Source organism: Pseudonocardia pini, from assembly GCF_013870575.1.
GTDB classification, from domain to species: Bacteria; Actinomycetota; Actinomycetes; order Mycobacteriales; family Pseudonocardiaceae; genus Pseudonocardia; species Pseudonocardia pini.
Genome location: NZ_JACBXB010000001.1, coordinates 1 through 57,341, shown reverse-complemented (window position 1 = coordinate 57,341; position 57,341 = coordinate 1). Strand labels below are relative to the sequence as shown.

Sequence of the window (57,341 nt, the reverse complement as noted above, 5' to 3'; positions counted from 1 at the left end):
GCGCATCGCGAACGAGGGCGGTGGACGATGAGCAAGCTGAAGTTCCGGGAGAAGAACCCGGTCACCATCGCCCTGGTCGGCGTCGGGGCGATCCTCGTGATCATCTTCGGTTCCTTCCAGATCGCCGCGCTGCCCTTCATCGCGGGCAGCCGCTACGAGGCCGTGTTCAGCGAGGCGGGCGGGCTCAACACCGGCGACAAGGTCAAGCTCGCCGGCACCGAGGCCGGGCAGGTCACCGACGTGACCTTGGAGGACGGCGACGTCGTCGTCACCTTCACCGTCAAGGGCGTCGGCCTCGGCGACGAGTCGGTGGCCACCATCGGCACCCAGACCCTGCTGGGCGAGCGGAACCTCGAGGTGACCTCGCGCGGCGGGGGAGAGATGTCCGCGGGCGACCGGATCCCGCTCGCCCGGACCACCGCGCCGTACAGCATCACCGAGGGCATCGAGGACGTCACCCGGCGGACCGGGGAGATCGACACCCGGCAGGTCGGCGACGCGCTCGACGTCTTCGCCGAGACGTTCAAGGACACGCCCGACGACCTGTCGGCGGCTTTCCAGGGCATCAGTCGGATCTCCGAGACCATCGCCTCGCGCGACCAGGCACTGCGGGATCTGCTCGGGAAGGCGAACGACGTCAGCGGCATCCTCAGCGAGCGCAGCGCACAGCTGTCGACCCTGCTCGTCGACGGCAACGCCCTCCTCGGCGAGCTGCAGTCCCGCCGCGAGGTGATCGCGAGCCTGCTGCGCGACACCACGCGGGTGACCGAGCAGATCATCGCGCTGAACGAGGAGCAGCGCGGTCGGCTGCAGCCCGCGTTGGCCGAGCTGAACCACACGATCGACATCCTGCAGCGCAACGAAGGCAACATCGGTGCCGCCGTCGAGCGGGTGTCCACCTTCATCACCGGCCTCGGCGAGGGGCTCCAGCACGGCACCTCGTTCACCGGCTACGCCGAGCTCGGCGGACTCGGGGTGTTCCCGACCGCGCAGTTCGTGCCCTCCCTCACCCTGCCCCTGCCCGGAGGTGACCGGTGAAGCCCACCGTGCGGTTCGTGCTGGTCGGAGTCGTGCTGGCGCTCGTCGTCGGTGCCGTGGTCGTGTTCCTGCAGACCGGCACCAAGACGGGCACGGCGTACTTCACCACGGTCAAGAACGTCTACCCGCTCGACCGGGTGCGCATCCAGGGGGTGGACGTCGGGCGGATCGAGTCGATCACACCCGAGCCCGGCCGCGTCCGCGTCGAGTTCAGCTACGACTCGCAGTACGACATCCCGGCGGACGCCGGCGCCGCCGTCGTCACGCCGACGCTGGTCGCCACCCGGTTCCTCCAGATCGCGCCCGCCTACAAGGGCGGCCCGGTCCTGGAGGACGGGGGCGAGATCCCGCAGGAGCGGACCGTCTCGCCGCTGGAGTTCGACGACCTCAAGAAGGAGCTCTCCCGGGTCGCCACCCAGATCGGGCCGAACGGCGAGGACCCGCGAGGCGCGCTGAACCACTTCCTCGACGTCTCCGCACAGAACGCCGACGGCCGCGGTCAGGAGTTCCGCACGATGGTCCAGGACGCCTCGAAGGCGTTGCAGACCCTCGCCGACGGCCGTGAGGACCTGTTCGGGACGGTGCGAAACCTGCAGGTGCTGGTCTCCACGCTCTCCGGCATGGGCGACGACATCACCGAGTTCAACAGCAGGCTCGCCGACGTCTCGGGTGTCTTCGACGAGAACCGGGACCAGCTGGCCCAGGCCATCGCCGGGATCGACCGGGCGGGCGCCGCGATCGACGAGTTCGTGCAGACCAACGGCCCCGAGCTCACCGCGACGGTGGACAAGCTGGGCCGCTTCAACGGAGAGCTCGCCCAGCAGCGCGACGACCTGGCCCAGATCCTGCACGTCGGCCCGAACACCTTGCAGAACTTCATGAACGTGTTCTCGCCGACCGGACACGCGGTGACCGGGACGCTGACGGTCAACAACCTCGACACCCCGGCGGACTTCGTCTGCTCGGCGTTCGCGGCGGCCGCGGCGCACAGCGCCAAGGAGGGCACGGACTCGTGCGTCACCTACCTCGGCCCGCTGCTGAACCTGCTGCGCGTGCAGCAGCCGCCGATCGGGGTCAACCCGATCGCGCGGCCCGGCGGCGGCGTCTCCTCGGAGCGCCCCGGCGTCGTCGAGACCCCCTCGGGTGTGGCGCCGGCGAACGACAAGCTCGTGCCCTCGACGGACATCCCGGGCCTCGGCGGCCTGCTGACGGGAGGCAACTGATGAAGCGGGTCGTCGGCGCCCTGGTGGCGAGCTCCGTACTCGCCCTGTCCGGATGCTCGTGGGGCGGGGTCAACTCCTTCCACCTGCCCGGCACCCAGGGCTCGGTGAGCGGCTCCTACAGCGTCGACATCCAGATGGAGGATGTCGGCAACCTCGTGGCCAACAACCCCGTCCGGCTCCGGGACGTCAACGTCGGCACCATCACCGGCATCCGGCTCGACGACTGGAACGCCGTCGTGACGGTCAGCCTCAACCCCGACGTCGAGCTGCCCCGCGACACGCGGGCGAAGATCGGGCAGGGCAGCCTGTTGGGCGCGAAGTTCGTGCAGCTCGACGCCCCGGAGGCCTCCGCGTCGCCCCGGCTCGCCGACGGGGACGTCATCCCGCTGGCGCAGACCGGGCGTTACCCGGAGACCGAGGACGTCCTGGCGTCGGTCGCCGCCCTGCTCAACGGCGGCGGGCTGCAGCACATCAAGACGATCACCGGGGAGCTGGACCGGGCCCTGTCCGACCGCACCCCGCAGATCCGAGACCTGCTGACCCAGCTGGACACCTTCGTGACCGGCCTGGACGAGCAGAAGGGCGAGATCGTCCGCGCGATCGACGGACTCGACCGGATGGGTGCCGCCTTCGCCGACCAGGACCCTGCCCTGCGCGAGGCACTCGACGCCGTTCCGCCCGCGCTGGAGGAACTGGAGGCGCAGCGCGCCGACCTGGTGGACACCCTCGACGCGCTCGGCGGCTTCGGGGCCGAGACCGACCGTGTCCTCGGCGCGGCCGGAGACGACCTGGCTCAGAACCTGGCCAACCTGGAGCCCGCGCTCAAGGGGCTGGCCGACGCCGGTCCCTCCATGGTGGACTCGCTCTACCTGCTCGGCACGGTGGCGTTCCCGCTGCGCACCTTCGACAAGTACGTTCGCGGCGACTTCATCAACTTCTCCGTCACCGTGGACCTGACACTGGGCACACTCGACCACAACTTCCTCACCAACACCCCGTTCGCGGGGGCGCTGGGGCAGGTGGAGACCATCCTGGCCAACGGCGGCACGGTCACCCAGGCCGTCGACCCGCTGCTGCCCGCTCCGCTCCCCGAGGAGAACCGGCTCCCGGCGATCCCGCCGCTGCCGGGGCTCTCGCCCGCCGACGGGCGGCCCGCGCCCAACCCCGCGCCGGACGCGAACACCCAGGCGCCGGACCCGATCGACCCGAACGCCCCCTCGCCGGGCCCGCTCGGTGGGCTCCTCGACCCCCTCACCGGAGGGATCCGATGACCTCGTTCGTCAAACGGCAGCTGGTGATCTTCACCGTGCTGTCCGTCGCGGCCTTCGCGATCATCGCGTTCGGCTACCTGAGGGTGCCGACGCTGCTCGGCCTCGGCCAGATGAGCGTGACCGCGCGGGTGCCGGTGGCGGGCGGGATCTACCCGAACGCCAACGTCACCTACCGCGGCGCCACCATCGGCAAGGTCACCGACGTCCGGTTGGCCGAGGACGGCGGGGTGGACGTCGTCATGTCCGTCGACGCCGCCCAGGCCCCGCCGGAGGACAGCCGGGCCGAGATCCACTCCGTGTCCGCCATCGGTGAGCAGTTCGTGGACTTCGTGCCCACGGACACGCCCTCGTCGACGGCCCTGGCGGACGGCGCGTTCGTGCCGGAGGAGCGCACGTCGATCCCGCTGCCCACCGCGGCCGTACTCGACGACGTGGACACCCTGCTCAAGACGGTGAACCCAGACGACCTCAGCGTCGTCCTGCGGGAGTTCGACACCGCCTTCCGCGGCATCGGCCCGGACCTGGCCTCCATCGCGGACAACACGAAGCTGCTGCTCGACACCGCGGACGTGAACTACGCGCAGACCGAGCAGCTCATCCGTGACGCGGAGCCGTTCCTGGACAGCCAGGTCGCGTCCGCGGACGACGCCCGGGCCTGGTCCGCCCGTCTCGCCCGGGTCACCGAGCAGCTCGAACAGAGCGACAGCGACCTTCGCGGCGCGCTGCGCAACGGCGAGGCGGCGGGGCAGCAGGCGGGCAACCTGCTCGACCAGCTCCGCGGCCCCACGCCGACGCTGATCGACAACACCCTCGTCCTGACGAGGCTGGCCGAGGCCTACCACGCTCCGATCGAGCAGGTCCTGGTCACCTACCCGGCGTTCGCCGCCTTCTACCAGTCGGCGCTCGGCCCGAACGGTCGCGAGTCGATCAACTTCAACATCAAGCTCAACCCGAACCGGCCCGCCTGCTACGAGGGCTGGGTCGGACCCGGGACGGAGCTGGGCCCGCGAGACGCCTTCGAACTCTCCGACATGCCGTTCCCGGCAGACCAGTACTGCAAGCTCGCCCAGGACGACGATCGCCTGGTCCGCGGCTCGCGCAACCTGCCGTGCTTCGAGCCGGGCTCGCCCGTCGACCGACGGTCGGCCACGGTCGAGCAGTGCCGCGGCGACGGGTTCACCTCGGGAGTGGGACCGGGGACCCAGCTGCAGATCGGCGGGCCTCTCAACGACCTGCCGCTCACCACGACGCCGACGCCCGCCGACACGCTCGTCGGTGCCGATCCCGGCCCACCGGGCACGGCACCGAGCGACCTGCGAGGGCTACTGCTGCCGCCGTCACCTTGAGGCGACCACGGTCGTTGGACACGTTGTATGGACAGCCCGACCACTCGATGACGAGACGAGGTGACACCTCCATGCTGACCGACGAGAAGGACGCCCCCTCCACGGCGCCGGCTGCGGCGGAGGAGGGCACGACGGAGAACCCGCCCGACGCCGACGCGGTCGCGGTCGCGGAGGCAGGTGAGACCGACGCGCCGCGTCGGACTCGGCTGCCGCGACCGGCCACCCTCACGGCCGCGTTCCTGTTATTGCTCCTGGTCGCAGGCGCCGTCGCGACCGCGGTGTGGTGGAACGCGGGCAGGCATGCCGAGGAGCGGCGCGCCGCAGCACTGTCGGCCGCGCAGGACATCGCAGTGGCCCTGGTGTCGGTCAGCTCGGACACCGCCGACCAGGACGTGCGCCGGATCCTCGACGGAGCCGTCGGCGACTTCGGGAAGATCTTCTCCGAGAACCTGGAATCCTATGTGGACATCGTCCGGAAGGGTGGCGTCCAGGCGAACGGCGAGGTCGCCGCGGCGGGGCTGGAGCGCATCGACGACCGCACGGCCCGGGCGTTCGTCGCCATGCGGGCCACGGTCACCAACCAGCAGGCCCCGCAGGGCGAGGAGCGGACCTACCGGATGGCGGTGGAGGTCACCGAGCAGCCCGACGGGCGCTGGCTCGCCGACCGGGTGGAGTTCGTCCCGTGAGCGCCCCGACCGGCGAGACGACCGAGGCCGCCGAGTTCACCGAGCCCACCGAGTCCAGGGCCACCGAGCCCACCGAGTCCACCGAGTCCACCGAGTCCACCGAGTCCAGGGCCACCGAGACCCACCCCGGCGAGGCGCCGTCCCGGCCGCTGTGGCGGCGCACCCCGATCCGGGTGTGCGCGGTGGTAGGGCTGCTGGCCCTGGTCGCGGGCGGAGTGTTCGGGGGGATGGCGTGGCGGCAGCACGCGACGGACACCGCCCGGGCCGAGGCCCTGCAGGCCGGTACGGCCGCGGCCGCCGAGCTGCTGTCGTACGACCACCGGACCCTCGATGCCGCCGTCGACCAGCGGATGGGTCTGGTGACCGGCGACTTCCGCGACCGCTACCGACAGCTGGTCACCGACACCGTCGCACCTGCCGCCAAGGCCCGACAGGTGGTCACGACCAGCACCGTCGTGGGCTCGTCGGTCGTCGACGACGACGGACCCGACCAGGTCTCCCTGCTGCTGTTCGTGAACCAGAGCTCCGAGGCGCCCGGACTCGCCGAGCCGTTGCTGACCGGCAGCCGGATCGTCATGACACTGCAGGACGTCGACGGTCGCTGGCTCACGTCGAACCTGGAGCCCGTGTGACGACCCGAACCGAAGGAGGCCGCGGGATGCCCGACACAGCCCCGCCCGACGAGGCGCCCACCACGGTCCTGCCGGCCGACACCGCGGAGCCGGCGCCGACACAGGAGCCGGTTCGCCCGAGCGGCTTCGGCAGGCGCGGCGTGATCGTGCTGGTCGTCCTGGCCCTGCTGCTCGCGAGCACGATCGCCACCGGCGTCCTCTGGCTGTCCGGACGCGGCGTGGAGGCGGACCGCGCCGCAGCGTTGGACGCAGCCCGGGCGGCAGCCGTCTCGCTCAGCTCGATCTCGGCCGACACCGCCGACGCCGACGTGCAGCGGGTACTCGACTCCGGCACCGGTGAGTTCGGCGACCTGTTCCGCCAGAACCTGGGCTCCTACGTGCAGATGGTCAAGGACTCCCAGGTCGGCTCGACCGGCGAGGTCACCGCCGCGGCGCTGAGCGAGGCCGATGAGGACTCGGCGAAGGCGCTCGTGGCGGTGCGCAGCGAGGTGCGGAACTCCCAGAGCCCCGATCCACAGCCGCGGCTGTACCGGATGCAGATGGACCTGGTGAAGGAGGGGGACCGATGGCTCGTCGCCACCTTGACGTTCGCAGGCTGACCCAGGCACCCGGGCGGTTCGCCACCCGGCCCCGAGCCGTCGGGATCGCTGCGGCCGCACTGGCGCTCGTGCTCGTCGCGGGGACCGTCACGTTCGGGCTGCTCGCTCTGAACGGGTCCGCGGTGCAGCAGGCTCGGGTGGACGCCGTCGCGGCGGCGGAGGAGGCCGTGCCGCGGCTGCTCTCCTATGACCACACCACGCTCGAGGCCGAGACCCCGCAACGCCTGGAGCTGCTGACCGGGTCGTTCAAGGACGACTACGCCCAGCTGATGCGTGACGTCGTGCTGCCTGCCGCCCGGCAGAGCAGCTTGATCACCTCGACCGAGCTCGTCGACTCCGGCGTCGTCACGGAGGACGGGCCGGACACCGTGACCGTGCTGTTGTTCCTGAACCAGTCGACCGGCGCGCAGGGCCAGGTTCCGGACGTCGCGGGCAGCCGGGTCCGGGCGACCCTCGAACGGCCCGACGACCGCTGGCTCGTCTCCGAGCTCACCCCCGTCTGACAAGAGAGAAAGAGGACCCCGTGCCCGGTGTCGAGGTGAAGGTCGAAGGGCTGTCGAAGTCCTTCGGCCGCGCGAACATCTGGTCCGACGTGACCCTGACCCTGCCCCCGGGCGAGGTGTCGGTGCTGCTCGGCCCCTCCGGGACAGGGAAGTCGGTGTTCCTGAAGTCCCTGATCGGGCTGTTGAAGCCGGAGAAGGGTTCGATCGTCATCCATGACACGGACCTGGTGCGCTGCAACGAGTCCAAGCTCTACGAGATCCGGAAGCTCTTCGGCGTGCTGTTCCAGGACGGTGCCCTGTTCGGCTCGATGAACCTCTTCGACAACGTCGCCTTCCCCCTGCGCGAGCACACCCGCAAGAACGAGTCCGAGGTCCGTGACATCGTCATGGAGAAGCTCGACCTCGTGGGTCTCAAGGGCGACGAGTCCAAGCTGCCCGGGGAGATCTCCGGCGGCATGCGCAAGCGCGCAGGCCTGGCCCGCGCGCTCGTGCTGGACCCCGAGATCATCCTGTTCGACGAGCCGGACTCCGGCCTCGACCCCGTCCGCACCGCGTACCTGAACCAGCTCATCATCGACCTGAACGCGCAGACGGACTCGACGTTCCTGATCGTCACCCACGACATCAACACCGCGCAGACCGTGCCGGACAACATCGGCATGCTCTACCGCAAGCACCTGGCCATGTTCGGCCCCCGCGAGGTCCTGCTGACCAGCGACGATCCCGTGGTGTCGCAGTTCCTCAACGGCCGTCGTCAGGGCCCGATCGGGATGAGCGAGGAGAAGGACACCGCCCAGGCCCAGCGTGAGATGGCCGAGGTCGACGAGCTGTCAGGGCTGCCCCCGCTCAAGCCGCAGATCGAGGCCAGCAGGGGGATGCCTGAGCGCAAGGCGGTCGCCCGCCGCCAGCGGCGGGTCCGCGACATGCTGCACACCCTGCCGCCCGCTGCGCAGGAGGCCATCCAGCGTTCCTTCGCCGAGCAGGAACACGCGAACGAGCGGACCGCCGTCGTCGGCGCGGCCCCCTACGGCCGCCCCGACGACGCCCCCACCACCGAGCTCCCTCGCGTCACCGAGCCACCGCTCGGTGCCCCGGTGGAGCGTCCCGGCCGCCACCACCACCGCTGACGGGAGCACCCATGGCGCACTACACAACCGTCGTGGTCGGCACGGACGGCTCCGACACCTCCTACGCGGCCGTCGAGCGGGCGGCCGCGGTCGCCGCCGGCAGCGGAGCCGCGCTGGTCATCGCCTCGGCCTACCACCCGGACGACGGAGCCCCCGGCGCTGCGGACGACGCGCTCAAGGGCGAGTCGTACCTGGTACACGGCTGGACCCCGGCCGAGGACAGCCTCCGCACGGCGCGCGACCGGGCGGTGGCGATCCTGCCCGCCGATCGAGTCACGACGACGGCGGCCGACGGCGGCCCGGTGGAGGTCCTGCTTCGCGTCGTGGCCGACCACGACGCCGACCTGCTGGTGGTCGGCAACCGCGGGCTGGGCACCCTCGCCGACCGTGTACTCGGGTCGGTCCCCTCCGATGCGGCCCGCCGCTCACCCGTCGACGTGCTGGTCGTGCACACCACCTGACCGGGCTCGCTCCCCACGAGGAGAGGGGTCCTGCTGCCCGCGGGCGGCAGGACCCCCTTCCTCTGTGCGTCGCCGCCGCGCCGCGTACCGGCCTGCGCGAGAGCGCTTCCACACGCGACCCGCCTCACCGGGTGCCGGGAGCGCGGCGAGATCCGGGCGGAACCATGCCGTCAACGGGATCTCGGGAACGAGATGGACGACGTCCGGCCGCCCTGGCCCCGGCAGCGCACCGAAGGCCTGGTCGAGAGCACGCGGCGTGAGAGCGGCGGCCTGCACGGCCGCCACCACGTCGCCTCCAGGGCCGCGGTGACACACGGCCAGGCCGACCCCGGGTAGCTCCCCGAGGGCATCCTCGACCTCTCGCGGATGCAGTGCGCCCGTACCGGACGGCAGGGCCGAGTCCTGGCGTCCGACGTACCAGAGGTCGCCGTCGGCGTCCGCTCGGAAGAGCTCGCCGGTGACGAGCCAGGCGTCGTCCGCGGCGAACACGCCGCGGCGTGGGACGGCGTCCCACAACTGCTGGTCGTGATCGACCTCGGCGAGCAACATCCCGACCTCGCCGGGTCCCACGGTCAACCAGTGGCCTTCGGCGTCGAGCACCGGTTCGCCCGACGGACCGAGCGCGACCAGCGCGGTGCGCGCCGTACCGGGGAGCGAGCGGCCCGCCGCGCCGACCTTCCGGCCGGAGACGTTGGCGAGGATCGCGTTCGACCGAGCCACCGCGAACAGCTCCAGGACCCGAGCGGGAGCGAACCGGTCGAGGGCCTGTCGCCAGACCGCGCGCGGGATCCCCGACCCGACGAACAGCCGCACCGGATGGTGTCGCTCCTCGGGCACCTCCGGTGCTCGGAGCAGGATGCTCAGCATCGCCCAGGTGTAGGGGACGACCGTTGCGCCGCACCGACGCACGTCCGGCCAGAAGCGCTCGGGGTCGAAACCGTGCGCGAGGGCCAGCCGGGCGCCCGCGACGACGGCGGCCGCGGTGCTCAACAGCAGCCCGGACGGGTGGTGGAGCGGGCTGGCGGAGTAGATGGTGTCCGCCGGGGACAGCGCGGTGGCCGAGGCGGCACCGAACGCCGACAGTGCCCAGCGCCGGTTGCTGACCGGCATCGCCCGGGTGCCCGCGCCCTCTCCGGTGAACAGGACGAACCCGAGGTCCGCGCCGAGTCCGGGATTCGGGGTGAACCAGTCCGGCACACTCGGGCGGGGCCCGACGGCGCGGACCTCGAGCACGGGGACGTCCACTCCGGTGACCCCGGGATCGGCGAGCAGCGACTCGATCCTGCCCAGCGCGGCCTCACGGGGGAGGTCACCCTCCGGGCGGAGCAGGACCGCGACGGCTCCGACCCGGCTCAGCGCCGCGACTGTCGTCAGGGCCCGCAGTCGGGACGAGATGGACACGCCGACGTGCTGGCCGCGGCGTACCCCGGCCGCGAGGAGCCGGGCGACGAGGTCGTCGATCCCCTCCTTGACGGCGGCGTGGGTGTGGGCCGTGTCGCCCAGCAGGAGCGCGGTGGCCGAGGGTCGGTCCGCGGCGGCCTCGTCGAGCAGCAGACCGTAGGAGACCCGTGTGTGGGAGCCGATCCGCTCGAGCCGGGCCAGCCGGGGAAGCTGCTCCACGGCGACCCGGACGATCTCCCGCCCCGAGTCGACGACCTGCGCGGACACCGACCCGGCAAGGCTCGGTGCGGCCTTGCCGGCGTCGATCGCCAACCGAGCGACCGACCACAGCGCGGAGACGAGGGTGGGCGCCGCCGTGGTCGGCGCGGCAGGCCCGGTGTCGCCGACCGGTCCGACCGCCTCGGGCTGCGGGCCACCCGTCTCCTGCCAATGCGCCCACTCGCCGACGGTCGGCCAGGTCACTCGGCTGGCGCGTGATCCCACACCCAGGCCGAAGTGGCCGGTCGGCAGAGAGCACTCGTAGACCTCCGCCCGGGGTGCCGCGCGGGCGATGTCCCGGACAGCGTGCGCGGGGGCGAACCCGTCCTGCGAGCCGGTGAAGATCAGGATGGGGCAGGTGAGGTCCGCGAGGGTGACCGTGCGGTCGCCGAACACCAGCCCTCCCCGCAGGAACCGCTCGTTGGTCATGCTCTCCATGACCTCGACGATCGCCGGTCCGGGGAAGGTGATCCAGCCGTCGCGGGCCAGGAACCGCCGCTGCCGTTCCCGGGGGAGCAGGGAGTCCCGGTCCCGCAGGGCGGCGAGGTACTGCACCTGGCCGCGGATCGCCCCGACCGGGCTGGTCCACTTGAACAGGTTGGCTGCGGCCCAGCCGGGGAGTCCGGTATGTCCGAGGACCGTGGTCCAGAGGCCCTGCAGCTCCTTGACCAGCTCTTCCGGCAGGTCGACCCCGGGGATCGACAAGGGCTGGAACGGACTGCCCAGGGCGAAGATGCTGCCCACGTCCTTGCAGGCCCGCAGCGCCGCAGCCTGGTAGCAGAACAGGCCGCCCTGGGAGTACCCGCCGATGTGTACCCGGCGCCCGGTCTGCTCGGCGACCTCGTCGATCGCCGCGGAGAGGGCGATGACGTGGTCGGTGACCGTGCGCCGCGATCCCCCGGGTTCGCTGCCGGGGTCTCCGAAATCGATGACCCAGGGCTCGAGGCCCGCCCGGTCGAGCAGGGCGACTGCACTGGTCGCGGGCGAGACGTCCCACACCTCGGCGGTCAGCATCAGCGGTGGGACGAGCAGGACCGGTGGGCGACCCGACGGAGTGTCGGGGAAGTACCGACGCAGACGGTGAGTCGGTCCGCGGCCTGCGATCTCGAAGGGTGAGGGCTCCTCACCGGTGTCGAGCCCACCGAAGCGGGCGTACTCGACGATGTTCGTCGCGGTCGAGGCGAGTCGGGTGGCCCAACCGGGCTCCTCGGTCGTCACCGGCGGTCACGCTCCTGGTCGGCTCGCTGGGGAAGGTGGTGTCGCCGGCTCGCCGCTCAGGGCGAGGAGGAGGTCGGCGACCCGGTCCGGGCGCTGGATCTGTGCGCTGTGGCCGCAGCCGGTCAGGATCTCGAGTCGCACGGTGTGCAGGTCCGCGGCCGCTGCCGCGGCCGGGCGCACGTCGCAGATGTGGTCCTCGGCACCCCAGATCAGCAGCACCGGCTCGACCAGCCGTCGCAGGTCGGGAGGACCGGCCTTGATCTCGTCGCTGAGTCGGCGGCCGAGTGCGCCGAACCGGCGGAAGTCGGCCATCCCGCCGAAGTGGGAGCCGTATCGCCGGGCGAGTGTGGGATCCACCGCGCCCCGGGCCAACCGGAGCCGGTAGAAGGCGCAGGCGTAGGCCCGCACGACCGGCGCGGGAACCGGTGCCCGGTACGCGACCTTGAGCAGCGGCCGCAGCCGGGCGAGCGCGTCGTCCATCCGATCGAAGGACCGGTGGAACCCGAGGCCCGCGGGGGAGAGGGCGGCGTAGGCCTCGACGGCGGGCAGGCCCTTCTCCGCGGCGCGCAGCACGGTGAGCCCGCCCATGGAGTTGCCTGCCAGCACCACCGGTCCGCCGACGTGGTCGACGAGCGCGGCGGTGAAGTCGTCGAGCTGGGGCAGCAACGGTGCCCGCTCGAGCGGGCCGCCCTCGCCGAAGCCGGGCATGTCCACCGCGACGGCCTGTCGACCGCGCCGTCCGAGCTCGGCGAGCAGGGGGCGCCAGGTGTCCGCGGAGTCGGAGAAGCCGTGCAGCAGCACGATCGTCGGTCCGGTGCCGCGGGTCTCCAGCGACCGCGTCCGCACTCCGCCGACGACCAGCTGTCGCGTCAGCAACCCCGTCATCGTTCGTAGAGGGCGTCGATGGTGGCGGCGTACTTGTCGGCGATCCCCTTGCGGCGCATCTTCATCGTGGGGGTGAGCTCGTCGCCGTCCGGAAGCCACTCGGTGGCCAGCAGCTCCCAGCGCTTGACCTGCTCGATCCGCGACAGTCGGGTGTTGGCCGCCTCGACGGCGGTGGCGATCGCCTCCCGCACGCGAGGCTCGACGGCCACCGCGCCCGGCGAGGCGTCCTGGAGCCCGTTCGCCGCGGCCCACGCCGCCGCCGCCTCGGGGTCGAGCACGAGCAGCGCCACGTTGTACGGCCGGAGGTCGCCGATGCAGCACGCCTGCCCGATCAACGGCGAGGCATCCTTCAGCGCGCTCTCGATGTTCACGGGCGACATGTTCTTGCCGCCCGCGTTGATGATCAGCTCCTTCTTGCGGTCGACGATGCGGTACCAGCCCGCCTCGTCGACGGTGGCGACGTCCCCGGTGTGCAGCCAGCCCTCGGCGTCGATGGCCTCGGCCGTCTTCTCCACGTCCTTGCGGTACCCGCGCATCACGTGCGGGCCACGCAGCAGCAGCTCGCCGTCGTCCGCGATCCGTGCCTCGGTGCCGGGCATGGGCAGCCCGATCCGGCCGACGCGGATCTCGTCGAGCAGGTTGGTCATGCCCAGGGCGCCGGTCTCGGACATGCCGAACCCCTCCATCAGCGGCAGGCCGAGCGCCAGGAAGAACTCGTGCACCGCGGGTGCGATCGGGGCCGCGCCGGTCATCATCAGCGCGATCCGGTCGAACCCGAGCCTGCCCGCCACGGCGGCCAGCGCGGGTGGCGGCGTCTCCAGGTGTCCGGGCGTGCCCGCCCCGTCCTGACGACGGCGGACCTCGGCCAGCGCGGCCTCCAACGCCTGCTCGACGGCCGAGCGCTGGTCCTCCGGCAGGGCCCCGAAACCACGCAGCAGCGCCTGGCGGAGCTTCTCCCAGATCCGCGGCACCCCGAGGAACCAGGTGGGGCGGACAGCGGCGACCGCGGCGAAGACCTGCGATGCGTCGGCGACGGTGGTGAGTGGCCAGCCGGTCGCCATGTGCAGGTAGTGCGAGAAGATGCGGTCCGCCATGTGCGCCGACGGCAGGTACGACAGGCAGGCGCCGTCGGTGGCGAACGGGAACCGGCGCTCGCAGGTGTCGAGCACGAACATCACGTTGGCGTGGGTCAGCTCCACGCCCTTCGGTGGCCCGGTGGTACCCGAGGTGTAGATCAACGTCGCGACGTCGCTCGGCTCCACGGCCCGCCACGCGGACGCGAGATCGAAGCCCGGGGAGGGGGCGAGGTCGGCGAACGAGTCCTCGCCCACGACCACGACGTGCTCCAGGTGCGGCGTCGAGGCGGCCGCGACCCGCTCGACGAACTGTGGTTCGCAGACCAGGACCCGGTTCTCGGCGTGCCCGAGCAGGTACTCGATCTGATCGGGCGACGAGGTGTTGTAGATGGAGAACGGGACCGCACCCAGGTGCAGGGCGGCCGTGTCCACGAGGTGGAACTCGGGGCGGTTGGTCAGCATGAGGCCGACCGGGTCCCCCCGGCCGACGCCCAGGGCGGCCAGCCCACCGGCGATGCGCTCGACCTCCGCCGCGTACTGCGCCCTGGTCAGCACCGCGTCGCCACCGTGCGCCTGGAGCGCTGGGGCGCTCGGGTCCGCGGCGACGGTCTGCTGGAAGGCGGCACACAGGGTGCCTGCGCCGATGCCCGGGGCGCGCTTCTCGAGCTGTTCCACGGTGCTCATACGCCCAACGACCTTCCGATGATCTCTCGCATGATCTCCGACGTCCCTCCGTAGATCCGACCGATCCGTGCGTCGACGAACGCCCGGCCGATGGGGTACTCGGTCATGTAGCCGTAGCCGCCGAACAGCTGCAGGCAGCGGTCGACGGCCGAGAACTGCAGCTCGCTCGCGGCGAGCTTGGCCATCGCCGCACGCTCGGGGGTGAGCGTCCCGGCGACGAGCTCGTGCAGGCACGAGTCCACGAATGCGCGGGCCATCTCGACCTTCGTGTGCACGTCCGCAAGCTCGAACCGGGTGTTCTGGTAGCTGCTGACCGGCTTGCCGAACGCGGTGCGTTCCTTCGTGTAGGTCAGCGCCAGACGCAGTGCGGCCGCCGCGGACGCGACCCCGGCCACGGCGATCGTCATGCGTTCCTGGGCGAGGTTGCCCACGAGCGCCTTGAACCCGCCGCCCTCGGTGCCGAGCAGGTTGGCCGCCGGAACGCGCGCGGAGTCGAAGAACAGCTCGGCGGTGTCCTGGGCGTGCATGCCGATCTTGTCGAGGTTGCGACCTCGGGTGAAGCCGGGGGTGTCGCGCTCGACGACGAAGAGCGAGAGCCCGGTGTGGCGGTCCTCCGAGGTCCGGGCGGCGACGATGACCACGTCGGCGTTCATCCCGTTGGAGATGAAGGTCTTGCTGCCGTCGAGGACGAAGTGGTCCCCGTCGCGGCGGGCGGTGGTGCGGATGCCTGCGAGGTCCGAGCCGGTACCGGGCTCGGTCATGGCGATCGCGGCGATGAGCTGGCCGGAGGCCAGCCCCGGCATCCAGCGGGCCTGCTGCTCGGCGTCGGCGAGGCCCTGGAAGTAGGGCAGGCAGATGTCGTTGTGCAGGTTGATGCCGAACGAGACGCAGCCGGTGTCGGCGATCTCCTCGGCGATGACGGCGTTGAACCTGAAGTCGTCCACACCGCCGCCGCCGTGTTCCTCGGGCAGGGCCATGCCGAGGAAGCCGGACTTGCCCGCGGCGGCGAAGACCTCGCGGGGGACGATGCCCTCCCGTTCCCAGTCCTGGTAGCCGGGGACCACCTCCGCCTCGAGGAAGGAGCGGAAACTCTGACGGAAGTCCTCGTGCTCGGCCTCGAAGAGGCCGAGCCGGGGAGCGGCGGCGTCGATGCTCATGGGCTGACTATACAGAGCGACTGAACACTCTGTATACCTCAGGCGACCGTGGGCATCTTGCCCAGGTTCGTCGAGACGTCGTGGCCCACCTCGTCCGGGTTCGCGACCTCGCTGCTGCGGTCGCCGTTCTCCACGGCGATGGCGGCGTTGAAGGTGGCGAGGATCTTGCGAGTGGTCTCCTCGTCGTCGTGCGGGAGGATGCGCGAGATCCGGTCGTACGCCTTGAGCAGGGGGCGGATGGCCGGGACGGTGAAGCGCCAGGGCGTGGGCTCGATGTCGAGCATGTCGATGACGTACTTCGGCTGCCAGCCGGTCAGCATGCCGTAGGCCAGCTTGAGCCTGCGCTCGGTCGTCATGAACTTCGCGACGGGACCGGGAAGGACCTCGACGTCGCCCGGCGGGTTCTCGACGCTGAAACGCATGATCGAGTGGACCGTCTTGCGGCACAGGTCGTCCGCGGGCTGTTCGATCAGCTTGTGCAGCGCCGCCTTGCGGCGGGCGTCCTCGTAGTCGGTGTGGAGGATGTCCCCGGGCACGCCGATGACCCAGCCGACATAGCGCGACAGCGCCATGATGTCCTCGATCTCTCGGTCGCTGAACCGGACACCGGAGCGCTGCACGGGGTCGATGAAGCCCACGCCGAACTGTCCGGCCTGGGTGTGCATGGAGTCGAGGTTGTTGATGGGGACGCCCCAGCTCGCCCAGTCCCAGGCGTCCGAGCGGGAGAGGCCGTAGCGGACCGCCGCGTGGATCATGCGGACCTTCGCGGTGAGTCGGAAGCCGTCGGCGAAGCGGCTCATCCCACCCGGGGTGTAGGCGGCGACGATGTAGCGGAAGCTCTCGATCAGTCGTCCGCCCACCCGCTCGGAGTCCTGGAGGCGGCCGCTGAACAGCACGGGCCTCGTCGAGGAGTACATCGAGAAGCCGGTGGCGATGGACGACCAGGCCAGGATGGGCGGCACGATCGGCCCGGCGCGCCAGAAGGCGACGGCGCCGCGGTGCAGCTGGTCGAAGTCCACCCAGTCGGGGATGTGGTCGAGCTCGGCGAACAGGCCCGCCAGGCCGGGGGAGGGCGAGTCGACCGCGTCGATGCCCTTCTCCAGCGCCAGGTTGAAGTTGCTCATCCCAGCGCCGGACACGGAGTTGCGGCTGTCGAGCATGAAGCGGTAGGCGGGGTCGTCGCCCAGGAGGGCGTGGTCCGTGAGTTCCTCGACGTACGACCGTCCGAACATGGCTATCGCCTTGTCGCGATTGTTGATCCGGCCGAGATCGATGCCCTTCGGCAGGCCCTCCGGGACGTCCAGACTGCCCTCGCGCCGCGGCTCCCGGCCCTGCTCTCGCTGGTCTCGGTCCGCGATCGTGCCGGTCATGAGCACTCCTCCTCGTCGATGAGCCAGGTCCGTCACTATGTGTGACAACGCCGACACGAACCCTACGGCCTATTGAACACTGTGTCTACATGCCGTGTATGTTCATCGAGTCCGCCGTACGTACAACGAGGAGGACCAGTGAGCGTTCCGACCGTCGGTGACCGAGTCGACAGCGACGTGCTGGACCGGCTGCTCCGCGAGCGCTGGAGCTGCCGTGGTTTCCGGGAGGAGCCGGTGGCCCCGGCCGTCGTCGAGGAGATCCTGCGGGCCGCCCGGCACGCCCCGTCGTGGTGCAACACGCAGCCGTGGCACCTGCACGTGATCTCGGGGGCCGCGATCGGCCGCTTCCGGGAGGGTCTGGCGGCCCGGGTCGCGGCTGGTCCGCGCGAGGAATCGGACTTCCCCTTCCCCGGCGAGTACACCGGCGTCCACGCCGAGCGTCGACGCGCCTCCGGCTGGCAGCTCTACGACGCGGTGGGTATCGGCAAGGGCGACCGTGCGGCGTCCGGGCGGGAGATGCTCCGCAACTTCGACTGCTTCGGCGCTCCGCACGTCGCGATCGTGACCACCGCCGCCGAGTTGGGGCTCTACGGCGCCGTCGACTGTGGGTTGTTCGTGCAGAGCTTCCTGCTGGCCGCCTACGCCCGGGGGGTCGGAACCGTGCCGCAGGCCGCTCTCGCGAGCCAGGCCCCGTTCATCCGTGAGTTCCTCGGGCTCTCCGAGGAGCGTCGCGTGCTGGTCGGCATCTCGTTCGGGTACCCCGACGACGAGCACCCCACCAACTCGTACCGCACCGACCGCCAGTCGGTCGCGGATCTCGCCACCATCATCGACGACTAGGGGGATGTGATGACGCTGCGCCGCGTGGAGGTCGAGCCGGGGGTCTGTGTCGCCGTGCGTGAGGTCGGCGACGGAGATCCGGTTCTGCTCATCCACGGTTGGACCCTGAGCCTCGAGGCCTGGGACCGGCAGATCCGCGTTCTCGCCGACGCCGGACACCACGTCCTGGCGATGGACCTCCGCGGCCACGGTCGGTCTGACGCCCCCTTCCGCGGCTACGGGATCGATCGTCTCGCCGCCGATGCCGCGGCCGTGCTGCGTGCGCGGACCCATGAGCCCGCGGCGGTCGTCGGCTGGTCGCTCGGCGGGATGACGGCCCTGCGCCTCGCCGCGGACTTCCCCGATCTCGTCGGACGCCTCGTCCTGGTCGGGTCGGCGGGAGTCGCCGGCGCGCGGCAGAGCGGCTTCTCGTTCGGCCCGCCACCCGGTGTCGTGGAGTCGGCCATGCACCGCGGAGAGCACGGCGATCGGGTCGGCTTCCGCAGGCAGTCGTTGATCGACACGTTCGGTTCGGCTCCCGCGCCCCATCTCGTCGACTGGTTGCTCGCGATCTCGTTGCAGACTCCCAGCTGGGCCGCGAACGAGTGCATGACCACTCTGCTGCGGTCCGAGCAGGTCGACGCTCTCGACGGACTGGCCGTGCCGCTCACCCAGATCGCGGGGCTCAAGGACCCGTTCTCGCCGGTCGAGGGCGCGCGATGGGTGCACGAGCGTACCGAGGGCGTGCTGGTGGAGCTGGAGTGCGGCCACTACCCGATGTTCGAGTGCCCGGACGAGTTCGACGTCGTCCTGCAGAAGGCTGTGTCCGCCTGACTCCGTGCTGTGTCCACGCGATCGCACCGAGTGTTCGGCGCGTGTCCAGTCACACTGTTCAGACATGGGATACGCTTCCCGGGTGAGCGTGAACCCGGTGACGCGGCAGCGACCCAGAGCGCACAACGGTCGCTCCGCGTCGGAACAGGCCGTCTTCACGGCGACGGAAGGGCTGCTGGGCGAGCTCTCCCTGCAGGACATCACCGTCGCGAAGATCATCAAACGGGCCGGCGTGTCGCGGGCGAACTTCTACCACTACTTCGCGTCGAAGGCCGACGTGTTAGCGGCCCTGCTCGCACGGCTGCTGGACGAGACCTACGAGGTCGCGGAGTCGCCGTGGCAGGCTCAGCCGGGTAAGGATCGAGCCCGCTCGTTGGACGCGAGCCTTCGCGAGACCGTGGGCATGTGGGCCGAACGCGGCGCGGTCAGCTGCGCGGCGATCGAGAACATCTTCTCGGTCCCGCAGGTCACCGCCGCCTGGCTCGGCATGCGTGAGCGCTTCATCGGAGCCGTCTCGGAGCAGATCGAGCACGAGCGAGCCGGAGGGCGGGCCCCCTCGGGGCCGGCCGCCGAGACGCTCGCGGCCGTGCTGGTCTGCGGTGTCGAGCGCACCTTCCACGTCGGAGCACGCGGATTCGACCCGGCACTCGTCTCGGGTGGAGCGAGGTTCGAGGCATTCACCGAACTCACCTTCGCCGCGATCTACGGCGTGCTCCGATCGGTCGCGCCGCTCGACGTCGACGGCTCGGAGGTGAGCCCCACCGCAGCGCTGCCGCCGGTCCCGGGCGGGTCGACCGGGAACCGGGACGCCGCGAACCCCACGGCCGAGCAGATCCTGCAGCGCGTCGAGCGGTTGCTGGACGAGGTGTCGCTCGAGGATCTCAGTGTCGAGCGCATCATCGCCGACGGCACCGTCTCGCGAGCCACGTTCTACGCCTACTTCAGCAGCAAGGACGACGCCTTCGCCGCCTTGTTCCGGCGGGTGTCCCAGGCGCAGGCCGAAGTCTTCGTGGCCGCCGTGGAGAACCACCGCGCGGACCGTGGTGCCATCCGCACCGCGTTGAGGGACTGGGTCGGGAGCTGGACGAGTCCGGCGATGATGCGCAACGCCTTGCACGAGTGGCCCCGCCGCCCCGAGCTCCGCGAGCCCTACCTCGCCGGACAGGTCCGGTGCGCCGAAGCGCTGGCAGCGCAGATCGAGGCCGATCGCCGGGAGACGGGGGTGACGGGGCCGACGGTCGCGCCCTTGGCGGCGAGTCTGGTGTGGACGATCGAGCGCAGCATCGCGGGAAGCCTTGCGGGAGAGCCGCATCTCGAGGACCTCGATCAGGTCGCGGACGTGCTGGGTGAGCTGCTCGGCGCCGTCCTCGACGCCCCGTGGGTGTCGCGGACAGGCTGATTGACGCTCCGTCTGAACACACTGTATGGTCACGCCATGCAGTCGCTTCCTTCGCCGGTGTCGGCGGACTTCAGAGACGAAGACCTGCGCGACGCACTCGAGTCGGCGAACCTGCCCTCTCTGCTCGCGGCACTCGCGCACCTCACCGGGGAGGATCGGTGGGTCTCCCCGCCGTGGCAGCCGACTCCACCTCCTGACCTGGGTGATCACGACTCTGCGGGGTTCGATGACGAGACCCGTGCAGCTGTGCTCGCCGCGTCGTTCGACACCCTGCGTGCCTGGCGTGACGGCGAGCTCACCCCGGCGCCGACGCCGTCGCCCGAGCGTTTGGTCCGCCTGCTCTCCGCTACCGTGGGTGATCGACTGCCCGAAGACTACGGGCGACTGCTGGGAGAAGAGCTCGGCGCCTACCCGCGGGCGTCGGTCCCCTCGCGGCCGGATCCCGACCGTGAGGTGTCGGTGGTCATCGTCGGGGCCGGCGCTTCAGGTCTGTGTCTGGCCGTCCGGCTGGCGGAGGCGGGTATTCCCTACGTCGTGCTCGAGAAGGGCCACGACGTCGGCGGTACCTGGAACGACAACACCTACCCCGGCTGCGGGGTCGACACGCCCAGCCACCTTTACTCGCTGTCCTTCGCGCCGAACCCGCAGTGGTCGCGCTACTTCGCCCGCCGAGGCGAACTGGCCCGGTACTGGCGTGACCTGGCCGACGAGCACGGTGTCCGCTCGAAGATCAGGTTCGGGACCGAGGTCACGGGTGCGACCTGGGACGACGACGCGGCCGAGTGGGTCACCACGCTCTCGACCGGCGAGGAGATCCGCTCGACCGCGCTGGTCAGCGCGGTCGGCCTGTTGAACGTGCCCAGCATCCCCGCGATCGCCGGACTCGACTCCTTCGAGGGGCCCTGCCTGCACACCGCGCGCTGGGACGCCGACCTCGACCTGACCGGTCAGCGCGTCGCCGTCATCGGGACCGGCGCCAGCGCCATGCAACTGGTCCCTGCGGCGTCGAAGGTCGCGGCGGAGGTGCGCGTGTTCCAGCGTTCGCCGCAGTGGGCCATGCCGCACCCGCTGCAGCCTCGCGAGGTGCCCGAGGCCGTCCACTTCCTCAACCGGCACGTGCCCTGGTACCAGGGCTGGTACCGGCTCCGGCTCTTCTGGCGGATGGGTGACAAGCTGCACGGCCTGCTGCAGATCGATCCCGACTTCGCGCACCCGGACCGCGCGATCAACCGGGGTAACGACGGTCTGCGCAGGTTGCTGACGGGCTTCGTCCAGGCATCGTTGAAGGACCGCCCGGACCTGCTGGAGAAGAGCCTCCCGACCTATCCGCCCTACGGCAAGCGGCTGCTCGTCGACCACGGCTGGTACCGCACGCTGCTCAAGGACAACGTCGAGCTGGTGACCGACGGAATCAGTGAGGTCACACCGAAGGGCGTCCGTACGGCCGACGGCGTCGAGCACGAGGCGGACGTCGTCGTGCTCGCCACCGGCTTCAACGCCGTCAAGGTGTTGGAGACCCTCGACATCCGTGGGCGCGACGGTCGTGCCCTGCACGAGCTCTGGGGCTCTGACGACGGGCGCGCCCACCTGGGCATCTCGGTGCCCGGCTTCCCCAACTTCTTCTGCCTGTACGGGCCCAACACCAACACCGGGCACGGCGGCACCGTCATCGCGGGCACCGAGATCCAGGTCCAGCACGTGACGGCCCTGCTCTCCACCCTCGTCGACGAACGCCTGGCCTCCGTCGAGGTGCGGCAGGAGGCGTTCGACCGGTACGACGCGGAGCTCGGGGAGGCGCTCGACCGCACGATCTGGAACCACCGCGGGATGGACACCTACTACCGCAACAGCAAGGGCCGCATCGTCACCAACAGCCCGTGGCAGTACATCGAGTACTGGAGGAGGACCCATGAACCGGTGCTGGCGGACTTCCACCTGCGGGCCGTCGACGAGCGGGCGGAGGTGACCGCGTGACTGCCGTCGTGAACGGACACAGCGTGGTCGGTGCCACCGTCACCCGGCTGCGTGCCACCTTCGAGGCCGGTCGGACCCGCTCGCTGACCTGGCGCCGTGACCAACTCGAAGGCCTGCACAGGCTGCTGACCGAGCGGGAGAGCGACATCGCGGCGGCGCTCGAGGCCGACCTCGGGCGCAACGCCATGGGCACGTTCATGGGCGACATCGCCCCGGTCACCGCGGAGATCACCCACACCCTGGCCGAGCTGACGAGCTGGGCCGCTCCGCGGAAGGTACGGCTTCCCGCCGGCCAGCAGCCCGGGAAGGCGCGCGTCGTCCCGACCCCCAAGGGCGTCGTGCTCGTCATCGGGGCCTGGAACTTCCCGATCCTGCTCACGCTCCAGCCCGCGGTCAGCGCGCTCGCGGCGGGGAACACCGTCGTCCTCAAGCCGTCCGAGCTCGCGCCGGCGACGGCTGCACTCCTCGCGGACCTGCTGCCGCGCTACGTCGACCCTGCCGCCGTCGCGGTGGTCACCGGCGATGCGGCGGTCAGCACGTCGCTCCTCGCCGAGAGGTTCGATCACGTCTTCTTCACCGGTTCCGACCGCGTGGGGCGCATCGTGCTCGAAGCCTGCGCGAAGGACCTCACGCCCGCAACGCTGGAGCTCGGTGGCAAGAGCCCGGTCATCGTCGCGCGGGACGCCGACCTGGACGTGGCCGCCAGGCGGATCGCCTGGGCGAAGTCCGTGAACGCAGGCCAGGCCTGTATCGCGCCCGACTACGTCCTGGTCGAGGACGCCGTCCGTCCGGCCTTCGTCGAACGGCTGCTGCACCACATCGAGCTCGCCGGCCAGGCCGAGCCGACTCGCATCGTGTCCGAAGCGCACTTCGACCGGCTGGACGGGTTGCTGTCCGGGCACGGCGGCGAGGTCACCGGCGGGGCCCGTGAGCGGGCGACGCGCAGGTTCGCCCCGGCCGTCGTCACCGACCCGGACCCGGACTCCCCGCTGATGCAGGAGGAGATCTTCGGGCCGGTCCTGCCGGTCATCGCCGTGCCGGACCTGGCGTCCGCGGTCCGGTTCGTCGTGGCGCGGCCGCACCCGCTCGCGCTCTACCTGTTCACGAGCTCGGACGCGACCGTCGAACGGGTCCAAGACCTGACGAACTCCGGTTCCTTCTGCGTCAATCACCTGCTCTACCAGCTGCTGGTGCCGGATCTGCCGTTCGGTGGAGTCGGCGCGTCCGGTATCGGCAGCTATCACGGGCAACACGGTTTCGACACCTTCAGCCACCTCCGTGCCGTGCTGCAGAAGCCGACCGCGATCGACCCGTCGTTCGCCTACCCGCCCTACGGCCCCGGCGCACAGAAGCTGCTGCGTCGGGTCATGGGCTGACCGGGCGAGGCCGAGGATGGCCGTCACCGTCGACGCCCACCACAGGACCGCCGCCCCCGTACCGGAGGCGGCGGCGGGCACTCTGTGCGGCGCGTTCCAGCGCACGATCGCCGCTGACCCGATGGCACCCGCCCTTCGCGCTCACGGCCGTGGGCGCGGCCTCACCCGCGCGGAGTACGCGCGCGCGGTCGCCGAGCTCGCGGGCGGGCTCCACGGATTAGGGATAGGGCGCGGCGATCCGGTCGGCCTGATGCTCACCAACCGCCCGGAGTTCCACCTGGTCGATGCGGCCGCACTGCACCTGGGCGCGATTCCCTTCTCGCTCGACACGGATGCCCCGGTCACCGCGGTCGAAGCGGTGCTGCAGCACGCCGAGTGCGAGGTCGTGGTGTGCGAGCCGGCCTTCCTCGAGACGGTGAGCAGCGCCTGGACACCTTCGGTGCGCCACGTGGTCCTCGTCGGCGGTCCACCGACGGCGGGCACGGTCGGGCTGGACCAGTTGCGCCACCACAGGCAAGCCGGGTTCGACTTCCTCGGTGCGTGGCAGAGGGTGCATCCCGACGACGTCGCGACACTGGTCTACGAGGTCGGCCCGGCAGGCCGGGTAGGGGCGGTCGAGCTCACCCACGCGAACCTGATGTACGTACTGGATGCCTGCAGACAGTGGTTTCCGTTCCGCGAGCGGGGAACGTGTCTGTCGCACCTGCCCCACAGCCGACCTGCGGCACGAGTCTTCGGGCACTACCTGCAGATGGTCTCCGGATACGCGCTCACGACCGTCGGTGATCCCGAGCAGCTCGTCGCCGCGATCGCCCGGACCCGGCCGACCTGGCTGTTGGGCGCCTCGCAGACGTGGGACCGGCTCGCCTCAGACCTGCGGGATCGGCTGTCCGGGGTGGCGGAGGCCGTCGCGGCGGTCACCCGGAGACTCGCCTTGGCCGAGCGCGGCGAGTGGGTCGGCGCCGAGCTGGAACGCACCTGCGAGCGGGTCGACGTCCAGCACCTCGCGGCGGTCCGGGCGGAACTCGGGCTGGACCGCTGCGACCTGTTGCTCACCGAGACCGGCCCGGCACCCACGACCCACGACCTCCTGCACGCGCTCGGCCTCCCGCTGGCCGAGTTCTGGGGCGCACCCGAGACCTCGGGGCTGGCGGCGTTGCCGCCGCCCGGTGCCATCCGGGTCGGGAGCGTCGGCACCGCGCTCCCGGGGACCGAGGCCCGCATCGCCGCCGACGGCGAGCTCCTCGTGCGCGGCCCGCACGTGATGCGCGGGTATCGCGGAGATCCTGTGCGCACGAACGAGGCGGTCGGCCCGGAGGGCTGGCTGCACACCGGCCGTCCGGCGGGAACGGACGATGCCGGCTACCTCTGGCCCGCCAGAGGGCGAACGAACACGGTGCCGCATCCCCGCGTGCACCGCAGACACCCCTGACCCCTACCGAGGAGAGACGCACGTGCAGATCGAGAACGCGGTCGGACTGGTCACCGGCGGAGCATCCGGGCTCGGTGGCGGAACCGCGCGCATGCTGACCGAGCGCGGCGGCAGGGTCGGGATCCTCGACCTCCCGTCGTCGGCCGGGGAGGAGTTCGCGGACGCACTGGGCGAGAACGCGATCTTCGTTCCGTGCGACGTCTCCGACGAGGCCGGCGTCGAGAAGGCCGTCGCGACGGTCGCCGAGCACTTCGGCCGGATCGACGTCTGCGTGAACGCTGCCGGCATCAGCCCGGCGGCGAGGGTGCTGTCGCGCAAGGGCGACCTCCACCCACTCGACGTCTTCAAGAAGACCCTCGACATCAACCTCGCCGGTGCCTTCGACGTGCTGCGGCGAGCGGTGGCCGTGATGGCACGCAACGAGCCCGGCGAGCACGGCGAGCGCGGCCTGATCGTCAACGTGGCCTCGGCGGCCGCTCTCGAAGGCCAGGTCGGGCAGGCCGCCTACTCCGCATCGAAGGGCGGTCTGGTGTCGTTGACCCTGCCCCTCGCTCGGGACCTGGCGATCTGGGGAATCCGCGTCATGACCGTCTGCCCGGGGATCATGGACACCGGGATGCTGGCGGGCGCCGACGACAAGCGTCGCGAGGCGCTGCTGGACCTGCACGTCTTCCCGAAGCGGCTGGGCACGCCCGCCGACTTCGCCCAGCTCGTGCGGTCGTTCATGGAGAACGAGCTGATCAACGGCGAGGTCGTCCGCCTCGACGCGGCGACGAGGCTCTGACGATGTCCACCGACCCGCTGCTCGGAGCCTTCGCCACGCTGCCCGCCTGCACTCCGTGGACCCCGGCCGTCGCCCTCTACGAGCTCGGTCGCTCGCTCGCGGCCGACGGGCGCGCGGACCGAGCCGCGACGGCCTTCGCCGATGCGATCCGGGCCGAGCTCGGCACACCCGTCCCCCAGGTCCTCGAACCGGCCGTCGACGCCGCGACAGCCCTACTCCTGGCCGACACGTTGTTCCTCGAGGGTGGAGCCGTCGCCCCGCTCGTCGCGGCGCTGGCCACCGTCGCCGACGGCCCCTGGCCGGAGGCGACACGGATGACGTCGAACCTCGGCATGGCGCTGCTGCACGCCCACCGCCCGGGCGCAGCGGCGTGGCATCTCGGTGAAGCACGCCGCCACCGGGGCGACGGGCCCGCGACAGTGGGCGAGCGACTCGTTCGTGCCGCCGTCCGACGCTGCGCGGACATGCCGGTCCCCGAGATCGACGACCTGGCACACGACCTGCGTCGGGAGAACTGTCCGGCCGAGCTCGCGTGGGTGCTCATCACCCTCGCCGACAACCGCCTCGTCGAAGGCGATCTCACGCGGGCCCTGAACGCGGCGAACGAGGCCGTCGGCGCCGCCACCGCCGTGTCCGGCGGGCGGCGGGCGCCGTTGCTCGCGCTGGCCCGTCAACGCCTCAGCCTGGTGCTCGGTGCGCTCGGCAGGCACGGTGAGTCCGCGGTCGCCCAGGTCGAGGGGATCCTCGCTCTCCATGACGGAGCCGTCTGAGATGGCCGTGAGGTCCGAGCGACCCCACGACGGGGTCCTGCGGCTGGTGCTCGACGCTCCGGAGACGCTCAACTCGGTCGACGAGCCCATGCTCCGTGCCGCGGCCGACGCCGTCGAGCAGGCGGCCGACGACGCCGAGACCCGGGTCGTCGTGCTCACCGGGGCAGGCCGGGCCTTCTGCGCCGGCGCGAACATCGGCGGGGAACCCGACCCGGCTGGGTCGGGTGTCGACACGTCGGTGCTCGAGGCCGCGAACCGGCTCGTCTCGGCGATCACGTCCGCTCCCCAACCGGTGGTCTGCGGGCTCAACGGTCTCGCCGTCGGGGTCGGTGTCTCACTCGCGCTCGCCTGCGACCTGATCGTGGCCGACGAGTCGGCGTACTACCTGCTGGCGTTCACGAAGATCGGCCTGATGCCGGATGGCGGAGCGACCGCGCTCGTCGCAGCCTCGCTGGGGCGACACCGAGCCCTGCGGCTCGCGCTGCTGGCCGAGAGGTTGGACGTGCACGCGGCGGCCGAGGCCGGCCTCGTGTCGACGGTGGTCCCGACGGCGGACTTCGCCGCGGAGCTCGACCGGATCGCAGTGCGGTTGGCCGGGGCACCCACCGGTGCACTCGGGCACACGAAGTCCGCTGTCAACGCCGCGTCGATCGCCGGGTTCGCCGAGACGCTCGAACGCGAACGAGTCGGCCAGTCCCGGCTGCTCGCGAGCGCGGACTTCGCGGAGGGTGTAGCCGCCTTCCAGCAGAGGAGACCGCCGGTCTTCACCGGCGACTGAGCAGCGCGCGCAGCGTCGCGGTGAGGTAGGAGTCGCTGCGGTCGGAGCCGATCAGACCCGGTCCCATCCGGTTCATGACGTAGGTGAAGGTGAGGCGGCGGTCGAGGTCCATCAGACCGAAGGACCCGCCCCAGCCGCCCCAGAAACAGATCCGGCCCTCGGGCACCGCGGGCACGCTCGCGGGCAGCGGGAGGGCGTACCCGGTGCCCCAGCGCAGGGGCATCCCGAGGACGACGTCCACTCCGTTCGCCTGCTCCTCGAAGATCAGCTCGATGGTGGAGGGGGAGAGTAGGCGAGTGCCGCCGGACCAGCCGTCCAGTGTGATCGAGCGCAGGAGGCGACAGGCGCCACGGGCGTTCCCGTGACCGTTCAGTGCGCCCATCTCGGCGTCGCGCCAGGCCTCGGTGTTGGCGTCCTCGGCGGTCGACGCGGGCCCGGTCATCGACTTGTACGCGGGGCTGTCCTGGTCCATCGCCGAGACGTCGAACGGCAGGGGCGGCGGCGGAACGATGTCCGCGACGCGGCCGCGGTCGGTAGGGCGACAACCGATCTGGAAGTCCGCGCCGACCGGGGCGGCGAGCTCCTCCGCCACGAACTCGCGCAGCGACCGGCCCGAGATGCGCCGGACGATCTCGCCGAGCAGATGGCCCTGCGTGTTGCCGTGGTAGCCCGACGCCGTGCCCGGCTCCCACCAGGGTTCCTGGGCGGCGAGCAGGGCGACGGAACGTTCGCGGTCGTACATGTCCTCGGTCGCGAACGGCCGCTGCGCCCAGCCGCTCAGCCCGGAGGTATGACCCATGACCTGTGCGACGCGGATGTCCGCCTTGCCCGCCGCGGCGAACTCCGGCCAGTACTCGGCGACGGGGGCGTGCACGTCGAGCAACCCGCGGTCCGCCAGCACCAGGACCGCCAGGTTCGAGACGGTCTTGGTCAGCGACCAGACGTTGGTGATCGTGTCCTCGGTCCATGAGACGGTGCGCGCCTCGTCCCGGTACCCGCCCCACAGGTCGACCACGGTCTCCCCGTCGACGTCCACCGTGAGGGAGGCCCCGAGCTCGGCTCCCGAGGCGACCGCCCGCTCGAACACCTCACGCACCTCGTGGAAGTCTGCGGCGCTGTCGCCGCTGACGAGGGCTTCGGTTCCGGATGTCGTCATCGACAGCTCCTTCTCGAGGGGAATCACGTCATGAGCCCGGCGTCCGGGCCGCCGCCGTCGATCTCCACGCGTTGGCCGGTGAGGTACTCCGCCTCGGCGGAGGCGAGGAAGGCGACGACGCCGGCGACGTCCGCGGGCCGGGCCACACGGCCGAAGGGGAAGCGGGCGTCGACCTCGGCGATGCTGCCGCCTCCCGTGGCCGCGACCAGCCGCTCGCCCATGTCGGTGGCCACCAGCCCGGGGGCGACGATGTTGACCCGGATCCCGTGCGCGCGCTCCTCCTTGGCCAGCGTGCGCGCCGCGGCCTCGATCGCGACCTTCGCCATCGTGTAGGGGGCGCTGTTCACCGGGAACTGCGTGCTCAGCACGCTCGACACGATCACGACGTCCGCCCGGCCCGCCGCACGCAGGTCGGGCAGCAGCCGGTGGACGAGGTCGAGCGGGCCGAGGGCGTGGACGCGGAACAGTCGCAGGTACTCGTCCTGGTCGGTGTGGGCGATAGTGCTGCCGCGGCTCGCGGTCCCCGCGTTGCTGACCACCAGGTCGACGGGCCCGAGGTCGGCGTGCACGGCGTCCACCATCGCCGCGACGGACTCGGGATCGTCGATCGACGCGCTGTAGGCGACGGCGGTGCCCCCCGCGGCCTCGATGTCCGCCACCGTCTGTTTCGCGGCGTCGGCGTCTCGGCGGTAGTTCACGGCGACGGCGGCACCGCCCGCGGCGAGCCGCAGCGCGATCCCGCGCCCGACGCCGCGGGACCCGCCGGTGACGAGGGCGGTCCGACCCTGGAGCGTCATGGGCTCAGGCCTTCAGGGAGCCGGTGGTCACGAGCTCCTCCTCGGCGGTGAACTCCGCCTCGACGAGGGCCCGGACGGCTGCGGCCCCTACCCCGTCGCCGTCGCCGTCGCCGTCGCCGTCGTACAGACCGTCGACGAGAGCACCGACCGCCTCGCGGGCCAGCCGCAGGCGTTCCTCCGGGGTCTCGCCGCGGACCTGCGCGCCCGCCGCCGCCTCGGACCGCTCGGCCGTGGCCGCGACCAGCCCCGTGTCCCACGTGACACGGGGCACGAGGTTGCCCATCAGCTCGGCGATGGCCTTGACCTGCATCCGGGCGTAGTCGTCCGTCACCTGGGGGAGGACCTCCTCCCGCAGGGCGCGCGCGACACCCGCGAGGACCGCGGGCAGGGACATGCTGTGCAGGGTCACGTCAGTCTCCCCATTCGCCGTCGCGCAGGGTCTCCAGGAGCCAGCGCAGCGCGTGGTGCATCTGGTAGGCCATGTTCAGGTAGCGCACGTCCGCCGTGGTGCCGCGCTCGAAGGACTTCGAGGCCTTGATCGAGCCGATGATCCCCTTGGTCAGCTCCATGCAGGTCCAGTAGCGCAGCGCCCGCTCCTCGGGCCGCCACCCGGTGAGGTCCGCGTAGGCCGCCAGGTAGCGCTCCATCTCGATCACCTGGCCTGCCAACGGCGAGCGGCCCCGGAAGGTCGGGATGTCGAACTTGGCGAGGTCGGCGGCCGGGTCGGTGAAGCGCGCGGTCTCCCAGTCGAGCACCGCGGCGACCGAGCCGTCTCCGTCGACGATCACATTGCCGATCCGGAGGTCGTTGTGCACCAGCGCGAGCCGCCCGGACACGTGATCGGCACGCGCCTCGAGCCAGGCCAGCGCCAGGTCGATCAACGGGATCCGGACGGTGCGGTTCTCCTCGTACACCCGCCGCCAGCGGGCGGCCTCCTCGGCGCCGGTCGCCGCGGCGTCCGTCGGGATCTCCAAGGGCGGCAGCCGCATCGCCCGGATGTCTGCGGTGTGCAGCCGGGCCATGATCGACGCGATCTCGGTGCCCAGGGCCCGACGGCGGTCGAGGTCCGGGATCCGCTTCCGGACGTCCCACGGCATCGGCACCGAGCCGGGTACCCGTTCCATCACGTAGAAGTCCCGGGCCCCGGTCCGCGAGCCGTACACGGCGGGCACCGGGATCCCGATCGCCGCCGCCGTCTCCAGCAGCGCGACCTCCAGCCCGACGTCGTAGCTGCCGAGGATGCCGTCCGCGGGCTCCCGCTTCACCGCGAGCCGCACGGTCCCGGACGCGGTCTCGACCGCGACCAGATAGGTCTCCCACGACCAGCCCTCGCCGCGCCGGTCCATCTCGGTGATCCGCGCCCCGGGCCCGAAACGCTCCCGGACGAACCCGGCCAGCTCCGCGCCGAAGCCGGACTCCTGCTCGACCAGCACCGCCGTCACGCGTCCACCGCCTTCCAGTACCGCTCGCGCAGCTGCTGCTTGTAGAGCTTGCCGGTGGGCAGCCGCGGGAGGGACTCCACGAAGTCGACACTGCGCGGACACTTGAACCGGGCCAGGTTCGCCCGGCAGTAGGCGATCAGCTCCTGCTCCCGCTCGGGGCCTCCGGAGACTCCGGGCGCGAGCTGCACGACGGCCTTGACCGCCTCGCCCATGTCCTCGTCCGGCACGCCGATCACCGCGGCGTCGAGCACCGACGGGTGCCCGATCACGAGGTTCTCGACCTCCTGCGGGTAGATGTTCACCCCGCCGGAGATGATGACGAAAGCGTGCCGGTCGGTGAGGAAGAGGTAGCCCTCCTCGTCGAGGTAGCCGATGTCGCCGACCATCGTCATCGTGCCGCTCGCGTCGCGCGCCGCGGCGGTCTTCTCCGGGTCGTTGAGGTAGGTGAAGTTGGCGTTGCCGCCCTTGAACCAGATCGTGCCCGGCACCCCCGGCGGGCACTCGTGCCCCTCCTCGTCCCGGATGACCGGCTCGCCGAGGATCGGACGCCCGACGGTGCCGGGCCGCTCCAGCCACTCCTGTGGCGTGACCCCGCAGATCCCGTTGGCCTCGGTGGCGCCGTAGTACTCGTAGATCACCGGGCCCCACCAGTCCAGCATCTGTTGCTTGATCGGGACGGGGCACGGTGCGGCGCCGTGCACCGCCGCCTCCAGCGAGGTCGTGTCCGCGGCCGCCCGGACCTCCGCGGGCAGCTTGAGCAGCCGGGAGAACATCGTGGGCACGACCATCGTGTGGGTCACGCCGTGCTCGGCGACGAGCCGCAGGAAGGTCTCGGGATCGAACCGCTCCATGATCACCGAGGTGGCGCCGAGCCGGAGCGCGATGGCCACACTGGACTGTGGGCCGGAGTGGTAGAGCGGGGCGGGGGACAGGAACGTCATGCCCTCGCGCAGGTGGAAGACGATCCTGCCGAACTCCTCGATCTCCAGCATCTCGTCCGGCCTCGCGTCGGGCAGGCCGCGCACGATCGCCTTCGGCCGCCCGGTGGTGCCGGAGGAGTAGAACATCGGGGTGCCGAGCCGCTCGTCCGGCCGCGGTTCGGTGCCGTACGGGCCCAGGGCGGCGGCGTAGGGCTCGAAGCCGTCCGTGGGCTCCGTGGCGTCCACCATGATCCAGCGCTCGACGCCGGGGCACAGGGCGGGCAGCTCCCGCGCGGTCTCGCGTCTGGCGGCCGTGCTGATCACGAGCTTCGCGCCGGAGTCGTTGACGATGTACGCCGCCTCGGCGGCGGACAGGTAGGAGTTGATCGGGGTGTAGTAGAGCCCCGACCGCTCCGCCGCCGCCATGGCGATCAGCAGCTCGACGTGGTTCTCCATCAGGTAGGCCACGTGGTCGGTGCGCTGCAGGCCCTGCGCGCGGAACAGCTGCGCGAGCCGGTTGGCGCGGGCCTCGAACTCGGCGAAGGTCACGACCTCGCCGCTGCCCGCCAGGATCAGCGCGGGCTGCTCCGGGTGCCTCCGGGCGTGTTCGCCGGGGTACATTCCGCCTCCTGCGGGTCAGATCCGGATGGGGCGCAGGAACTCGGCGACGGCCCAACCGCCGTCGGGCCCCACGAAGTCGACGGTCATCTGAGCCATCCGCACGGCCCGGTCCTCGGTGGCCTGGGTGACCGGGGTGAGGTGGCGGATCGTGCCGTCGAGCGGGATGAGCGGCAACCCCTCCGCCTGGACGACGGCGCGGTAGCGGCCGGACCAGGTCGCCTCGCCCGCGTAGTCGGTGTACACCGTGAAGTCGGTGATCGGGTGCAGGTTCCCGGCGAAGTGGACCATCCCGCCGATCGACCGGGCGCCGGAGTCCTCGAGCTCGGCGTACGCCGTGATCGACGTCCCGTCGGCCAGGTAGGCGCACAGCCACTCCCCGGTGAACGACGACCACTCCCGCGGGCCCCACGAGTGGTCCCGCATCGACCGGGCGCCGGTCAGCCGCCAGGACCGCGGCCCGACGGTGATCTCCCCGGTCACGGTGCCGAACTGCTCGTAGTGGTCCGCCGCGATCACCGAGCTGCCCGGGGTGCAGTCCCCGTCCTCCGCCGTGTCGAACAGCGGCGAGGTCGCCTCCCAGGTCAACGCGATCACGCAGTCCTCGGCGGGGCTGTTCTTCAGCACCCGCTTCGGCTTGTCCGCCATGAGTGCCGGGGTGGCGATCCGGGCGACGCTGCGCTCGTAGCGGATCTCCAGCGTGCGGGTGGGGTCCTTGACCGCGAACTCCAGGCCCTGGCTGGCGAAGTCCGCGTTCGACGTGCTCTGCTCCCGTCCGGCCCGGAAGGCGATGGCGCCACCGGGCAGGGTCAGCTGCACGGACGCCTCGCGGTAGCCCAGCCCGGGCCGGTTGCCCACCCGTAGCAGGCCGCCGACCTGCGTGACCGGGTCGAGGAAGTTGACGTACACGCTCTCGTTGTAGTTCCGGACCCCACCGTGGTCGTGGGTGCGCTCGGCGTCCGCGCCGTACTTGCAGGCGGTGAACGGGGCACTCATCGGGCCTCCTCCGTGCCGGTGGTCGTGAACGACGGCGCCCGCCGTTCGAGGAAGGACACCACACCCTCCTTGGCGTCGGGCGAGTCGAGCAGACCCGAGTAGACCGCGGACTCCGCCCGGGCCGACTCGGCGGGTGTCGCCGCGCCCCAGGACGCCGCCAGCAGGCGACGCACGGCGGCCACCGACGCGGGCGAGGTCGTCCCGGTGAACTGCCGGGCGTACTCCAGCGCGGCGGGCAGCACCTCGGCCGCGGGCAGCAGCCGCGAGACGAAGCCCGACTCCAGGGCCTCGGCGGCCTCGAAGACCCGGCCGGAGACCAGCCAGTCGGTGGCCCGGCCCAGCCCGACGAGCCGGGGGAGGAACCACGTCGACGCCCCCTCGGCGACGACCCCGCGACGGGTGAACACGAAGCCGAAGCGTGCCGTGTCGGCGGCGATGCGCAGGTCCATCGCGGCGACGATGGTCGCCCCGCCGCCCACGGCGTCCCCGTTCACGGCACCGATGACCGGGATGCGCATGGCGGCGATCCGCTCGGTGATCCGGCCCGCGGGCTCGCGGTAGCCCGACGGCGTGTGACCGCGGGTGTCCGCCTCCATCGCTAGCCGGAGCGTGTCGGGCCCGTTCAGCTCGGCACCCACGCAGAACGCGGGGCCGGCCCCGGTGACGACGACGGCGCGCACGGCCGGGTCCGCGTCCGCGCGGGCCAGCCCGTCCTCGATGCCGTGCATGAAGGGGACGGTCATGGCGTTGCGGCGGTCCGGGCGGTTCAGCGTCAGGACCGCCACCCCGGCGTCGACCTCGTAGCGGACGGGTTGCTCGGACACGGGTTCAGAGCCCGCCGCTGCAGATGAGGGTCTGACCGGTGACGTAGCTCGACTCGGGGGTGCACAGGAGGTAGACCGCGCCCGCGGCCTCGGTCGGAGTGCCCGCACGGCCGAGCGGGATCATCTGTTCCGCCGCGGCCAACACGGACGGGTTGATCCCCACGGTGATCTCGTTGCCCGCCACGTCGATCGTCGAGCCCCCGTCGGCCGCGACCGTGAGCCGGGTGGAGATCACGCCGAAGGCGACCGCGTTGACGGTGACGTTGTAGCGGCCCCACTCCTTCGCCAGCGTCTTGGTCAGCCCGACGATGCCGGACTTGGCCGCGGCGTAGTTGACCTGCCCGGCATTGCCGTCCAGTCCCGCGATCGACGAGATGTTCACGACCTTGCGGCAGGGGATCTCGACGCCCGCGGCCCGCTCCTTCTTCACCGCCGCGCTGATCACCGGCTGGGCGGCGCGCAGGATCCGGAACGGCGCGGTGAGGTGCACGTCCAGGATCGCCGACCACTGCTCGTCGGACATCTTCTGGATGACGGTGTCCCAGGTGTAGCCGGCGTTGTTCACCACGATGTCCACGCCGCCGAAGGCGTCCACCGCGGTCTGGACGAACCGCTCGCCGAAGTCCGGCTCGGTGACCGATCCCGCGCAGGCCACCGCGGCACCGCCCGCGGCCTCGATGGCCGCGACCGTCTCCTTGGCCGGACCCTCGTCCAGGTCGTTCACCACGACGCGGGCGCCCTCCGCCGCGAGCTTCTCCGCCACGGCGCGGCCGATCCCGCGGCCGGATCCGGAGATCAGCGCGACCTTGTCCTCGAGCTTGCTCATCGCGGGGGCTCCTCCTGGTGCCTCGACGGACCGATGAGTGAAAGCTAGTTGCGCACAGTCGGCCGGTCAAGATGGTCTCTAGCTGGATCTTCTCGTGTAGGGTTAGTCAACATTCTGCTCCGAACGGCGAATCGCACAGTGAGACGAGGTGGTGCTCGATGGAGCGCACGGTCGTGATCAGCGGGGTCGGGATGATCCCGTTCGGCAAGCCCGGGAAGAGCCCGAGCTACCAGGAGATGGGCGCATCGGCCGCCCGGGCCGCGCTCGCGGACGCAGGCGTCGCGTACGAGCAGGTCGCCCAGGCCTACGTCGGCTACGTCTACGGCGACTCCACCTCCGGCCAGTCGGCGCTCTACGAGCTGGGGCTGTCCGGGATCCCGATGGTGAACGTGAACAACAACTGCTCCACCGGGTCCTCGGCCCTGTGGCTGGCCCGACAGGCCGTGGAGTCCGGCGCGGCGGAGTGCGTGCTCGCGCTCGGCTTCGAGCAGATGCGGCCGGGGGCGCTCGTCGCGGTGTGGGACGACCGGCCGAGCTCCACCGGCCGGTTCGAGGAGGTCGCGGCGGGCAGGCCCGGCGCCGACCCGAAGGCGCCCATGGCCGCGCAGCTGTTCGGCGGTGCCGGGCTCGCGCACATGGAGCGGTTCGGTACGAAGCCGGAGACCCTGGGACGGATCTCGGTCAAGGCGCGCCGGCACGCCGCGCACAACCCGTACGCCGTGTTCCGTGCGCCCGTGACGCTCGAGGAGGTCATGGGCTCGCCCGCCGTCTGGGGCCCGCTGACCCGGCTGCAGTGCTGCCCACCCACGTGCGGTGCGGCGGCGGCGGTGGTGTGCAGCGCGGAGTTCGCCCGACGCCACGGGCTGGACGCGAGCGTGCGGCTGCGGGCCCAGTCCCTGGTCACCGACGTGCCCGGGGCGTTCGACGGGACGGACATGCGCAAGGTCGTGGGCTACGACATGACCGCGAAGGCGGCGGCCCAGGTCTACGAGGCCGCGGGCGTGGGCCCGGAGGACATCCCCGTCGTCGAGCTGCACGACTGCTTCACCGCGAACGAGCTGATCACCTACGAGGGCCTCGGCCTCACCCCAGAGGGCACGGCGGAGAAGTTCGTGCTCGACGGGGACAACACCTACGGCGGCCGCGTCGTCACCAACCCCTCGGGCGGGCTGCTGTCCAAGGGGCACCCGCTGGGCGCCACCGGGCTCGCGCAGTGCGCCGAGCTGGTCTGGCAGCTGCGGGGCCAGGCGGGCGGTCGCCAGGTCGAGGGGGCCAGGCTGGGCCTGCAGCACAACCTGGGCCTCGGCGGGGCGTGCGTGGTCTCGCTCTACGAGAAGGTGGCCTGATGCCCGCCCCCGCGAGCGCCGTCGTCGCGGCGGTGGTCGGGCGGCGTCAGGAGCCGGTGACCGTCGACGTCGAGCGCGGCAGGCTGCGGATGTTCGCGCAGGCGATCGGCGAGACCGACCCCGTCTACTCCGACGTCGCCGCCGCCCGCGCGGCGGGCCACCCCGACCTGCCCGCTCCGCCGACCATCCTGTTCGGACTGGACCTGGAGCGGGCGGACACGCTCGGCTTCCTGGCGGGGCACGGCATCGACCTCGGCGCCGTCCTGCACGGCGAGCAGGCCTTCACCTACCACGTCCCGGTGTACGCGGGGGACACGCTGACCTTCGCCTCGGAGTTCACCGAGGCGTACTCCAAGGCGGGCGGAAAGCTGGACTTCCTGGTCCGGCGCACCCGCGTGACCCGTGGCGGCGAGCTCGTCGCCGAGCTGGACAACACCGCCGTCATCCGGAACGGGGCCGCCGCATGACCACCGTGCTCGAGCAGGTCGCCGTCGGCACCGAGCTGTCCCCGCTCGCCCTCCCGCCGATCAGCCGGACCACGCTCGCGTTGTTCGCGGGCGCCTCCGGCGACCACAACGCGATCCACATCGACACCGACGCCGCGCACGACGCCGGCCTCGACGACGTCTTCGCCCACGGCATGCTGTCCATGGCCTACCTCGGGCGGCTGCTCACCTCCTGGGTGCCGCAGGCCCGCCTGCGGCACTGGTCGGCCCGGTTCACCGCGATCACCCCGGTGCACGGCGAGCCGACCTGCACGGGCACGGTCACCGCCGTCGAGGCGGCGGGTGACGGCAGGCTGGCCACGGTGGACCTGAAGGTCACCCTCGCCGACGGCACCGTCACTCTCTCCGGCACGGCCACGGTGGTGCTGCCGTGACCCTCGCGGGCCGGGTCGCCCTGGTCACCGGGGCCGGACGCGGGATCGGCCGCGCCGCCGCCGAGAAGCTCGCCGCCGAGGGGGCCCTCCTGGTGGTCAACGACCTCGACGAGGGCCCGGCGAAGGAGACGGTCGAGGCGATCGAGGCTGCGGGCGGCACGGCGGTCGTGTGCGCGGGTTCGGTCACCGAGGCGGACCTCCCGGAGCGGTTGGTGGCCACCGCCGTGGACACCTACGGCGGGATCGACGTCGTGGTCAACAACGCGGGCATCGTCCGGAACTCCTACCTCGCCCGGATGTCCGACGAGCACTGGTCCACGGTCCTCGACGTGCACCTGACCGCCCCTTTCCGCATCCTGCGGGCCGCGCAGCCGGTCCTGTCGGCCGCGGCGAGGGCGGAGGAGGCCGCGGGCCGACCCCGGCACCGCAAGGTGGTCAACGTGTCGTCGATCGTCGGCACCGCGGGCAGCCCGAGCCAGGCCAACTACGCGTCGGCCAAGGCCGGGCTGCTCGGCCTCACCCGCACCCTGGCCAAGGAGTGGGGCCGCTACCGGGTGAATGTCAACGCGGTGGCCTTCGGGATCGTCGACACCCGGATGACCCGGGAGGGCGGGGCGGAGGCGCAGGAGGCATTGCGCCGCGGCGCGGCAGCGGCCCCGCTGGCGCGGGCGGGCACACCGGAGGAGGCCGCAGGCGCGGTCTGGATGCTGTGTGCGCCCGAGTCGGACTACGTCACCGGCCAGGTCCTGCTGTGCGGCGGCGGGCTGACGTCCGTCGGCTGAGGCGCCGCGGCGCCGGTAGCGTGAGTGATCCCGCCGCGGCGGGAGGGGGAGGTCGACGCGTGGCACAGCAGGTCCGGTCACAACGCGCCACGCTGCGCAGGACACAGCTCCTGGCCGCCTCCGCACGGCTGTTCCAGGAGTTCGGCTACCACAACGTGAGCATGGACGACGTCGCCACCGCCGTCGGGATCACCGGGCCCGCGCTCTACCGGCACTTCCGGAACAAGCACGACGTGCTGGCCCAGGCCCTGCTGGACCAGCTCGCGGCCGTCGAGGTGGCCGTGCGCGCGGCGGCCGACGCGCCGCCGGACGAGCGCTGGGAGCGGTTCGGGCAGGAGCTGTGCACGGTCGTCATGAACCGCGAGGAGGCACTGCTCTGGAAACGGGAGCGGCGCCACCTGACGGGGGACGAGCAGCTCGAGTTCCGCGCGCGGCTGCGCGAGGCGCTGGCCCTCACCGTCCGGGTCGTGCGGGCGGTGCGGCCCGAGCTCGCGGACCAGGAGGCCGACATGGTCGGCTGGGGCGTGCTGAGCGTGTACTCGAACACCCGCGACTACCGGCACGCCCTGGACCGCGCCGCGATGCCCGCGCTCCTGGAGCGGATGGCGAGCGCGATCGTGGCCTGTGACGTGGCCGCCGTCCCCGTGCCCGCGGGGGACCGGCGCACGCCCGAGGAGCGCGTCCCCGCAGGGCGGCGGGAACGGATCCTGCACGCCGCGGCGGTGCTGTTCGACCGGCACGGCTACTACGCGGTGTCCATCGAGGACATCGCCGCCGCCGCGGACGCGGCCATCGCGACCGTGTACCAGCACTTCACCGGCAAGACCGAGCTGCTGCAGGCCGTGCTGGTGCGGGGGGCCGAGGGTGCGCCGTACGTCGCCGCCCACCGCCTCGCGTACACCCGCACGCCCGCCGAGGCGGTCGACACGCTCGTCGGGACGTTCGTCGAGTTGGCCCTGGGCCCCCACCGCAGGCTGCTCGGCATCCTCGCCGCGGACGTCCTCTATCTCCCCGCGGAGGGCCAGCGGGCGATCCGCAAGACCGAGCGGGAGTTCGTCGAGGAGTGGGTCGCGGCGCTCTGCGCGCTGCGTCCGGAGCTGTCCGCGGCCGAGGCCCGGGGCCTGGCGCAGTCGGCGATGGGACTCGTCACCGACCTCGCCCAGACCCCGGGCCTGCGGGCCCGTCCGGGGATCGCGGCCGAGCTACGCCTGCTGGCCACCGCCGTCGTGCGCAGCTAGCCCGACAGGCACCCGCGACTCGTCCCGGCCCCGCCGCCACGCGAACCCGACGGCGGCGAGCACCACCGCGCACGCGGCCAGGATCCCTGCGACGATCGGCGGAGTGGCGAGCAGCCTGCCCTCGTTCGCGGCCAGGACCCACCCGAAGGCGAACGGACCGACGAAGCCACCGGTGATCCCGACCGCGTTGACCAGGGCGATCGTGCCCGCCGCGGTCTGGGCTCGGCCGAGCCGGGGGGTGACGACCGCCCAGAACACCCCGGTGTAGGCGGTGGTCGGGATCGCGATCGCGGCGGCACCCGCGACGAGCAGCAGAAGCTGCGACTCACCCGGCACCATCAGCAGCACGCCCAGGGCGCCGATCAGGCACATCACGACCAGGATCGTGAGATGCCGACGGGTCCGCTCCGCGAGCGGCCCCACGATCAGGCAGGCCACCACCGCGATCAGCGGCGGCACCGACACCAGCAGGCTGATGGTGGTCGTGTCGAGGCCTGCGAAGCCCTTGAGCAGGGTGGGCAGGAAGAAGGTCAGGGCGTAGCCGGTGGTGAGCAGGAGGAACAGCACCACGGTCATCGCCAGCAGGCTCGGCTGTCGGACCAGGACCCGGAAGGCGGCGAGCTGGGTGCGCAGGGAGTGGTCGCCCGGCTCCGCCGCCGCGCCCGCGGACTCGACGACCTGCCGTTCCGCCGGGCTCAGCCAGCGGGCCTCGGCCGGGGAACCCGGGAGGAACCGCAGCACCGCGACCCCGACCACGAGCGTGGCCACGCCGCTGACCAGGAACAACCATCGCCATCCCGGCAGCGGCCCGGTCCAGCTCAGGATCCAGCCGGAGAGCGGGTTGCCGAGCAGCAGCGCGAGCAGGGCCCCGATCGAGAACTGCGAGATCACCCGGGCCCGCATCTCGGCGGGAAACCACGTCGACAGGTACACGATCATGCCCGGCATCAGCCCGGCCTCGGCGACGCCGAGCAGCACGCGCACGGTGTAGAAGCTCCCCGGACCCTGGACCGCCGCCGTGGCGACGGTGACCAGGCCCCAGGTGAGCATGATCCGGGCGAGCCACACCCGGGGCCCGACCTTGGCCAGCAGCAGGTTGCTGGGCACCTCGAGCAGGGCGTAGGCGAGGAAGAAGATCCCGGCGCCCAGCCCGAACGCCGCGGTGCTCAGCCCGATGTCCGCGTTCATCTGCAACGCGGCCAGGCTGACGTTCGTCCGGTCCCAGATGGACAGGAACAGCATCAGCATGCAGAACGGCACGAGACGCCGCCGTGCCTTCGCGAACACGGCGGCGTGGGACGGTGCGGTCATCGTGCGGTGGAGACCCGCAGACCGCGCCGCTCGAGCTCGGGGAGCACCTCGGCGGCGAAGAGCCGCATGCTGGACTCGATCTTGTCGTGCGGGAGGCCGCCGTAGGAGAAGCCGAAGTTCTGGTCGTAGTCGCCGAAGGCGTCGACCCGCTCCTGGATGCGGTCCACGATCTGCTGCGGGGTGCCGGTGATCTGCGCGGCCACGTACCCGTCGGCGGCGGCCTGCTTGCCCGCCGCCTGCATGGCGTCGGCCATCGCGGCGTAGGAGGTGTAGCCCTTGAGGTTGTCGAAGTGGCCCGCCTTGTCGAACGAGTAGTGCCGCATGGTCAGCATGAAGTGCCGGGTGATGTAGTCCCGGGAGACCTCGGCCGCCTCGGCCTCGTCCGCGGCGCAGTAGATGTGGTCGGTCATCACCGGCGGCGGAGCCTGCCTGCTGTGCTTCTCCTCGAACCGGGCCCGGTACTCGCCGATGGTGCGGGCGTGCTCCTCCGTGGGGAACTGCGCGAAGGAGGCGATGGCCAGTCCCGCGTCGGCGGCGGCGGTGCGGGAGTCCTCGGACATCGCGATGCTCACCACCGAGTCAGACAGGTCGCGCTGCGGCCGCGGCCGCAGGTCCGCCTCCGGCTGGCGGTAGATCGGCCCGTCGGCGCGGACGGTGCCCGCCCGCAGCGCGTCGAGCACGATGGCCAGCGACTGGTCGAAGCGCTCCCGAGCCTCGCCCATCTCGATCCCGAACGTGTCGTACTCGATCTTCGACAAGCCGCGTCCGACGCCGAGCTGGGCGCGACCGCCGGACAGTGTGTCCAGCAGGGTGATCTTCTCCGCGACGCGAAGCGGGTCGTTCCACGGCAGGATCACCCCGCCGGTGGTCAGCGTGACCCGCTCGGTCTTCGCGGCCAGGTGCGCCAGGACCATCAGGTTGTCCGGACACATCGAGTACTCGCCGTCGAAGTGGTGCTCCACGCACCAGATCCCATCGAAGCCGAGCGGCTCGGCGAGCTCGGCCAGCCGCAGCTCTGCGTCGTAGAACTCCTGGTCGGAGAGCTGCCCGGAGGAGTTCGAGAAGAACATCTGGTAGGTGACCTTCACCGGTCGTCGTCCTTTCGGTCGGTCAGCGGGGGGAGGGGAGGAACCGGGCGATCTCGTCGATCGCCTCGCGGCCCTCGGGGAGGAAGGAGGAGAACAGCGGCCAGACGTGGCACATGTCCGGGTAGGTGGACAGGGTCGCCGTGCCGCCCGCCTCGGTGGCCCCGGAGACCAGCCTGCGGGCGTCGTCGACGAGGACCTCGGTGGTCGACGCGAGGACCAGCAGCGGCGGGAGGCCGCCGAGCTTGGCGTGGATCGGCGAGGCGAGCGGGTCGTTCGGGTCGTGGCCCTGCAGGTAGCCCGCCGCGAGGTTGCCGATCGAGCCGCGGGAGACGGCGACGTCGGTGTCCGCGTTGGTGTCGATGCTGTCGCCGGTGGCCGCGAAGTCCGCCAGCGGGGACACCACGGCCACGGCGGCGGGGAGTGCCGCGCCGCGGTCTCGCAGAACGGTGAGCGCGGAGACGGCCAACCCGCCGCCCGCCGAGTCGCCACCCACGGCCACGTTCTCGGCGCCGTAGGTCGCGACCGCCCATTCGACGGTCGCGGTGCCGTCGTCGACGGCGGCCGGGAACTTGTGCTCCGGTGCCAGCCGGTAGTCCGGCAGCAGGACGGTTCGCCCGGTCGCGCGGGAGAGCGCGTACCCGAGCTCGCTGAACCCCTCCGGGCTGCCGAGCACGTACCCGCCGCCGTGGAACCACACCAGGACGGAGCCGGCGGCGGCACCGGGCGCGGCGACCGTGCGGATGCGGACGCCGGCGGCGTCCACGTCGCCGACCACGGCGTCCGCGGGCAGCGGGAACTGCAGGAGCATCGCGTCGTACTGGGCGCGCAGCTCGTCGAGGCCTGCGTCCTCCTTCGACGGGAACCCGTCCAGGTAGACGCGTTCGGCGCGGGCGAGGGCTTCGGATCGGGCCATCTGACCTCCATGTCGAGTGAGCCGGCGAGGCGCGCACGGCGCGCCCACATCCCCGAGCTGTGGCGACGCTAACAGAATCGCTCTTCACGCACCAGGCTCTGACGTGCGGATACATCTGTGTTGACGACGATCACCGCTGTAACTACTGTTCACGGCGTGATGCGGCGGAGCCTCTACGACACCGAGCACGAGGACTTCCGGGCGGCGTTTCGGGCCTTCGTGCGGGCCGAGATCACCCCGCACCTCGCGGAGTGGGAGGCGGCGGGCATCGTGCCGCGCGAGCTCTTCGCGGCGGCGGGCGAGGCGGGCTTCGTCGGCATGGCCGTCCCCGCGGAGTACGGCGGCGGCGGAGTCCCGGACTTCCGGTTCAGCGCCGTCGTCGCCGAGGAGATCGGCGCGGGCGGGATCAGCGGGGCCGGGCTCGGCCTGGCCACGCACAACGACATCTGCCTGCCCTACGTGCTCGCGCTGGCCACGGCGGAACAGCGCGAGCGGTGGTTGCCGGGCCTCGCGTCCGGCGAGCTCGTCGCCGCCATCGCGATGACCGAGCCGGGCACGGGCTCCGACCTCACGGGGATCCGGACGTCCGCGCGCCGCGAGGGCGGGGCCTACGTCGTCGACGGGGCGAAGACCTTCATCACCAACGGGATCAACGCGGACCTGGTGATCACGGTGGTCCGCACCGACCGGTCGTCGCGCCACGGCGGGCTGAGTCTGCTGGTCCTGGAACGGGGGATGCCCGGTTTCACTCGCGGTCGCAACCTGGACAAGCTGGGCCAACACGCGCAGGACACCGCCGAGCTCGCGTTCGACGGCGTCCGGGTCCCCGAGGTGAACCTGCTCGGCGAGGAGGGTGGCGCCTTCGTCCAGCTCGTGGCGAACCTGCCCCAGGAACGGCTGTCCATCGCGGTGCTCGCGGTCGCCGCGGCGCGCGCGGCGCTGGACCAGACGCTCGGGTACGTGAAGCAGCGCAAGGCCTTCGGGCGCCCCATCGGCAGCTTCCAGAACTCCAGGTTCGTGCTCGCCGAGATCGCGACCGAGGTGGCGGTGGCGCAGAGCTTCGTGGACGACTGCGTGCGCGCCCACGTCCGCGGCGAGCTGAGCGCGGAGGAGGCGGCGCAGGCGAAGTGGTGGTGCACCGAGCTGCAGGGGCGGGTGGTGGACCGTTGTCTGCAGCTGCACGGCGGATACGGCTACATGCTCGAGTACCCGATCGCCAAGGCGTACGCGGACGCCCGGATCACCCGCATCTACGGCGGGACCACCGAGATCATGAAGGAGGTCGTCGGCCGGGGCCTGGGGCTCTGAGACCGGCGACCACGACGGAGAGCGCGGACATGCGAATCGGACTGATGCTGGACTACGGGCGGCCCATGGCGGAGCTCGCCACCGAGGTCGCCGAGTACGAGGCCGCGGGCCTGGAGTCGGTCACGGTGGGCGAGGCCTACACGTTCGACGCCGTCAGCCAGCTCGGCTACCTGGCCGCGCGCACCCGCACGGTCGAGCTGGCCACCGGCATCCTGCCGCTCTTCTCGCGCACCCCCACGATGACCGCGATGACCGCGGCGGGCCTCGACTACGCCTCGGACGGTCGGTTCCGGCTGGGCATCGGCGCGTCGGGCCCACAGGTGATCGAGGGCTTCCACGGCGTCCTGTACGACGCCCCGCTGGGTCGCACCCGCGAGACGGTCGACGTGTGCCGCGCGGTCTGGCGGCGGGAGAAGGTGGTCCACCAGGGCAGGCGCTACCAGGTGCCGCTGCCCGCCGGCGTGGGGAGCGGCGAGGGCAAGCCGCTCAAGCTGATCAACCGGCCGGTGCGCGACCGCATCCCGATCACGATCGCGGGCACCGGCCCGCGCAACGCCGCCCTCGCCGCGGAGGTCGCCGAGGGCTGGGAGCCGATCTTCTTCCACCCTGGCCGAGCCGCTGCCGTCTGGGGGGAGGCCCTGGCCGAGGGCCGGGCGAAGCGGGCGGAGGAGCTGGGGTCCCTGGACATCGTCGTGCGGGTCCCCACGGCCATCGGCGACGACGTCGCCCACCTCGAGGGTGCCGTGCGGGCGCAGCTCGCGCTCTACATCGGCGGAATGGGTTCGCGCGGGAAGAACTTCTACAACGACCTCGCGGTCCGCTACGGCTACCCGGAGCAGGCGCGCGTCATCCAGGACCTCTTCCTCAGCGGCAAGGCAGCCGAGGCCGCCGCGGCGGTGCCCCAGGAGCTGGTGGACGCCACCTCACTGGTCGGGCCGCGGGGCGCGGTGGCGGAGCGGCTGGCCGCCTTCGCCGAGGCCGGAGTCACGCTGGTGAACCTGTCGCCGCTGGCCCCGGACCACAGCACGCGGTTGCGTGACATCGAGACGCTGCGCGACCTGGCCGGATGAGCGGCCCACCCCGAGCGAAGGAGGACCCCGTGACGATCCCCGATCCCGCCCTCGACGCCCAGCGGCTGCGGGCCGCCGTCGAGCAGGCGGGCAACATCCCCACCCTGCTCTCGGTGCTCCACCAGCTGACCGGCGAGGACCGCTGGGTGTCCGAGGACTATCGGCCCGCCCGCACCAAGGGCTTCGAGGAGCTCAACGACGGCGGCCTCGATCCGGAGCGGCAGGCGGTGGTCCGGGAGGCGGCGGTCGCGGCGGTCCTGGCCTGGCACCGCGGTACCCCCGCAGCTGTGCCGGACCCGTCCGACGAGGTCATGGCGCGGCTGATGAGCACGACCATGGGGGAGCGGGTGGACCCGGCGTACGCGCCGCTCGTCGCCGAGCAGGCGGGGATCCGACCGTACGTGCCGGAGGACGTGTCCTCGCGGCTGGCGGACTCCGGTCGCGAGTTCCCGGTCGTGGTGGTCGGCGCCGGGGTGTCCGGCCTGCTGGCGGCGATCGACCTGCGCCGGGCGGGGATCCCGTTCACGGTGCTGGAGAAGAACTCCGAGGTCGGCGGGACCTGGTGGGAGAACCGCTATCCCGGGGCGCGCGTGGACATCCCGTCGAACCTCTACTCCGTGTCGTTCGCGCCGCACAACTGGTCGGAGCACTTCTCCCGCCGGGACGAGATCTCCGCCTACTTCGCCGACCTGGCCGACCGTTTCGACGTCCGTCGCTCGATCCGGTTCGGCGTGGAGGTCCAGTCCGCGGAGTGGGACGAGGCGGCCCAGCGCTGGCAGGTGTCCACCGTGGACGGCTCCGGGACCCGGGCGACCCTGCACGCCGCCGCCGTGGTGACCGCCGTCGGCCTGCACAACCGGCCGCGCATCCCGGAGCTGTCGGGGCGCGAGGACTTCGCCGGTGAGGTCTTCCACTCCGCACAGTGGCCCGACGGGGTCGACCTCGCAGGCAAGCGCGTCGCGGTGGTGGGTGCGGGCGCCAGCGCGATGCAGGTCGTGAGCGCGGTCGTCGACGAGGTCGCGGAGCTGACCGTGCTGCAGCGGGCGCCGCAGTGGGTGGCGCCCAACGAGTACTACTTCCGCCCGGTGCCGCCGGATCAGCACTGGCTGTTCGACCACGTGCCCTACTACCGGGGCTGGTACCGCTTCCGGCTGTACTGGCTCTACACCGAGCGGCTGTACCCGGCGCAGGTCGTCGACCCCGGGTGGGACCGGGGGAGGAACTCCGTCAACGGGCTGTCCGACGCCTTCCGCAAGCTCTTCACCGGGTACCTGAGGATGCAGCTCGACGGCCGCGAGGACCTCGTCGAGAAGTCCCTGCCGGACTACCCAGTGCTCGGCAAGCGGCTGCTGCTGGACAACGGCTGGTTCGCCGCACTCCGCAAGCCCCACGTCCAGCTGCTCACCGAGGGGCTCGCCGGGTACACCCCGAAGGGGATCGTGACGAGCGCGGGCACCGAGGTCGAGGTGGACGTGGTCATCCTCTGCACGGGCTTCCACCAGCAGCGGTTCCTCGCGCCGCTGGAGATCACCGGCCGGGAGGGGCGCGAGCTGCGCCGCGAGTGGGCGGACGAGGACGGCCGTGCGCACCTGGGCATCACCGCGCCGGGCTTCCCGAACCTGTTCTTCCTCTACGGCCCCAACACGAACCCGCCGGGCGGCAGCTGGATCACGATCGCCGAGGCCCAGGCCAAGTACGTCACCGAGACCCTCGTGGGGATGGTGCGCGCGGGCGTCGGCGCCGTCGAGGTGCGGCAGGAGCCGTTCGAGGCCTACAACCGCGAGCTCGACGAGGCGAACGCCCAGATGGTCTACGGGATCGACGGCGTGGACAACTACTACCGCAACGCCACCGGCCGGGTCGTCACCAACGCGCCCTGGCCGGTGCTGCGGTACTGGACGATGACGGCCGCCCCCGATCCCGCCGACTTCCGTACCACCCCGGCCGCGGTCCCCGCCGCGGCCGAGTGAGACCCGGGGCGGCCCGGGGTCACGACACCCCCCGGGCCGCCCCGTCCCAGTACCGCGCCCGCAGCGCCCGCTTGTTCACCTTCGCGGCGGGGGTGAGCGGCAGGGCGTCCACGACGTCGACGGTGCGCGGCGCCTTGTACCGGGCGATCAACCCGGCACAGTGCTCTCGCAGCTCCCCGTCCGCGACGGTGGCCCCCTCCTGCAGGACGACGACGGCGTGCACCCGCTCGCCCCACTCCGCGTCGGGCACCCCGATCACCGCGCAGGCGGCGATCGCCGGGTGCTGGGCCAGCGCGTTCTCCACCTCCGCCGAGTACACGTTCTCGCCCCCGGACACGATCATGTCCTTGATCCGGTCGACGACGAAGACGTAGCCGGCGTCGTCCATGTAGCCCCCGTCCCCGGTGTGCATCCAGCCGTCCCGTACCGCGGCGGCGGTCTCCTCGGGGCGGTTCCAGTACCCCAGCATCACGTGGGGGCCCCGGGCGACGATCTCGCCGACCGTGCCGCGCGGGACCTCGTGGTCGGCGGTGTCGACGATCCGGACCTCGGCGTAGGGCACCGCGCGACCCGCCGACCGCCGCAGCCCGTCCTTGAGATGGTCGTCGCAGGTCAGGATCGTGGTGCTGGGGGAGAGCTCGGTCATCCCGTAGGCCTGCAGCAGCCGGACGCGGGGCAGCAGCGCCATGGTCCGGGCGAGCACGGCCTCCGAGATGGGGGAGGCGCCGTAGAGCAGGTGCTGCAGGCTGGAGAGGTCCTTCTCCCGGGCCTCCGGGGAGTCCACGAACATCTGGATCATCGTGGGCGCCAGGAACATGTCGGTGATCCGGTGCCGTTCGACCGCGTCCGCGACGGCGGCCGGGGTGAACGCCGGGAGGACGACGTGGGTCCCGCCCACGAGGTTGCGGGCGATCCAGCCCGCCCCGTCGGCCAGGTGGAACATCGGGGCGCTGTGCAGCAGCCTGCCGCCCGGGGTCATGAACTCGCCGGTGGCGGCGGCACCGAGCGCGGCGGTGACCAGGTTGGTGTGGCTGAGCATCACGCCCTTCGGCGTACCGGTGGTGCCGCCGGTGTAGTAGATCGCGGCGAGGCTGTCGCCGCCGCGTCGGGCGTCCTCGACCGGCTCGTGCGCCGCGACGAGCTCCTCCAGTCCGAGGGCTCCCTCGGGGCGGGGCCCGGTGCCCGAGTGGACATAGGTGTGCACGCCCGGCGCGAGCTCGCGCACCCGCTCGACGAGCCCGGCGAAGGCGTCGTCGACCACGAGCAGCCCGGTGCCGGAGTCCTCGAGCGAGAAGGCGATCTCCTGGGCGCTCCAGCGTGTGTTGACCGGGACGGTCACCGCGTCCGCCCAGGGCACCGCGAGCTGCACGTCGTGGTAGTCGTCGGAGTTGAGGGCGAGGATGCCGACCCGGTCACCGGCTCGGACGCCCCGTGCCCGGAATGCGGCCGCCAGCCGGGCGACCCGGTCGTGACACTCCCGCCACGTCCGCACCCGGTCCCCGCAGACGGTGGCGGCGAGGTCGGGAGTCTGTTGCTCGGCGCGGTGCAGGGCCTGGGTCAGGTACATCGTCGTCCTTCCTGAGTACTGCCAGGGACGATATCGTCCTTCACGTGACTGGCATAGAGACCAGCTCGGACCCGGCGATGCCGGTCGCCAAGCAGAGAATCAAGACTCACTCTCCGGTGGATCCCGAGCTCGCCCCCCTCGCTCCGCGGCTGCGTCCCGCCGACCTTCGGGACCCGGAGCGGGCGCGGTACGTCCTGCGCCGTACGTTCGCCGCGCTGCCCGCGCCGGACGCCAGTGGCGTCGCGATCGAGACCCGCGAGATCCCCGGGGCGGTCTCGGTGCGGGTCCTGCGGCCCGCCGGGGGTGGCGTCCCGGCCGCAGTGCTCGACGTCCACGGCGGCGGTTTCGTCTGCGGCGAGGCGCGGGACGGGGACGCCGTGAACGTCGCCCTCGTCCGCGCGCTCGGCGTGACCGTGGTGAGCGTGGACTACCGGCTCGCGCCCGAGCACCCCTACCCGGCCGCGCTCGACGACTGCGAGGCCGCCTTCCGCTGGCTCGTCGACCAGCCCGACATCGACCCCAGGCGCCTCGCGCTCCACGGTTCCAGCGCGGGCGCGGGACTGTGCGCCGCGCTCGCTCTCCGGCTGCGGGACCGCGGCGGCCCGGCCCCCGCCTTCCAGTTCCTGTCCATCCCCGAGCTCGACGACCGCGTCGAGACCCCGAGCGCCCGGGCCTTCGTCGATACTCCGATGTGGACCCGAGAGGCGGCTGAGCTGAGCTGGGAGGCCTACCTCGGTGCGGGCCGACGCGGCGCCGCGGACGTCTCGCCCCACGCCGCCCCCGCCCGCGCCACCGATCTCACCGGACTGCCACCCGCCTACGTCTCGGTGATGGCGCTCGACCCCCTCCGCGACGAGGGGATCGCCTACGCGCTCGCCCTGCAGGCGGCAGGTGTCCCGGTCGAGCTGCACCTCTTCCCGGGCACCTTCCACGGCTCCGGCCTCCTCCCCGCCGCGATCTCCCGCAGGGAGGCGGCCGAGCGGGTCGCGGTGCTGGGGAAGGCGCTGGGCGTCCCGCTCGACGGCTGACCTCGGCCGCTGCCGACCCCGCCGAGGGTCGGGCTTTGACATACATTCAGAGATGGATGTATCTTGGGTCACATCGAGGCGCTGCCGGCGGCGTCCCGAGCGGTCGACCCGCCGGCAGCCCTGTCTGCGTGAGCACGCTCCCGACGGTGAGAGAGGGCTACGTATGCGGTTCGGGATCTTCACTCTGATCGAGACCAGGGACGGCGACCACCAGGCGGCCTACAAGGAGGTCATGGGTCAGGTCGAGTACGCCGAGGAGCTGGGCTTCGACAACGTCTGGTTGGCCGAGCACCACGGGAGCCACTACGGCTCCATGCCTTCGCCGCAGATCTTCGCGGCCGCGGCCGCCCGGGCGACCGAACGGATCAGGATCGGTGCCGCGGTGTCGGTGCTCCCGTTCGCCAACCCGGTCCGGGTCGCGGAGGACTGGGCGATGGTCGACGTGCTGAGCAACGGCAGGCTCGACCTTGGCGTCGGTCGCGGCTACCAGCCGCCGGAGTACGCGATGCTCGGTCTCACCGAGCGGCAGCCGGTCAGTCGCAAGGTGTTCCGCGAGAGCCTGGACATCCTGATCGGGCTCTACGAGAACGAGACGTTCTCGTACCAGGGCGAGTTCTACTCGATCGAGGACGTCTCGATCACGCCACGACCGGTGCAGCGACCGCGACCGCCGATCTTCGTCGCAGCGCTGAGCCCCGGCACCTTCGACCTCATGGGCGAGTACGGGCTCGACGGCATGGCGCTGGTGGGTCTGGAACCGCTCGACGTCGTGATGGACCACGTGCTGAAGGCGAAACGGGACCTCGCCGCACGCGGTCTCGACGCCGCTGCTCTGCGGTATCCGTTGTTCTGCCTGACCGCCCTCGGTCACACGAAGGACGCGGCGATCCAGAAGATCGCACCCGCCTTGCAGTGGCACTTCACCACCGCTGCCCAGATCTTCCCCGGCGGCTCCACCCACGCCGCGCCCGAGGGCTACGAGTTCTTCGCGCAGCAGTTCGCGGCAGGCGCGAGTGCCACCGTGGACGATCTGCTCGGTTCCGGGCTGTTCCTCGCCGAGACGGCCGAGGGCATGTGCTCGGTCGTCGAGCGGGCGCGGACCACGATCGGACAGAACGAGATGACGCTGCACTTCCGGTTCGGCGGGATGCCGGACAAGGACGTCCGCGAGTCGATGAAGATCTTCGCGGAGGAGGTCATGCCGCAGTTCAAGGAGAAGCAGGGCGATCTGCCCGGCGGGTTCTGATCGGTACGGAGCGGTACTGACGAGGAGGACGTGGGATGGTGCAGGTCGAGGCGTCGCCGCGCGTGGTGTTGGACGGCGGCCACTTCTTCGAGGGACCCAGGTGGCGCGACGGGCGGCTGTGGGTCTCGGACTTCTTCGGCAAGCGGGTGGTCTCGGCCGACGGGGCGGGCACGGACGTGCGGGTCGAGGCCGAGGTCGAGAACCGCCCCTCCGGCCTGGGCTGGCTGCCCGACGGGCGACTGCTGGTCGTGTCGATGCTGGACCAGCTGATACTCGTGCGGGACGCGGCGGGGAGGCTGTCCGTGCACGCGGACCTCTCACCGCTCACCGGCGGCTACATGATCAACGACATGCGGGTGGACGCGGCGGGCAACGCCTACGTGTCGACGATCGGCTTCGACCCCTACCGCGGCGAGCCGATGCGGGAGAGCAACGTCCTGCTGGTCCGCCCGGACGGCAGCACCGGCGTGGCCTCGTCGGAGGGGCTGATCGTGCCGAACGGGAGCCTCTTCCTCCCCGACGGCACCTTCGTCGTCGCCGAGACCATGCGCCAGCGGCTGCACGCCTTCCGGCAGGCGACCGACGGCACCCTGGTCGACCACCGGATCTGGGCGACGTTCGGGGACGTCCCGGAGACCACGGACGTGATGGAGCGCATCGGCGCGCTCGCCGTGGGTCCGGACGGGATCTGCGCGGACTCCGAGGGGGCGATCTGGGTGGCGGACTCCTTCCACAACCGGGTGCTGCGCGTCCGCGAGGGTGGCGAGATCGTGGACGAGATCGTGCTGGCGGCGAGCGGGGCCTACGCCTGCGCGCTCGGCGGGCCGGACGGACAGGACCTCTACGTCTGCAGCGCGCCGGACTTCGACGACACCGCGCGTTCCGCGGCTGCGGAGGCGTCGGTGCTGGCCTTCCGGGTGCCGGTGCCGGCCTGACGGGAAGCGACGACGCGGCCTCGGCCTCGGCCTCGGCCTCGGCCTCGACCACACTGGAGTGATCGACGATGAGCTGGCGGAACCTGGGTGACAAGGTGCGGAACTGGGGCCGGTGGGGCCCCGACGACCAACGGGGCACCCTCAACCACATCACACCGGAGGCGCTGCGCCGTGCGGCCGGAACCGTCCGGTCGGGGCGGACCGTCTCGCTGTCCGCCCCGATCTCGGCGGACGGTCCGCAGGGCGCGCACGGGATCCGGCGCAACCCCGTCCATCTGATGCAGGTCGACGGCGCCGACTCGGACATCGCGGGCAGGCTCGGCTCGTGGGGCGGCCGGTCGGCAGCCGAGGTCGGCGGCCTGTTCGGCGCAGGGTCGCTGCGTTTCAACGACGACTACCTGATCATGCCGACCCAGGCCGCCACGCAGTGGGACGCCCTGGCGCATGTCTACTACGACGGCGAGCTGTACAACGGCGTGCCCGCCTCGGCGGTGACCAGCTTGGGCGCGGTCCGCAACGGGATCGACGCGGTCGCGGACGCGGGCGGCGTCTGCGCCCGCGGAGTGCTGCTCGACGTGGCCCGGCACCGAGGCGTCCCGCACCTGGACCCCAACCAGACGATCGACCCGGCAGAACTGGACGCCGTCGCGGCGGCACAGGGGGTCACCATCGGCACCGGGGACGTGGTCGTCGTCCGTACCGGCTGGTGGCCGGTCTTCCGGGACGGCCGGGCGACGCCCGACGAGTGGCTCGCCCAGACCCCGGGCCTGTCCTGGGAGTGCGCGGAGTGGCTGCACGAGCACGAGATCGCCGCGGTCGCGGCGGACAACGTGTGCGTGGAGGCCATGGTCCCGGTGGAGGGGGAGATGCTCGTGCTGCACATGCTGGCGTTGCGGGACATGGGTCTGACGCTCGGCGAGATCTGGGATCTCGAGGCGATCGGTGCCGACTGCGCGGAGGACGGCCGGTACGAGTTCCTGCTCTGCGCCCCCGCGCTGTCCATCACCGGAGCCGTGGGCTCCCCGATCAACCCGGTGGCGATGAAGTGACCGAACCCGCGCCGTCCGACGACCTCCTCGACGCGCTGATCATCGGCACCGGGGTCGCCGGCATCCTCCAGCTCCACCGGCTCCGGGAGCAGGGCCGCACCGTCCTCGCGGTGGACGCTGCACCCGGGGTCGGCGGAACCTGGAACTGGAACCGCTACCCGGGCGCCAGGGTGGACTCGGAGAGCTACACCTACGGCTACTACTTCTCCGAGGAGCTCCTCGCCGACTGGACCTGGACCGAGCACTTCTGCAGCCAGCCGGAGAACGAGGCCTACCTCAACCACGTGGTGGACCGGTTCGGACTGCGCGAGCACATCCGGCTCCGCACGGCCGTGACCGCGGCGACCTACGACGACGGGACGGACACGTGGACCGTCCGGTTCGACGACGGCACCCACCGCCGGGCCCGGTTCGTCATCACCGCGGTCGGCATCCTCTCCGCGCCGCAGTACCCGGCAGCGCCGGGGCGCGAGGACTTCCAGGGCGTCTCGGCCCACACCGCGCGATGGCCGCACGAGCCCGTCGAGGTCGAGGGCAGGCGGGTAGGGGTGATCGGCACCGGGTCCAGCGGCGTGCAGCTGATCACGGCGATCGCGGACCGGGTCGGTGAGCTGACGGTCTTCCAGCGGACGCCGAACTGGTGCCCACCGCTCAACAACGGCCCCCTCACGGCCGCGGACATGACCGATCTCCGCGGGCGGTACCAGGAGATCTGGGCCGCGTGCCAGGCGCTCGGTTCGGTGTACGCCGCCCCCGCCCACCCGGCCTCGGACCTCAGTCCGGCGCAGCGCCGGACCTTCTTCGAGGACCTGCTGGACAGCAAGCGTGGCCTGGCGTCCCTCTACGCCAACTTCGTGGAGGTGATGGTCGACCCCGGGCTCAACCGGGAGTTCGCCGCGGTGCTGGCCGACCGGATCCGGGCCCGGGTGGACGATCCCGCCGTCGCCGAGAGACTCGTCCCGCGGCACCATTTCGGGGTGAAGCGGCCACCGCTGGAGACCGGCTACTACGAGGTCTACAACCGGGACAACGTCACCCTGGTGGACCTGCTCGAAGAGCCGATCGAGCGGATCACCCGCACCGGGGTCCGCACCGCGGCGCAGGACTACGACCTCGACGTCCTCGTCTACGCCACCGGTTTCGACGCGGTGACCGGCTCCTTCGATCGCATCGACATCACCGGCGCACGGGGCGTGAGCCACCGGGACGTCTGGAAGGCCGGCGCACTCACCCACGTCGGCGTGGCCACACCGGGGTTCCCGAACCTCCTGTACGTCGGGGGTCCGCAGAGCCTGGTCGGCAACATCCCGCGGGTGGTCGAACACCAGGTGGAGTTCGTGTCCGAGCTGGTGGGCCGAGCGCTCGACGACGGTGTTCGGCGCGTCGAGGTCACCCAGGAGGCGGCGCAGGCCTGGACCGACCACGTCGAGGAGGTCGTGGACACCACGCTGTACCGGACCGGACAGTCCTGGATGTACGGGTCGAACACCCCGGGCAAGGCCCGCGCGTTCGGCCTCTACGCAGGCGGTCTCAGGGCCTACGTGGACCGGCTGAACGGGATCCGGGCGGACGGCTACACGGGGTTCGTGCTGAGCACGTCCTGAGGCGGGACCGGCCCGCGACCACCGAACGAGGAGACCGGCATGACAGTCGCGGGCAGCATCCCCGCCGTGGAGGAGTGCGTCTTCCCCGCGGCCCTGCGAGCACACGCACAGCGGACCCCGGACAAGGTCTTCGCGGCCTTCCCGGACGGACGTGCCTGGACCTACCGACAGATGTGGCGAGAGGCGAACGCGGTCGCGGCGGCGTTGCGGGACCTCGGGATCGGGCCAGGGGACGAGGTGATCAGCTGGTGCACCTCGGTGGGGGACACCCTGCGGGTCTGGTTCGGGACGAACCTGCTCGGCGCCGTCCACGTGCCGCTGAACCCCGCGTTGCGCGGGCGGATCCTGGCGCACGCGGTGGACACCGTCTCCCGGGCCAGGGTGATGGTGGCCGACCCCGAGCTGCATCCGCGCCTGGACGTGACCGAGCGGCGGCACCTGGAGCACGTGCTGCCTCCCTTCGCCGATGCGGACCTGGCCCGCGTCGACGTGGTCGTCGAGCCCGAGCGGCCCGTGCAGCCGTGGGACACCTCGATGATCCTGCTGACCTCGGGGACCACCGGCCCGTCCAAGGGCGTCGTGTGCCCCTACGTGCACATCGCCACCACCGCCGAGGTGGTCGCCGAAGGCGGCTGGTTCGGCTCGGCGGACCGCTACCTGGTCAGCCTGCCGGTCTTCCACGCCGGTGGCGTCTTCGCGGTCGCCAACGGCCTGCTCGGCGGGGCGTCGATCGGCGTGATGGACCGCTTCGACACCGCGACCTTCTGGGACGTCGTCCGGGCGACCCGGTCCACGCACGCCACCATCCTCGGCGTGATGGGGCACTTCCTGATGAACCGGGCGCCGGACCCGCGCGATCGGGGCCACACGCTGCGCCGGGCGATCCTCGGCCCGGTGACCGACGCGACCCCCGCGCTGGCCGAGCGGTTCGGGCTCGAGGTCATCACGATCTTCAACATGACCGAGGCGTCGCTGCCGCTGAAGTCCGCGCCGGGGCCGTCGCGCCAGGGGATCCTCGGGCGGGTGCGACCGGGCGTCGACGCGCGGGTGGTGGACGAGCACGACCTCCAGGTCCCCGACGGGGTACCGGGCGAGCTGATCCTGCGCGCCGACCGGCCGTGGTCGATGAACGCGGGCTACGCGAACGATGCCGAGGCCACCGCACGGGCCTGGCGCAACGGCTGGTTCCACACCGGGGACACCGTGCGCCGCACGCCGGAGGGCGACTACTTCTTCGTGGACCGCAAGAAGGACGCGATCCGGCGCCGCGGCGAGAACATCTCCTCCATCGAGCTGGAGGCCGAGCTGTTGGCCTACCCGCCGATCGGCGACGCCGCGGTGGTGCCCGTGCCCAGCGAGTTCTCCGAGGACGAGGTGCTGGCGGTCGTCGTCCCGAAGCCGGGTGCCGAGCTCGCCCCGGAAGCGTTGGTCGAGTTCCTCCGTCCGCGGGTGCCGTACTACATGGTTCCCCGCTACGTGCGGATCGTGGACGACCTGCCCCGCACACCGTCGAACAAGGTCGAGAAGTTCCGGCTGCGCGAGGCCGGACTCACCCCGGACACCTGGGACCGGGAGGCCGCAGGGATCCGGGTGACCGCGCGCGGTTGACCGTCCGGCCGCCCGTGGGGATCCACGGGCGGCCGGAGACGGTCAGCTCTCGGACCGGGGGAGGGGTGCTCCGGCGTACATCGAGTCGATCTCCACGGCGTGGCGGGCCTGGATGGCGCGCCGCTTGAGCTTCATCGTCGGCGTCACCTCCCCCGAGTCCGGCGTCCAGTCCCGCGTCAGCACCACGAACTTCTTGAGCTGCTCGGGCCGGGAGAGGGTCGCGTTGATCGCGTCCACCCCCGCCTGGATCTCGGCCCGGCAGTCGGGGTGGGCGGCGACGGAGGTGACGTCCTCGGGAATGCCGCGGCGCTGCGCCCAGGCTGCGGCGTAGACGGGGTCCAGGACGATCAGCGCGGCGATGTACGGGCGGTCGTCGCCGACGACGGCGACCTGGCCGACCAGGTCGAGCTTCTTGAGAGCGCCCTCGATCGTGGCCGGGGAGACGTTCTTGCCGCCGGAGGTGATGATCAGCTCCTTCTTGCGGTCGATCACCTGCAGGTAGCCGTCCCCGACCTCCCGGACCACGTCGCCGGTGTGCAGCCAGCCGTCGGCGTCGAAGGACTCCGCGGTGCGCACGGGATCGTTGAAGTAGCCGGGCGAGAGCTGGCCGCCGCGCAGCAGCAGCTCGCCGTCGGGCAGCAGCGCTGCCTCGACCCCCGGTGCGGGGACACCGACGGTGCCGGGACGCACCGACTGGATGTCCCAGGTCGTGATCATCGGCGACTCGGTCATCCCCAGCAGCTCCAGCAGGGGGATGCCGAGGGAGAGGTAGAAGTCGAACAGGTGGCGGGCCAGCGCCGCGCCGCCGGAGAACGCCGCCACACAGCTGTCCAGCCCGACGGTGGCCTTGAGCGGCCGCAGCACGGTCTCGTCGAGCTCGTCCCAGCGACGGGCGAGCTCGGGGTCGACCGCCTGGCCGCGCGAGCGGGCCGTGTTCAGCCTCAGGCCCAGGTCGAGGGCCTCGCGGACTGCGGCGAGCCGGTCCGGCGGCAGCGACTCGATGGCCGTGGTCATCCGGGCGTGCAGCTTCTCCCAGGTGCGGGGCACGGCGCCGAGGCAGTGCGGCCGCACGGCGAGCAGGAACTCGTCCAGCCGTGCCAGCTCCGGGCAGATCGTGACCTCGGTGCCGGTGCTGACGTGCAGGTAGTGGTTGAAGACCCGGTCGGAGATGTGGGCCATCGGCAGGTAGGAGATGAGCCGCCAGCCCGTCGTCGGCAGGCGCAGCGCTCGGTGCAGCGACTCGAGGGTCCAGCACAGGTTGGCGTGGGTCAGCATGACGCCCTTGGGCATCCCGGTCGTGCCCGAGGTGTAGAGCAGGGTGGCCAGCTCGTCCGGTCTGCTCGCCTCGACGGCCCGGGCGAGGTCGAGCGGCTCGTGGGCGAGCAGGTCGGCGAAGGAACGCACCGAGGGCGGCGCCTGGTCCGGGTCGTCGATCACCACGATCTCGCGCAGGTGGGTCAGACGGTCCCGGACCTCCAGGAACCGGTCGAGGAACGGGTGGCCGCCCGCGACCGCCACCGCCGCCTCGCTCTGGTTGAGCAGGTAGACGATCTGCTCGGGCGCCGAGGTGTTGTAGATCGAGATCGGCACCCCGCCCGCGAGCTGCGTGCCCAGGTCGGCGATGTGGAACTCGGCGCGGTTGGTCATCATGAGCACCACCCGGTCGCCGCGCCGCAGGCCGAGTGCGCGCAGCCCGGCGGCGAAGGCGCAGGCCCGGT

General features: G+C 71.8%; 52 protein-coding genes (1 of these 52 running past the window's edge). 34 read left to right on the top strand and 18 right to left on the bottom strand.

Annotation, left to right across the window (positions count from 1 at the left end; all coding sequences use genetic code 11):
• The 11 genes from H5J29_RS00260 to H5J29_RS00210 all read left to right on the top strand — a co-directional run.
• A protein-coding gene (locus H5J29_RS00260; RefSeq protein WP_181778817.1) for an MCE family protein crosses the window boundary here: on the top strand, positions 1–31 show its end. It extends 1,073 nt beyond the left edge of the window; only the last 31 of its 1,104 coding nucleotides appear in the window; the start codon falls outside the window, past its left edge; the stop codon is at positions 29–31.
• Positions 28–1,038 (top strand): MCE family protein, encoded by a 1,011-nt coding sequence (locus H5J29_RS00255; protein WP_181778816.1) that lies wholly within the window; start codon positions 28–30, stop codon positions 1,036–1,038. Before H5J29_RS00260 ends, H5J29_RS00255 begins: the two co-directional genes overlap by 4 nt.
• Positions 1,035–2,261 carry an MCE family protein gene (locus H5J29_RS00250; RefSeq protein WP_181778815.1) on the top strand — a complete coding sequence of 409 codons (1,227 nt, stop codon included), beginning with the start codon at positions 1,035–1,037 and terminating at the stop codon, positions 2,259–2,261. The genes H5J29_RS00255 and H5J29_RS00250 overlap by 4 nt, the downstream gene beginning before the upstream one ends.
• On the top strand, positions 2,261–3,532 hold the full coding sequence (locus H5J29_RS00245) for an MCE family protein (RefSeq protein WP_181778814.1): 1,272 nt from the start codon (positions 2,261–2,263) through the stop codon (positions 3,530–3,532). The genes H5J29_RS00250 and H5J29_RS00245 overlap by 1 nt, the downstream gene beginning before the upstream one ends.
• A complete protein-coding gene (locus H5J29_RS00240; protein WP_181778813.1) occupies positions 3,529–4,878 on the top strand; it encodes an MCE family protein in 1,350 nt (449 codons plus the stop codon). Before H5J29_RS00245 ends, H5J29_RS00240 begins: the two co-directional genes overlap by 4 nt.
• Positions 4,879–4,949: 71 nt before the next feature.
• On the top strand, positions 4,950–5,564 hold the full coding sequence (locus H5J29_RS00235; protein ID WP_181778812.1) for an Rv1363c family protein: 615 nt from the start codon (positions 4,950–4,952) through the stop codon (positions 5,562–5,564).
• Positions 5,561–6,196 carry a hypothetical protein gene (locus H5J29_RS00230; protein WP_181778811.1) on the top strand — a complete coding sequence of 212 codons (636 nt, stop codon included), beginning with the start codon at positions 5,561–5,563 and terminating at the stop codon, positions 6,194–6,196. The genes H5J29_RS00235 and H5J29_RS00230 overlap by 4 nt, the downstream gene beginning before the upstream one ends.
• 26 nt (positions 6,197–6,222) lie before the next feature.
• Positions 6,223–6,795: an Rv1363c family protein gene (locus H5J29_RS00225; RefSeq protein ID WP_181778810.1), complete on the top strand. Its 573-nt coding sequence runs from the start codon at positions 6,223–6,225 to the stop codon at positions 6,793–6,795.
• On the top strand, positions 6,762–7,298 hold the full coding sequence (locus H5J29_RS00220; protein ID WP_181778809.1) for a hypothetical protein: 537 nt from the start codon (positions 6,762–6,764) through the stop codon (positions 7,296–7,298). Before H5J29_RS00225 ends, H5J29_RS00220 begins: the two co-directional genes overlap by 34 nt.
• Before the next feature lie 20 nt (positions 7,299–7,318).
• Positions 7,319–8,425 (top strand): ABC transporter ATP-binding protein, encoded by a 1,107-nt coding sequence (locus tag H5J29_RS00215; RefSeq protein ID WP_181778808.1) that lies wholly within the window; start codon positions 7,319–7,321, stop codon positions 8,423–8,425.
• An 11-nt stretch (positions 8,426–8,436) separates the two neighbouring features.
• Positions 8,437–8,886, top strand: a complete 450-nt coding sequence (locus H5J29_RS00210; RefSeq protein ID WP_181778807.1) for a universal stress protein — start codon at positions 8,437–8,439, stop codon at positions 8,884–8,886.
• On the opposite strand, the gene H5J29_RS36055 is transcribed toward H5J29_RS00210, so the two are convergent.
• The 5 genes from H5J29_RS36055 to H5J29_RS00185 are packed head-to-tail and all read right to left on the bottom strand — an operon-like array spanning position 8,851 to position 16,935.
• Entirely contained in the window at positions 8,851–11,763 is a 2,913-nt protein-coding gene (locus H5J29_RS36055; protein ID WP_220186826.1) for an AMP-binding protein, read from the bottom strand. The genes H5J29_RS00210 and H5J29_RS36055 overlap by 36 nt on opposite strands.
• Before the next feature lie 6 nt (positions 11,764–11,769).
• Complete coding sequence (locus tag H5J29_RS00200) at positions 11,770–12,648, bottom strand: alpha/beta fold hydrolase (RefSeq protein WP_181778806.1); 879 nt, start codon at positions 12,646–12,648, stop codon at positions 11,770–11,772.
• Positions 12,645–14,408, bottom strand: coding sequence for an AMP-dependent synthetase/ligase (locus H5J29_RS00195; protein WP_181778805.1), 1,764 nt, complete (start codon positions 14,406–14,408; stop codon positions 12,645–12,647). The genes H5J29_RS00200 and H5J29_RS00195 overlap by 4 nt, the downstream gene beginning before the upstream one ends.
• The gene (locus tag H5J29_RS00190) at positions 14,405–15,565 is read right to left on the bottom strand and encodes an acyl-CoA dehydrogenase family protein (protein WP_181778804.1); all 1,161 of its coding nucleotides are present in this window, start codon (positions 15,563–15,565) and stop codon (positions 14,405–14,407) included. The genes H5J29_RS00195 and H5J29_RS00190 overlap by 4 nt, the downstream gene beginning before the upstream one ends.
• Before the next feature lie 38 nt (positions 15,566–15,603).
• Positions 15,604–16,935 (bottom strand): oxygenase MpaB family protein, encoded by a 1,332-nt coding sequence (locus H5J29_RS00185; protein ID WP_181778803.1) that lies wholly within the window; start codon positions 16,933–16,935, stop codon positions 15,604–15,606.
• A gap of 138 nt (positions 16,936–17,073) precedes the next feature.
• Here H5J29_RS00185 and H5J29_RS00180 point away from each other — a divergent pair, with 138 nt between their 5' ends.
• The 9 genes from H5J29_RS00180 to H5J29_RS00140 all read left to right on the top strand — a co-directional run bounded on the left by H5J29_RS00180 (position 17,074) and on the right by H5J29_RS00140 (position 27,101).
• Positions 17,074–17,775: a nitroreductase gene (locus tag H5J29_RS00180; RefSeq protein ID WP_181778802.1), complete on the top strand. Its 702-nt coding sequence runs from the start codon at positions 17,074–17,076 to the stop codon at positions 17,773–17,775.
• A 9-nt stretch (positions 17,776–17,784) separates the two neighbouring features.
• Positions 17,785–18,588, top strand: coding sequence for an alpha/beta fold hydrolase (locus tag H5J29_RS00175; RefSeq protein WP_181778801.1), 804 nt, complete (start codon positions 17,785–17,787; stop codon positions 18,586–18,588).
• Between the two features lie 82 nt (positions 18,589–18,670).
• Positions 18,671–19,987: a TetR/AcrR family transcriptional regulator gene (locus tag H5J29_RS00170; RefSeq protein ID WP_220186824.1), complete on the top strand. Its 1,317-nt coding sequence runs from the start codon at positions 18,671–18,673 to the stop codon at positions 19,985–19,987.
• A gap of 351 nt (positions 19,988–20,338) precedes the next feature.
• A complete protein-coding gene (locus H5J29_RS00165) occupies positions 20,339–21,961 on the top strand; it encodes a flavin-containing monooxygenase (protein ID WP_312858003.1) in 1,623 nt (540 codons plus the stop codon).
• On the top strand, positions 21,958–23,337 hold the full coding sequence (locus H5J29_RS00160) for an aldehyde dehydrogenase family protein (RefSeq protein WP_181778798.1): 1,380 nt from the start codon (positions 21,958–21,960) through the stop codon (positions 23,335–23,337). The genes H5J29_RS00165 and H5J29_RS00160 overlap by 4 nt, the downstream gene beginning before the upstream one ends.
• A 16-nt stretch (positions 23,338–23,353) precedes the next feature.
• On the top strand, positions 23,354–24,769 hold the full coding sequence (locus H5J29_RS00155) for an AMP-binding protein (protein WP_181778797.1): 1,416 nt from the start codon (positions 23,354–23,356) through the stop codon (positions 24,767–24,769).
• Positions 24,770–24,791: 22 nt separating this feature from the next.
• Positions 24,792–25,553 (top strand): SDR family NAD(P)-dependent oxidoreductase, encoded by a 762-nt coding sequence (locus tag H5J29_RS00150; protein ID WP_181778796.1) that lies wholly within the window; start codon positions 24,792–24,794, stop codon positions 25,551–25,553.
• Positions 25,554–25,555: 2 nt separating this feature from the next.
• Positions 25,556–26,323: a hypothetical protein gene (locus H5J29_RS00145; RefSeq protein ID WP_181778795.1), complete on the top strand. Its 768-nt coding sequence runs from the start codon at positions 25,556–25,558 to the stop codon at positions 26,321–26,323.
• Positions 26,307–27,101: an enoyl-CoA hydratase-related protein gene (locus tag H5J29_RS00140; RefSeq protein ID WP_181778794.1), complete on the top strand. Its 795-nt coding sequence runs from the start codon at positions 26,307–26,309 to the stop codon at positions 27,099–27,101. Before H5J29_RS00145 ends, H5J29_RS00140 begins: the two co-directional genes overlap by 17 nt.
• Here H5J29_RS00140 and H5J29_RS00135 read toward each other — a convergent pair.
• From H5J29_RS00135 to H5J29_RS00100, 8 genes are read right to left on the bottom strand one after another with little or no spacing between them, the layout of a single operon-like run.
• Entirely contained in the window at positions 27,088–28,257 is a 1,170-nt protein-coding gene (locus H5J29_RS00135) for a serine hydrolase domain-containing protein (RefSeq protein ID WP_181778793.1), read from the bottom strand. The two genes, H5J29_RS00140 and H5J29_RS00135, sit on opposite strands and share 14 nt — an antisense overlap.
• Positions 28,258–28,280: 23 nt before the next feature.
• On the bottom strand, positions 28,281–29,054 hold the full coding sequence (locus H5J29_RS00130; protein ID WP_181778792.1) for an SDR family NAD(P)-dependent oxidoreductase: 774 nt from the start codon (positions 29,052–29,054) through the stop codon (positions 28,281–28,283).
• Positions 29,055–29,058: 4 nt separating this feature from the next.
• Complete coding sequence (locus H5J29_RS00125) at positions 29,059–29,463, bottom strand: hypothetical protein (protein ID WP_181778791.1); 405 nt, start codon at positions 29,461–29,463, stop codon at positions 29,059–29,061.
• 1 nt (position 29,464) lies between these two features.
• Positions 29,465–30,496: a phosphotransferase family protein gene (locus H5J29_RS00120; RefSeq protein WP_181778790.1), complete on the bottom strand. Its 1,032-nt coding sequence runs from the start codon at positions 30,494–30,496 to the stop codon at positions 29,465–29,467.
• A complete protein-coding gene (locus H5J29_RS00115) occupies positions 30,493–32,037 on the bottom strand; it encodes an AMP-binding protein (protein ID WP_181778789.1) in 1,545 nt (514 codons plus the stop codon). Before H5J29_RS00115 ends, H5J29_RS00120 begins: the two co-directional genes overlap by 4 nt.
• Positions 32,038–32,052: 15 nt before the next feature.
• Positions 32,053–33,030: a DUF7064 domain-containing protein gene (locus tag H5J29_RS00110; protein WP_181778788.1), complete on the bottom strand. Its 978-nt coding sequence runs from the start codon at positions 33,028–33,030 to the stop codon at positions 32,053–32,055.
• Entirely contained in the window at positions 33,027–33,854 is an 828-nt protein-coding gene (locus H5J29_RS00105; RefSeq protein WP_181778787.1) for an enoyl-CoA hydratase-related protein, read from the bottom strand. Before H5J29_RS00105 ends, H5J29_RS00110 begins: the two co-directional genes overlap by 4 nt.
• A gap of 4 nt (positions 33,855–33,858) precedes the next feature.
• Positions 33,859–34,680: an SDR family NAD(P)-dependent oxidoreductase gene (locus tag H5J29_RS00100; protein WP_181778786.1), complete on the bottom strand. Its 822-nt coding sequence runs from the start codon at positions 34,678–34,680 to the stop codon at positions 33,859–33,861.
• A 158-nt stretch (positions 34,681–34,838) separates the two neighbouring features.
• On the opposite strand from H5J29_RS00100, the gene H5J29_RS00095 reads away from it, so the two are divergent.
• The 5 genes from H5J29_RS00095 to H5J29_RS00075 are packed head-to-tail and all read left to right on the top strand — an operon-like array spanning position 34,839 to position 38,926.
• Positions 34,839–36,026, top strand: coding sequence for a lipid-transfer protein (locus H5J29_RS00095; RefSeq protein ID WP_181778785.1), 1,188 nt, complete (start codon positions 34,839–34,841; stop codon positions 36,024–36,026).
• Positions 36,026–36,493, top strand: a complete 468-nt coding sequence (locus tag H5J29_RS00090; RefSeq protein ID WP_181778784.1) for a MaoC family dehydratase N-terminal domain-containing protein — start codon at positions 36,026–36,028, stop codon at positions 36,491–36,493. Before H5J29_RS00095 ends, H5J29_RS00090 begins: the two co-directional genes overlap by 1 nt.
• The gene (locus H5J29_RS00085; protein ID WP_181778783.1) at positions 36,490–36,906 is read left to right on the top strand and encodes a MaoC/PaaZ C-terminal domain-containing protein; all 417 of its coding nucleotides are present in this window, start codon (positions 36,490–36,492) and stop codon (positions 36,904–36,906) included. The genes H5J29_RS00090 and H5J29_RS00085 overlap by 4 nt, the downstream gene beginning before the upstream one ends.
• Entirely contained in the window at positions 36,903–37,688 is a 786-nt protein-coding gene (locus H5J29_RS00080) for an SDR family NAD(P)-dependent oxidoreductase (RefSeq protein WP_181778782.1), read from the top strand. Before H5J29_RS00085 ends, H5J29_RS00080 begins: the two co-directional genes overlap by 4 nt.
• A 59-nt stretch (positions 37,689–37,747) precedes the next feature.
• Positions 37,748–38,926, top strand: a complete 1,179-nt coding sequence (locus H5J29_RS00075; protein WP_181778781.1) for a TetR/AcrR family transcriptional regulator — start codon at positions 37,748–37,750, stop codon at positions 38,924–38,926.
• On the opposite strand, the gene H5J29_RS00070 is transcribed toward H5J29_RS00075, so the two are convergent.
• Genes H5J29_RS00070 through H5J29_RS00060 form a run of 3 tightly spaced genes read right to left on the bottom strand, consistent with a single transcriptional unit; the run spans position 38,891 to position 42,238 of the window.
• Positions 38,891–40,237 carry an MFS transporter gene (locus H5J29_RS00070; RefSeq protein ID WP_181778780.1) on the bottom strand — a complete coding sequence of 449 codons (1,347 nt, stop codon included), beginning with the start codon at positions 40,235–40,237 and terminating at the stop codon, positions 38,891–38,893. The genes H5J29_RS00075 and H5J29_RS00070 overlap by 36 nt on opposite strands.
• Entirely contained in the window at positions 40,234–41,325 is a 1,092-nt protein-coding gene (locus H5J29_RS00065) for an LLM class flavin-dependent oxidoreductase (protein WP_181778779.1), read from the bottom strand. The genes H5J29_RS00070 and H5J29_RS00065 overlap by 4 nt, the downstream gene beginning before the upstream one ends.
• A gap of 22 nt (positions 41,326–41,347) precedes the next feature.
• On the bottom strand, positions 41,348–42,238 hold the full coding sequence (locus H5J29_RS00060) for an alpha/beta hydrolase (RefSeq protein WP_181778778.1): 891 nt from the start codon (positions 42,236–42,238) through the stop codon (positions 41,348–41,350).
• A gap of 159 nt (positions 42,239–42,397) precedes the next feature.
• Between H5J29_RS00060 and H5J29_RS00055 the strand changes: the two genes are divergently transcribed.
• The 3 genes from H5J29_RS00055 to H5J29_RS00045 are packed head-to-tail and all read left to right on the top strand — an operon-like array spanning position 42,398 to position 46,586.
• Positions 42,398–43,546 carry an acyl-CoA dehydrogenase family protein gene (locus tag H5J29_RS00055; RefSeq protein WP_181778827.1) on the top strand — a complete coding sequence of 383 codons (1,149 nt, stop codon included), beginning with the start codon at positions 42,398–42,400 and terminating at the stop codon, positions 43,544–43,546.
• Between the two features lie 29 nt (positions 43,547–43,575).
• Positions 43,576–44,616, top strand: a complete 1,041-nt coding sequence (locus tag H5J29_RS00050) for an LLM class F420-dependent oxidoreductase (RefSeq protein WP_181778777.1) — start codon at positions 43,576–43,578, stop codon at positions 44,614–44,616.
• A 29-nt stretch (positions 44,617–44,645) separates the two neighbouring features.
• The gene (locus H5J29_RS00045) at positions 44,646–46,586 is read left to right on the top strand and encodes a flavin-containing monooxygenase (RefSeq protein WP_220186822.1); all 1,941 of its coding nucleotides are present in this window, start codon (positions 44,646–44,648) and stop codon (positions 46,584–46,586) included.
• Between the two features lie 19 nt (positions 46,587–46,605).
• On the opposite strand, the gene H5J29_RS00040 is transcribed toward H5J29_RS00045, so the two are convergent.
• Positions 46,606–48,153: a long-chain-fatty-acid--CoA ligase gene (locus H5J29_RS00040; protein ID WP_181778775.1), complete on the bottom strand. Its 1,548-nt coding sequence runs from the start codon at positions 48,151–48,153 to the stop codon at positions 46,606–46,608.
• Positions 48,154–48,269: 116 nt separating this feature from the next.
• Here H5J29_RS00040 and H5J29_RS00035 point away from each other — a divergent pair, with 116 nt between their 5' ends.
• From H5J29_RS00035 to H5J29_RS00010, 6 genes are all read left to right on the top strand, one after another.
• On the top strand, positions 48,270–49,181 hold the full coding sequence (locus H5J29_RS00035; protein WP_312858002.1) for an alpha/beta hydrolase: 912 nt from the start codon (positions 48,270–48,272) through the stop codon (positions 49,179–49,181).
• Between the two features lie 163 nt (positions 49,182–49,344).
• A complete protein-coding gene (locus H5J29_RS00030) occupies positions 49,345–50,427 on the top strand; it encodes an LLM class flavin-dependent oxidoreductase (RefSeq protein WP_181778774.1) in 1,083 nt (360 codons plus the stop codon).
• Between the two features lie 35 nt (positions 50,428–50,462).
• Complete coding sequence (locus H5J29_RS00025; RefSeq protein ID WP_181778773.1) at positions 50,463–51,362, top strand: SMP-30/gluconolactonase/LRE family protein; 900 nt, start codon at positions 50,463–50,465, stop codon at positions 51,360–51,362.
• 68 nt (positions 51,363–51,430) lie between these two features.
• A complete protein-coding gene (locus H5J29_RS00020) occupies positions 51,431–52,411 on the top strand; it encodes a cyclase family protein (protein ID WP_181778772.1) in 981 nt (326 codons plus the stop codon).
• On the top strand, positions 52,408–54,015 hold the full coding sequence (locus H5J29_RS00015; protein ID WP_181778771.1) for a flavin-containing monooxygenase: 1,608 nt from the start codon (positions 52,408–52,410) through the stop codon (positions 54,013–54,015). The genes H5J29_RS00020 and H5J29_RS00015 overlap by 4 nt, the downstream gene beginning before the upstream one ends.
• 39 nt (positions 54,016–54,054) lie before the next feature.
• Complete coding sequence (locus H5J29_RS00010) at positions 54,055–55,623, top strand: AMP-binding protein (protein WP_181778770.1); 1,569 nt, start codon at positions 54,055–54,057, stop codon at positions 55,621–55,623.
• A gap of 42 nt (positions 55,624–55,665) precedes the next feature.
• Here H5J29_RS00010 and H5J29_RS00005 read toward each other — a convergent pair.
• The coding region (locus H5J29_RS00005) for an AMP-dependent synthetase/ligase (RefSeq protein ID WP_181778769.1) at positions 55,666–57,341 on the bottom strand (1,676 nt) is incomplete at its 5' end.

Excerpts from the sequence above, each read along its gene's own strand:
- H5J29_RS00140 (WP_181778794.1), top strand. The coding sequence starts at position 26,307 with ATGACGGAGCCGTCTGAGATGGCCGTGAGGTCCGAGCGACCCCACGAC.
- H5J29_RS00060 (WP_181778778.1), bottom strand. The coding sequence starts at position 42,238 with ATGGCCCGATCCGAAGCCCTCGCCCGCGCCGAACGCGTCTACCTGGAC.
- H5J29_RS00115 (WP_181778789.1), bottom strand. The coding sequence starts at position 32,037 with ATGTACCCCGGCGAACACGCCCGGAGGCACCCGGAGCAGCCCGCGCTG.
- H5J29_RS00185 (WP_181778803.1), bottom strand. The coding sequence starts at position 16,935 with ATGACCGGCACGATCGCGGACCGAGACCAGCGAGAGCAGGGCCGGGAG.
- H5J29_RS00055 (WP_181778827.1), top strand. The coding sequence starts at position 42,398 with ATGCGGCGGAGCCTCTACGACACCGAGCACGAGGACTTCCGGGCGGCG.
- H5J29_RS00220 (WP_181778809.1), top strand. The coding sequence starts at position 6,762 with ATGGCTCGTCGCCACCTTGACGTTCGCAGGCTGACCCAGGCACCCGGG.
- H5J29_RS00195 (WP_181778805.1), bottom strand. The coding sequence starts at position 14,408 with ATGAGCACCGTGGAACAGCTCGAGAAGCGCGCCCCGGGCATCGGCGCA.
- H5J29_RS00245 (WP_181778814.1), top strand. The coding sequence starts at position 2,261 with ATGAAGCGGGTCGTCGGCGCCCTGGTGGCGAGCTCCGTACTCGCCCTG.
- H5J29_RS00095 (WP_181778785.1), top strand. The coding sequence starts at position 34,839 with ATGGAGCGCACGGTCGTGATCAGCGGGGTCGGGATGATCCCGTTCGGC.
- H5J29_RS00235 (WP_181778812.1), top strand. The coding sequence starts at position 4,950 with ATGCTGACCGACGAGAAGGACGCCCCCTCCACGGCGCCGGCTGCGGCG.
- H5J29_RS00110 (WP_181778788.1), bottom strand. The coding sequence starts at position 33,030 with ATGAGTGCCCCGTTCACCGCCTGCAAGTACGGCGCGGACGCCGAGCGC.
- H5J29_RS00130 (WP_181778792.1), bottom strand. The coding sequence starts at position 29,054 with ATGACGCTCCAGGGTCGGACCGCCCTCGTCACCGGCGGGTCCCGCGGC.
- H5J29_RS00225 (WP_181778810.1), top strand. The coding sequence starts at position 6,223 with ATGCCCGACACAGCCCCGCCCGACGAGGCGCCCACCACGGTCCTGCCG.
- H5J29_RS00085 (WP_181778783.1), top strand. The coding sequence starts at position 36,490 with ATGACCACCGTGCTCGAGCAGGTCGCCGTCGGCACCGAGCTGTCCCCG.
- H5J29_RS00050 (WP_181778777.1), top strand. The coding sequence starts at position 43,576 with ATGCGAATCGGACTGATGCTGGACTACGGGCGGCCCATGGCGGAGCTC.
- H5J29_RS00135 (WP_181778793.1), bottom strand. The coding sequence starts at position 28,257 with ATGACGACATCCGGAACCGAAGCCCTCGTCAGCGGCGACAGCGCCGCA.
- H5J29_RS00090 (WP_181778784.1), top strand. The coding sequence starts at position 36,026 with ATGCCCGCCCCCGCGAGCGCCGTCGTCGCGGCGGTGGTCGGGCGGCGT.
- H5J29_RS00210 (WP_181778807.1), top strand. The coding sequence starts at position 8,437 with ATGGCGCACTACACAACCGTCGTGGTCGGCACGGACGGCTCCGACACC.
- H5J29_RS00145 (WP_181778795.1), top strand. The coding sequence starts at position 25,556 with ATGTCCACCGACCCGCTGCTCGGAGCCTTCGCCACGCTGCCCGCCTGC.
- H5J29_RS00025 (WP_181778773.1), top strand. The coding sequence starts at position 50,463 with ATGGTGCAGGTCGAGGCGTCGCCGCGCGTGGTGTTGGACGGCGGCCAC.
- H5J29_RS00255 (WP_181778816.1), top strand. The coding sequence starts at position 28 with ATGAGCAAGCTGAAGTTCCGGGAGAAGAACCCGGTCACCATCGCCCTG.
- H5J29_RS00030 (WP_181778774.1), top strand. The coding sequence starts at position 49,345 with ATGCGGTTCGGGATCTTCACTCTGATCGAGACCAGGGACGGCGACCAC.
- H5J29_RS00155 (WP_181778797.1), top strand. The coding sequence starts at position 23,354 with ATGGCCGTCACCGTCGACGCCCACCACAGGACCGCCGCCCCCGTACCG.
- H5J29_RS00175 (WP_181778801.1), top strand. The coding sequence starts at position 17,785 with ATGACGCTGCGCCGCGTGGAGGTCGAGCCGGGGGTCTGTGTCGCCGTG.
- H5J29_RS00020 (WP_181778772.1), top strand. The coding sequence starts at position 51,431 with ATGAGCTGGCGGAACCTGGGTGACAAGGTGCGGAACTGGGGCCGGTGG.
- H5J29_RS00240 (WP_181778813.1), top strand. The coding sequence starts at position 3,529 with ATGACCTCGTTCGTCAAACGGCAGCTGGTGATCTTCACCGTGCTGTCC.
- H5J29_RS00100 (WP_181778786.1), bottom strand. The coding sequence starts at position 34,680 with ATGAGCAAGCTCGAGGACAAGGTCGCGCTGATCTCCGGATCCGGCCGC.
- H5J29_RS00070 (WP_181778780.1), bottom strand. The coding sequence starts at position 40,237 with ATGACCGCACCGTCCCACGCCGCCGTGTTCGCGAAGGCACGGCGGCGT.
- H5J29_RS00190 (WP_181778804.1), bottom strand. The coding sequence starts at position 15,565 with ATGAGCATCGACGCCGCCGCTCCCCGGCTCGGCCTCTTCGAGGCCGAG.
- H5J29_RS00200 (WP_181778806.1), bottom strand. The coding sequence starts at position 12,648 with ATGACGGGGTTGCTGACGCGACAGCTGGTCGTCGGCGGAGTGCGGACG.
- H5J29_RS00040 (WP_181778775.1), bottom strand. The coding sequence starts at position 48,153 with ATGTACCTGACCCAGGCCCTGCACCGCGCCGAGCAACAGACTCCCGAC.
- H5J29_RS00010 (WP_181778770.1), top strand. The coding sequence starts at position 54,055 with ATGACAGTCGCGGGCAGCATCCCCGCCGTGGAGGAGTGCGTCTTCCCC.